This window comes from Streptomyces sp. NPDC002643 (assembly GCF_053592555.1).
The window spans coordinates 1-57671 of the sequence record NZ_JBSFVY010000005.1 but is presented as its reverse complement, the minus strand read 5'-3'; the positions used below and the strand labels follow the sequence as shown (position 1 = coordinate 57671).

Below are 57671 nucleotides of genomic sequence, written 5' to 3'. Positions count from 1 at the left end.
GGCTGGACGGACCAGTTCGGCGATCTGCTCACCACGTTCCCCGACTCGGACCAGGCCGCGAAGGTCGAGCCCGACGTCAAGGCGGCCGTCGACAGCGCGGTCAAGGCCGTGGGCGGCGACGACCCGTGCACCGCCGTGGACAAGCTGGAGACGCTCGGCACCCAGGTCAAGGGGCTGCCCGGGGACGAGGCGGGTGTGGCCGACGCCCTCGCCGCCGACGCCTCGCGTGCCGAGAAGTCCGCTTCCGAGGGCGTCTACACCTGCGGTGTGGACCAGTACAAGGACGGTGACTTCGCCGAGGCGGTGACCTCGATGAACGACTTCGTCGACGCCAACAAGAACCACAAGAACACCGCGCTGGCGAAGAAGATCGCGATCGCCGCCGAGGTCGCCCAGGAGGTGCCCGAGGCGGGCAAGAAGCTGCCCACCACCCGCTCCGGCGGCAGCATCACGGTCACCGTGAAGAACGACAGCCCGGACGACATCCAGGTCATGTACACCGGCCCCGTCACTGGCAGCTTCAGCCTCAAGGGCTGCGGCGGCTGCACCAGTTACGACTGGAGCAGCACGCTCGACCCCAACTTCAAGCCGTGCGACGGGAACAAGAACTACCCGCAGCGCACGATCAGCCTGCCCGTCGGCACCACGTACTTCCTGCACAAGCCGAAGGGCGGCAGCTCCAGCCCGGCCTCCGACACCGCCAAACTGGAGTCCGGCTACATCTACACGGAGTGCGCCTACACGACCACCGGCTTCGGACTGAACTCCTGAGGCCAGGTCTCCCGACGCCCGCGGGGACGGCGAACGGAGGGCCGGCAGGGGCGGATCAGCTTCTGCGGCCCTCCACCCAGGCGGCGACGTCGTCGAGGTCCTTGGCGACGGCCCTGCTCACCGAGCGGGCGCCGAGACCGCCGAGGACCTTGGCGAGCAGACCGGCGACGGCCCCGGTGGAGGTGGCCGAGAAGGTCATCCGGACGGTGGTCCGCGTCGGGCCGTCGGGCCGCAGATCCCACTCCGACACATAGTGACTGCCGTGCGACTCGGCCTCGACGACATAGCGTTCGGGCGGCTCGCTCTCGGTCACCCACATCTCCTCGGTGGCGTCCTTGCCGAACATCCGCCGGGTCTCCCGCCAACGGGTGCCCACCCCGAAGGTCCCCTGCGACAGGACCTCGACCCTCGTCACCCCGCCGACCATCCGCTCCATGGCGCCGAGGTCCGTCAGGGCCTCCCACACCGGCCCCTGGGCGGCGGCGATCCGCCGCTCGACGACGACACTTCTGCTGGTCATGCCTCTCATGAAACCACCGGGTACCGACATCCGCCCCACGACGGCCGACGCCCCGGCCGCCACGACGGATTGCGTAAGCGGGCTCCGTAGTTCTACGGACGTGAGTTCGAGTCGATCTCTGCGAGGGTGGGGACGACTGGTCCCGGCCGGGACCCGTGGGACCGCATGGAAGGGTTCCGGCCGAGGGTATTTCTCCTCCACGCGTTCGAATCGCCACCGTGCCGTCCTCGCCGGCGATCCCACCGCCCTCGTCGGCGACCCCGCCGGGCGCCCGCCGCACGCCCCAGTCCACGCATCACGAAAGAGGAGAAACCGATGACCGAACGCCCCGACGGCGCCCCGGGCCATGCCCAGCCACAGGACCAGCCCCCGGCGAACCCGGCCTGGCCGCCGCCCGCACAGCCCGGCCCCGAGAGCCAGACCCCGCAACAGCCCCCCGCCGCCCAGCCCGCACCGGCCCCGGTCCCCACCCCGACCCAGGCCGAACTCCCGTCACCGGCGGCCCCGCAGCCCCAACCACCCGCCCCCGCCCAGGCCCAGCCGCCGACGCAGCCCGCGCTCCCGGGGGCGGCCACACCCCAGCCGGCCTCCGCCCAGGCCCAGCCCGCCGCGCCGGCCGCCTACGCCTACCCGCAGTCACACGCGGGCTACGGGCCCCCGGCCGCGGGCGCCCCGATACCGGCGCAGCCGAACCCCTACGGCCAGCCGCCCGGCCTCTACCCCATGGCCCCGCCCCCGACCGGCGGCGGCGCCGGACGCGCCGTGCTGTGGGTCGTACTGGGCGCCGTGATCGCCTCCGCCGCGTGGGCCGGCGGAGTCTTCCTCGTGGGCAACGACGACACCGAGGCGGATCTGCGCGGCTACCAGGCCAAGAGCGAACTCTGCTCCTCGGTCGACTACTCCTCGTTCAAGGACGAGTACCCGGAGGAGGACTCGGACCCCCTCGACCACGCCCTGGAACACGAGGCCCTCGACCAGAGCTACTGCAGCATCTCGCTGAAGAAATCCTCCGCCTCCACCCTCTCCGACGCGTACTTCTCGGTCCAGGTCGACCTCCACAAGAAGACCGACCCCGGACCCGAGTTCACCGCCCTGTGGTCCGAGTACGACCAGCGGTACGAGGACTACGACGTGGAGAAGATCGACGGCTTCGGCGACGAGGCGTATGTGGTCACCGAGGACACCACCTCCGGCGACGACACCAGCGGCAGCCGCGCGGCCACCATCGCCGTGCGCGACGGCTGGATGACGTACGAGATGAGCTGGAGCGGCTATGCCTCCACCTACGACAACACGACCTTGCCGGATGTGGACGACGTCGTGGAGTGGTTGAAGAACGACACCGACTCGACGCTGGAGAACCTCCGGTCGAGCGACGGCATCTGAGCGCGCGGACACAGCGGCGGACGGACCGGCGTACCGGAGCAGCGGACAGGGGGGAGGCGGGGGCGCGTACGCACCCCCGCCTCCTCTCCCTCTCACCCTGGCTTCGGGCCTCCCTCTCACCCTGGCTCCGGGCGGTTCCGGTGCTACGCCTTGGCGTACTCCTGCGCCATGGGCCCGGCGAAGTCGAACACCACGCACTGCTCGTCGCCCAGGACCCATGCGTCGTGTCCGGGCGGACACATGAAGACGTCACCGGGGCCCACTTCACCCTCACCGCCGTCGTCCATGCGGATGTGCATACGGCCCTTGAGGACGTAACCGTTGTGGTGGACCTGGCAGCTCTCCGTGCCCGCGATGGGGGCCACGGACTCCGACCAGCGCCAGCCGGGTTCGAAGGTGGCCACGGCGAAGTCCAGCCCGCTGAGGTGGAGGGCTTCGAGGTGGCCCCGAGGGAAGTCCCGCCGCTCGTCCGGCTTCTCGACCGTCTTGATCTCCAGCATGACGGCTCCTTCCGTTCCGACCCACCCCTCCATCGTCCGCCTGTCAAGCCGGGGCCGCCAACCGGGGGACGTTCGTTGCCGGGGGTGCCGGGGTGGCGTGAGGGCCGTCTAATGGGGTGCGGAAGATCGCTCCCGAGGGAGAGCCGATGCGCGCAGGTCGTTCCGGTGGGGAAGGCGGGGGCAGGGCCGAGACGGGGCGGCTGCGACGGCTCGGCGAGTGGTGCGCACGGCACTTCGTGATCGTCATCGTCGTCTGGCTGGTGGTCCTCGCCGCAGTGCAGACCCTGAACCGCTCCTTCGGCGGCGACTACTCCGACAACTTCTCCCTCCCGGGCGTGCAGTCGGAGCAGGGCCTCGATGTCCTCAAGGAGCACGATCCGGCGGCCGGCGGCTACAGCAGCCAGATCGTCCTGCACGACCAGGCCAAACCCCTGACCCAGCTCGGCTCCCAGATGTCCACCACGGTCGACGACCTGCAGAAACTGCCGCACGTCCTGTCAGTCCAGAACCCCCTCACCCAGTCCTCCCAGTCCTCAGACCAGTCCGACCAGTCCGACCAGTCGAAGCAGCCGAACGTCGGGCCGCTCTCCTCCGACCAGAAGACGGCCTACATCACCATCCGCTTCGACGTGCAGCCCTCCAGCCTGGAGGACAGCTATCTCGACGGCGTCGACGACGCGGTGCAACCGCTGCGCTCGGCCGGTGCCGAGGTCGAGTACGGCGGCCCGCTGGGCGAGTTGGCCCGCCCCGCCCCCGACGACCGGGTGAGCGAGCTGATCGGTTTCGGCGTCGCGATCGTCGTCCTCCTCATCGGCTTCGGCAGTGTCATCGCCGCCGGACTGCCCCTGGTCACCGCACTGCTGAGCGTGATCGGCGGTCTCGCCTGTCTCGGTCTGCTGGCCAGCGCGTTCACCTTCGCGACCGTCTCCCCGACGCTGGCCACGATGATCGGACTCGGCGTCGGCATCGACTACGCCCTGTTCCTGATCACCCGTCACCGGCAGAACCTCATGGACGGCGCCGACCCGGTGCACGCGGCCGGACGCGCCGCCTCGACCAGCGGCCACGCCGTCCTTGTCTCCGGCTGCACGGTCATCGTCGCCCTCGCCGGACTGTACGCGTCCGGCGTCAGCTTCATCGGCAAACTGGGAGTCGCCGCCGCAGTCACCGTGGTCTCCGCGATCGCCGGCGCCCTCACCCTCGTACCCGCGCTGCTCGGCCTCATCGGCAGACGCGTCGACCGCTACCACGTCCGCGAGCCGATCGCCGAGACCGGCGCCGAGGCGGGCGAGGAGATCACCGGCACCTGGCACCGCTACGCCCAGCGCGTCGAACACCACCCCTGGCGGTTCCTGGCGGCCGGTGTCACCACCGTGGTGATCCTCGCGATCCCCGTCTTCTCCATCCAGCTCGGCCACATCGGCGACGGCGCCGACCCCACCTCCTTCACCGACCGACGCGCCTACGACCTGATGACCGACGCCTTCGGCCCCGGCTCCAACGGGCCCCTCACCGTCGTCATCGACCAGACCTCCGTCCCGTCCTCCGACCGCCAGTCCCTGCAGAGCACCGCGCAGAAGAACCTCAACGACGTGAGCGGCGCGTACGCGGTGACCCCGCTGACCCCCACCCAGGACGGGGACGTCCTGGTCGGCACGGTCTACTCCGCCGAGTCCCCGCAGAACGCCGACACCACCGACCTGGTCAACCGTCTCGTCGACGACACCCTGCCCGCCTCGGTCTCCGGCACGAAGGCCGAGGGCTATGTCACCGGGACCACGGCCTCCCAGGTCGACTTCCGCGACATCGTGTCGAGCCGACTGCCCATCATCATCGCGGTGGTCGTCGCCCTCGCCTTCCTGATCATCCTCGCGGTCTTCCGGGGCATCCTGGTCGCGGTGAAGGCGGCCGTCCTCAACGTGCTGTCCATCGCCGCCTCGTACGGCGTGGTCGTCGCCGTCTTCCAATGGGGCTGGGGCGGTCCCGCCCTGGGCGTCAACGGCAAGGTGCCCATCGAGAGTTACGTCCCGATGATGATGTTCGCCATCATCTTCGGCCTCAGCATGGACTACGAGATCTTCCTGCTCTCCCGGGTCCACGAGGCCTGGCTGCGCACCGGCGACGCCCGCGCCTCCGTGGCCCACGCGCTGGAGATCACCGCCCGGGTCATCACCTGCGCCGCCCTGATCATGGTGAGCGTCTTCGCCGCGTTCATCGTCAGCGACAACATCGTGGTCAAGATGCTCGGCCTGGGTCTCGCCGTCAGCGTCCTCATCGACGCCACGGTCGTACGCCTCCTCATGGTCCCCGCCGTGATGACCCTCCTCGGCCGCCACGCCTGGTGGACCCCGCACTGGCTGGACCGCGTACTGCCGCACATCGACGCCGGGGGCGACACGACCGAGCGGCCGGTCCCCCAGGGGCGGAACCGACCGCTCGGCGGCTGACTCGCTTTACTGAAAGGGCGGTTGACGCCTGTTCAGAGACTGCTCATGTTCAGAGACCGCTCAGAAGGTCAGCTTCCAGCTGTTGATGTACCCGGTGTCCAGGCTGGCCGTGTCCTGGACGCGCAGGTTCCAGGTGCCGGCGGCCGTTTCGGAGGAGGCGTCCACCGTGTAGGTCTCGATCACGTCGTCGGCCGAGTCGGACGACGACGCGTTCTTCAGCCGGTAGGCGGTGCCGTCCGGAGCGACGAGGTCGATGACCAGGTCACCGCGCCAGGTGTGGACGATGTTCACGTCCACGCTGAGCGCGCTGGAGGCGGCCCCGGCCCGGTTGACGTTGATCGGGGAGTCGACGGTGCCGTTGTCGGGGATCTGGTAGTCGGCGGTGTTCTCGAAGACCGACTGGTTGCCCTCCTCGTCCACCCGCCACGCGAAGCTCGCCGTACCCGTCTCGCCGGCGGCGTCCGTCACGGTGACCGTCGGCGTCCAGTTCCCGGCCGTGGTCGGCGTACCCGAGATCCGACCCGTCGTGGCGTCGATGGACAGCCCGTCCGGCAGACCGGTCGCCGCGTACGACAGGGCGCCGGCGTTGGTGGAGGACGCCTGGACGTCGAGGGTGACGGCCTGGCCGATCAGGGAGTACTGGGCGGCCGGGGGTATGACCGTCACACCGTCGAGGATGCGGGAGCCGACGTTGATGGCGGCCCAGGCGTTGGCGGCGTTGTTGTAGGTCACCGAGCCGAGCCCGTACAGGTCGGCGGCGGCCTGGAGGGTGGCGGTGCGGGCGCCCGCGTAGTTGGTCGTGGACGTCATGTACGTGGTGAGCGCCCGGAACCAGATCTTCTCGGCCGCCTCCCGGCCGATCGGCGTCACCGGCAGCGAGTCGTACGTCGGCGAGTCGTAGGAGACGCCGTTGACCACCTTCGCGCCGCTGCCCTCGGAGGCCAGGTAGTACCAGTGGTTGGCCGGGCCGGAGGAGTAGTGGACGTCGATGTTGCCGAGCGTGGAGGACCAGTAGTCGCGCGAGGCGCCGTCCTTGCTGGGCTTGTCCATGTAGCGCAGCGGGGTGCCGTCGCCGTTGATGTCGATCTTCTCGCCGACCAGGTAGTCCCCGACGTCGCTGGCGTTGCCGGCGGCGAACTCGACCGCGGCGGCGAAGATGTCGGAGGTCGCCTCGTTCAACCCGCCCGACTCACCGCTGTAGTTGAGGCCCGCGGTGACCGAGGTCAGACCGTGGGTCATCTCGTGCGCGGCCACGTCGATCGAGGTCAGCGGGTTGGCGTTGCCCGACCCGTCGCCGTACGTCATGCAGAAGCAGGAGTCCTGCCAGAACGCGTTGACGTAGTTGTTGCCGTAGTGCACCCGGCTGTACGGGGCGACCCCGTCGTTGCGCAGGCCGTTGCGGCCGTGCACGTTCTTGTAGTAGTCCCAGGTCAGCGCGGCACCGTAGTGCGCGTCGGCGCCGGCGGTCTCCAGGTTGGCGGCGGTCCCGTCGCCCCAGATGTCGTCGGACCCGCTGAACAGCGTGCCCGTCCCGGAGGAGCCCCGGTTCAGGTTGTACGTACGGTGGTTGCCCCGGTCGGCGTCGGTCAGCGTGTACGTCGACCCCGACTGGCTGGTGCCGAGGGTGACCGTGCCGCTGTAGAGGGTGTTGCCGGTGCCGGTGTGGACGCCCTCGTACTCGAACAGCTTCTCGCCGGTCTGCGCGTCGGTGATGACGTGCAGTTCGCTCGGGGTGTCGTCGTGCTGGAAGCCGCTGACCACGGTCTCGTAGGCGAGCGTCGGGGTGCCCTTGGCGGCCCAGACGACCTTGCGGCTGCTGTCCGCCTCGGTCTTCTCGGAGCCCTCTTCCTTCGCCGCCGCCAGCGCCTGCTTCTCGGCGGCGGCCTTGGTGACGGCGGGGCTGAGGTCCGCGACCTTCAACTGGGGCTTGTAGGACCGGGTGACGCTCTCGACCGCGCCCGACTTCGACGCGTGCACGATCAGATCGCCGCCGAGCACGGGCAGCCCGGCGAAGGTGCGTTCGTAGCGGGTGTGCACGGTGCCGTCGGCGTCCTTGACGACGTCCCGGACCCGCAACTCCTCCTGGCCACCGAGGCCGAGGCGGTCGGCGGTCCTGTCCGTGGCCTTCTCGGCGGTGCGGATCAGGGACTCGCGCTGGGCGGGGGTGAGCTTCGCGGGCAGCGACCCGCGGTCCGGCTTCGCGGCCGAGGTACGGGCGGTGCCTTCGCCGCCGTCGCCTCGGGCGCTCGCGGAACCGCCGGGCACCGCTACGGCGAGCATCGCCGCCGCGGCGACGAGCGCGGCCGTGGCTGTCGTACGTCTGTGGGGGGTGGATCTCACGCGAACTCCTTTGCTGCCGACCGACGTTGGACGAGCGGCCGTACGAAGGACCCGGTGCCCCGGTTGTCGGCACCGGGTGGTGCAGGGAGAACTGCGAATGCGGGTGCGCGTGCACCGCCGTGCGGCGGAATGCGCACAGAGTGACAGACGTGGGCTGCTCGTGTCAGGGGCATATCAATTCTTTGGCTGGAAAGTGTTCGATTACTGAACCGCGGTCACCGGAATGAGGGGGCGCCCACCGGGCGTCGCTGTTGTGGCAGGAGCCGGACGGCCGGGTCACGTTCCACCGAGAGGCGCGTGTGCAACGGCGTACCCGCAACGAGGCCCTTCACGAGGCGCCGGTCAGCCGCTCCGCGGCGGCGGCCCGCACCTCGGCCTCCTCCATCGGGTCGTCCCGCAGCTGTACGAGGCGGTCGCGGACGTACGGCAGATCGGGCGCGGAGGCGATGCCCAGCAGCCGGGCGTTCGATTCGCAGTCCCACAGGGACTCGGCGTAAGCACGGTCGAGCCCGTCCGGTGCGATGGCGGCGAGCGCGTTCAGATAGGCGGGCCGTTCGTAGGAGTGCGGGGTGCGCAGCCAGAGCCGGCGCAGCACGGGCGCCGCCTCCGAGGCCGCCGCCCCGAACCGGGCGAGCCCGTCGGCCAGGAACGAGGGGCCGCACCACTGATGTGCGCTTTCCAGGGCCGAGAGTTCCCGGATCAGCACGGGCAGGTCCTGGACGTCACCGTGCTCCGCGAGGATCATCACACCGTTCCACGACAGCCAGGGCCGCTCGTCCGCCGCCCACTCCCGGGCGGCGGGCACGGCACCAGCCCCGAGCCGTTCGACCGCGCGTGTCAGCCCGGGCAGCGGCAGTTCACCGTTCACCTCCGCAAGGCCGGGCACCAACGGGATCAGCCCCGGCTCCGGCGGCCGTCCGGCGAGGACACGCAGGGCCTCGACCTTCTCGCCGCGGCTCGTCCCGGCATCGGCGAGGACGGAAAGCAGCCGTCGACCACCGGGCCCCGTATCGCAGTCGAGACGTTCGCGCGGTGCGGGGCCGGGGTCGGCGGTCCGCCCGCCCAACCCCCAGCGCACCCAGGGGTCCGACCGCCACAGCAGCGGCTCCTGTCCGGTCAGCCGCCCCCGTGCGACATCGGCCAGATCGTCCCACCACTCCACCGGCCAGATTCCGGCCACCGACTCGATCACATCGACCCAGTGCTCGCCCTCGCGCACATGCTCGCGCAGGGCCTCCCGGGCCTCACCGGACCCCGACAGGGCAAGTAGCTCCAGAATCAGGGTGCCGCGCTCGCAGTCGTCCGCGTCCCCGGCCAGCAGTTCGCGCACCGGCCCCAGACCGAGTCGCAGCTCGCGGATCAGCCGGGCCAGATACAGATGCCGGTCGTCCACCGAGTCCCAACGCCAGTCATGCCGCACGACGCCGTACACCAGCTCGGCGGAAGCCTCCGCGCCCATGGCGCCCTCGCACAGCCGGACCGCCCCCAGCCCGCGCCCCCGCTGCAACAGCCCCTCGACCGAACGCGCCGAGGCGTAGACCGGCTCGTCACCGGATTCCTCATTCATCGCAGCGCAGCTTGCCCCGACGCACCTCTCGGCCACCACACAATTACGTGGGCGCTCGTGCGGCCGCGTCGCCGGCCGTGCGCACTTTCCACCGCATCCCGAACCTTGACCCCCGCCCGGTGCTCCACGATGCTGTGTTGCGGCACATGAGATGCGTGCCGTAATGAGCAACATCCGGCATTCGGCCCGGGGCCTTGTACCAGGAGAACCCCGGGTCTCGTAACGGTCGAGGAGTGGCCATGGCTCAGCAGGTCCGTGCTGTCGTCGCGCGCGCGAAGGGCGCCCCCGTCGGTCTGGAGACGATCGTCGTGCCCGACCCGGGTCCGGGAGAGGCGCTGGTGAAGATCGAGGCCTGCGGGGTCTGCCACACCGATCTGCACTATCGCGAGGGCGGCATCAGCGAGGACTACCCCTTCCTCCTCGGCCACGAGGCGGCCGGTGTGGTCGAGTCGGTGGGGGAGGGTGTCACCGATGTCGCCCCCGGCGACTTCGTGATCCTCAACTGGCGTGCGGTGTGCGGCCAGTGCCGCGCCTGTCTGCGCGGGCGCTCCCAATACTGCTTCAACACCCACAACGCCAAGCAGAAGATGACCTTGCTGGACGGCACCGAGCTGTCGCCGGCGCTGGGTATCGGCGCCTTCGCCGAGAAGACCCTCGTGGCGGCGGGCCAGTGCACCAAGGTCGACCGGGCCGCCTCCCCGGCCGCCGCCGGACTGCTCGGCTGCGGTGTGATGGCCGGTATCGGCGCGGCGATCAACACCGGCGGTGTCGGCCGCGGTGACACCGTCGCCGTCATCGGCTGCGGCGGTGTCGGTGCCGCGGCGGTCGTCGGCTCGCACCTCGCGGGCGCGGCGAAGGTCATCGCCGTGGACATCGACGACCGGAAGCTTCAGACCGCCGCGAAGCTGGGCGCGACCCACACCGTCAACTCCAAGAACGCCGACGCCGTCGACGCGATCCGCGAGCTGACCGGCGGTTTCGGCGCCGATGTCGTCATCGAGGCGGTGGGCCGCCCGGAGACCTACCGTCAGGCCTTCTACGCCCGCGATCTGGCGGGGACGGTCGTCCTGGTCGGCGTACCCACCCCCGAGATGAAGCTGGAGCTGCCGCTCCTCGACGTCTTCGGACGCGGCGGCTCGCTCAAGTCCAGCTGGTACGGCGACTGCCTGCCCTCCCGTGACTTCCCGATGCTCATCGGCCTCTATCTCCAGGGCCGGCTGGACCTCGACGCCTTCGTCACCGAGACCATCGCCCTCGACGAGGTCGAGAAGGCCTTCGAGCGGATGCACGGCGGCGACGTCCTGCGCTCGGTGGTGGTTCTGTGACGACCGGCGCCCGCATCGAACGTCTCATCACCTCCGGCACCTTCAGCCTGGACGGCGGCACCTGGGACGTCGACAACAACGTGTGGATCGTCGGCGACGACAGCGAGGTGGTCGTCATCGACGTCGCGCACGACGCCGACGCGATCGCCGCGGCCGTCGGCAGCCGGCGCGTGGTGGCCATCGTGTCCACCCACGCCCACAACGACCACATCGACGCCGCCCCCGCCCTCGCCGAGCGCACCGGAGCGCCGATCCTGCTCCATCCCGACGATCTGCCGCTGTGGAAGCAGACCCACCCCGACCGCGCACCCGACGCCGAGCTGACCGACGGCCAACTCCTCACGGTGGCCGGGATCGAGCTGACCGTGCTGCACACCCCCGGCCATGCCCCGGGCGCCGTCTGCCTCCACGCGCCCGCCCTCACCGCCCTCTTCAGCGGTGACACCCTCTTCCAGGGCGGCCCGGGCGCCACCGGCCGCTCCTACTCCCACTTCCCGACCATCATCGACTCCATCCGCGACCGGCTGCTCACCCTGCCCGGCGACACCGTCGTGCACACCGGCCACGGGGAGACGACCACCATCGGGGCGGAGGCCCCGCACCTTCAGGAGTGGATCGACCGGGGCCACTGACCGCCCCGCCGACCGCCGTCGCCCGCCTCCCACCCGGCATCCGCCCGCCTCCCGCCCGGCGCCCGTACCGCCTGTTTCCGCAGGTGGTCCGGGCGCTTCGAGCTGCCTGGAGAGCGGGGCGCAGGCCTGTCCGAACCGGCCCTTTTGATGCCTTGACAACCGTTCGGAGCGGCCCTCAGACTAACGTTGCGCTTACCGCAATCCGTTTCGCTATACGCACCCGAGGTGTCATGAAGATTCCCGCGTGCCGTCTCGCCGATCTCCCGCGAGGCGAGGCCCTCAGGCTCGACCTCGACCCACCGGTCTCGGTGTTCCACACCGACGACGGCGAGGTCTTCGCCATTGACGACACCTGCACCCACCAGGACGCCTCGCTCGCCGACGGCTGGCTGGAGGGCTGTGAGGTGGAATGCCCGCTGCACGCCTCGAAGTTCGACCTGAGGACCGGCGCCGTCGACGCCCCGCCGGCCAAGCTCCCGGTCCGTACGCACGAGGTCACCGTCGAGGACGGCATGGTCTACGTCGAGTTGTCGACGGACGCCCCGAACCTCCCGCCCTGTATCTCGGCCCGCCTCGCCGGAGGTGCCGCGTGAGGACGGTGGCCGTGGTGGGCGCCTCGCTCGCCGGACTGTCGGCGGCGCGCTCACTGCGCAAGCAGGGCTACGACGGACGGCTCGTCGTCATCGGCGATGAGCTCCATCGCCCGTACGACCGGCCCCCGCTGTCCAAGGAATTCCTCGCGGGCACCCTCGGCGAAGCCGATCTCGCGCTGGAGACGGAGGGCGAGGACCTGGCGGCCGAGTGGCTGCTCGGCGTCCGCGCCACCGGACTCGACCGCGTGGACCGTGCCGTTCGGCTCTCCGACGGCCGGGACCTGCGCGCCGACGGCATCGTCATCGCGACCGGCGCCGCCGCCCGCACCCTGCCCGGCTCCGAAGGGCTCGCCGGGGTGCACACCCTGCGCACCCTGGACGACGCCCGCGCCCTGCGGGACGAACTGGCCCAGGGCGGACGCCTGGTGGTGATCGGCGGCGGCTTCATCGGCGCCGAGGTCGCCTCCACCGCCTACGCCCTCGGTGTCGACGTCACCGTGATCGAGGTCGCCCCGACCCCGCTCGCCGGACCGCTCGGCGCGGAGATGGGCGCGATCGTCTCCGCCCTCCATGACGACCACGGCGTACGGCTGTTGTGCGGTGTGGGCGTCAAGGGGCTCAGCGGTGAGCGGCGCGTAGACGCCGTGCTGATGGAGGACGGGCGCAGCATCCCCGCCGACATCGTCGTGGTCGGCGTCGGCGCCCGGCCCTGTGTCGAGTGGCTGGAGGGCTCCGGTGTGACGCTCGACAACGGCGTCAAGTGCGGCGCCGACGGCCGCACCAGCCTCGCCGGTGTGGTCGCGGTCGGCGACTGCGCCAACTGGTACGACCCCCGAACCGGCGGGCATCGCCGGGTCGAGCACTGGACCGGAGCACTGGAGCGCCCCGCCGCCGCCATCGCCACCCTGCTGGCGGGCGGTGCCGTGGAGCCCGGAGTGCCCCGGCCGCCGTACTTCTGGTCCGACCAGTACGGAGTGAAGATCCAGTTCGCCGGGCACGCGGCAGGCGCCGACAGCGTCACCGTGGAGGAAGGCACCCCGGACGACCGCAACGTCCTGGCGGTCTACCGCCGCGAGGGCCGGCCCGTCGCCGTGCTGGGCATGAACCAGCCCCGCCTCTTCACCCGCCGGCGCAAGGACCTGGCCAGCCCGGCGTCCTGACACCACCCCAGCGGCACTTCATCTCCCGTACCACCCCACCCCCCCCGCACCATCCACCAACGCCGTCCGGAGCCGCTCTTCCCGGCGCGTGAATGACCGATCCACGACGTTTCCCGAGGAGTGCACTGTGACCTCGACCAGCCTGCCGGACAGCCTGATCGCCACCCTCCCCGGCTCCTCGTACACCGATCCCGGGATCTTCGCCCAGGAGCAGGAGCGCATCTTCGAGGCCATGTGGTTCTGTGTCGCCCGCTCGTCGGAGCTGGCGAAGCCCGGCGCCTTCCGCACCGTCGACGTGGGCCGTGAGAGCGTCCTCGTCACCCGCGCCCGCGACAACTCGATCCGCGCCTACTTCAATGTCTGCCGGCACCGTGGCGCCAAGCTGTGCGCGGAGGAGTCCGGCGAGGTCAAGCGCGCCTTCCAGTGCCCGTACCACGCCTGGACATACGACCTGACGGGCAAGCTCGTCGCGGCCCCCAACCTCACCAAGATGCCCGACGTCGGCCGTACCGAGTACGGTCTCGCGCCCATCGCCACCCGCGAATGGCTCGGCTATGTGTGGGTGTGCCTCGCCGAGAACCCGCCCTCCTTCGAGGACGACGTGATGGGCGCGGTCGTGGAACGCCTCGGCGACGTCGAGTCGATCGAGCGCTACGACATCGACAACCTCTCCGTCGGCAAGCGGATCACCTATGACGTGAAGGCCAACTGGAAGCTCATCATCGAGAACTTCATGGAGTGCTACCACTGCGCCACGATCCACCCCGAACTGACGGAGGTCCTGCCGGAGTTCGCGGACGGCTATGCCGCCCAGTACTACGTGGGCCATGGCGCGGAGTTCGGCGAGGACGTCCAGGGCTTCACCGTCGACGGCTCCGAGGGCCTGGACCGGATACCGGGAGTCGCCGACGACCAGGACCGCCGCTACTACGCGATCACCGTCAAGCCGCAGGTGTTCATCAACCTCGTGCCCGACCACGTCATCTTCCACCGCATGTACCCGATGGCCGTCGACCGCACGGTCGTCGAGTGCGACTGGCTGTATCTGCCGCACGTCGTGGAGACCGGCAAGGACGTCAGCCGCTCCGTCGAACTCTTCCACCGCGTCAACCAGCAGGACTTCGACGCCTGCGAGCGCACACAGCCGGGGATGAGTTCACGTATGTACGCAAAAGGGGGCGTACTGGTGCCGAGCGAGCACCACATCGGTGCCTTCCACGACTGGGTCAACGACCGCCTGGGCGCCGGTCAGCCGTAAGGCTCGCCCAGGGGGAGGTCGGTTCAGCCCAGGTACCCCAGACGGTGGCTGATCTCCTCCGCGCCCTTCAACAGCACCGGGGCCAGCTCGTGCAGCCGCTCCTCGGTGAACCGGTACGCGGGCCCGGACGCGCTCAGCGCTGCGACGACCTCCCCGTCCCGATTGCGAATCGGCGCGGCCATGGCGTGCAGCCCGATCTCCAACTCCTCCAAGGTGTAGGCGTAGCCGCGCTCCAGCACCGCCCCGAGATGCTTCTCCAGCTTCGTCCTGGCGGTGATGGTGTGCGGCGTGACCTTCTTCAGGCCGGACTCGGCGAACAGCGCCGCCCGTTCCCCGGACGGCAGATGGGCCAGCAGTACCTTGCCGCTCGACGTGGCGTGCAACGGGGTCAGTTGGCCCACCCAGTTGTGCGCCGTGACGGCTCCGGGGCCGCGCACCTGGTACAGGTTGATCGCGTAGTGCTCCTGCATCACCGCGATGTTGACGGTCTCGCCGATCTCCTCGGCCAGCCGCTCGCACACCGGGCGGCTCTGCTGGGTGATGTCGATACGGCCGGTGACCGCTCCGGCGAGACGGACGATGCCGAAGCCCAGCCGGTACTTGCCGCGCTCCCCGGCCTGCTCCACCAGACCGCGCGCCTCCAGGGCGCCCAGCAGCCGGAACGCGGTGGACTTGTGAACGTCGATCTCGCCGGCCACCTCGCTGACGCCCGCCTCGCCGCGCTGAGCGAGGATCTCCAGGACGCTGATGGCTCGGTCGACCGACTGCACGCCGCCGGACTGTGAATTGGACGTTTCGGTATCACCACTGTAGTTGCTCACAATGAAACTATACGCGCAGTAAACAACACCGCCGTGGTTACATCCGCGAAACCAAGACCTCGGAAGTTGCGTTGTTCGCAACCTGGTGCGTATGGCGAGGCGGTACTAGCATGCGTCGCGTATCTATGGCGCGAGCGAGACGAGGCACCATGGCTGAAGTGCAGTACGACTTCGTCATCGTCGGCGGCGGTTCGGCCGGCAGCGCACTGGCGAACAGACTCTCCGCGGACCCCGCGAACCGTGTTCTGGTCCTGGAGGCCGGCCGGTCCGACTACCCGTGGGACGTCTTCATCCACATGCCCGCGGCGCTGACCTATCCGATCGGCAGCCGCTTCTACGACTGGAAGTACGAGTCCGAGCCCGAACCCCATATGGGCGGCCGACGCGTCTATCACGCCCGGGGCAAGGTCCTCGGCGGCTCCAGCAGCATCAACGGCATGATCTTCCAGCGGGGCAACCCCATGGACTACGAGCGCTGGGCCGCCGACCCGGGCATGGAGAGCTGGGACTACGCGCACTGTCTGCCGTACTTCAAGCGTATGGAGAACTGTCTCGCCGCCGACCCGGACGACGAGTTCCGCGGCCACGACGGCCCCCTCGTCCTCGAACGCGGCCCGGCGACCAACCCCCTCTTCACCGCCTTCCAGAAGGCCACCGAGGAAGCCGGTTACGCCCCCACCGACGACGTCAACGGCTACCGGCAGGAAGGTTTCGCCAAGTTCGACCGCAATGTCCACCGCGGACGCCGGCTGTCGGCCTCGAAGGCATACCTCAAGCCCGCGAGGAAGCGGCCCAACCTCACCGTCACCACCCGGGCCCTGGTCACCCGTGTCCTCTTCGAGGGCAAGAAGGCCGTCGGCGTCGAGTACCGGCGCGGCCGGGGCGCCCTCCAGCGGGTGCGTGCGCGCGAGGTCATCCTGTGCGGCGGCGCCATCAACTCCCCCCAGCTGCTCCAGCTCTCCGGTGTCGGCAACGCCGAGGAACTGCGCGCCCTCGGCATCGACGTCGTCCACGATCTGCCCGGCGTCGGCGAGAACCTCCAGGACCATCTGGAGGTCTACGTCCAGTACGCCTGCAAGCAGCCCGTCTCCATGCAGCCGTACATGGCCAAGTGGCGTGCCCCGTTCATCGGGTTGCAGTGGCTCTTCCGCAAGGGCCCGGCGGCCACCAACCACTTCGAGGCCGGCGGCTTCGCCCGCAGCAACGAGGACGTGGACTACCCCAACCTGATGTTCCACTTCCTGCCCGTCGCGGTCCGCTACGACGGCTCCTCGCCCTCCGGCGGCCACGGCTACCAGGTCCATGTGGGCCCGATGTACTCCGACGCCATCGGCTCGGTGAAGATCAGGAGCAGGGACCCGCGCGAACACCCGGCGCTCCGCTTCAACTACCTCTCCACCGAGCAGGACCGCCGCGAATGGGTCGAGGCGATCCGCGTCGCCCGCGAACTCCTGGGCCAGCCCGCGCTCGCCCCCTACAACGGCGGCGAGTTGTCGCCCGGGCCGAAGGTGGAGTCGGACGAGGAGATCCTCGCCTGGGTCGCCAAGGAGGGCGAGACCGCCCTGCACCCGTCCTGCACCTGCAAGATGGGCACTGACGAGATGGCCGTCGTCGACCCCACCAGCATGCGCGTCCACGGCGTCGAGGGCCTGCGCGTCGTCGACGCGTCCGTGATGCCGTACGTCACCAATGGCAACATCTACGCGCCGGTGATGATGATCGCCGAGAAGGCCGCCGATCTGATCCTCGGCAAGCAGCCGCTCCCGGCGTCGAAGGCCGTGTACTACCGCCACCGCGACGCCCAGAAGCAGGCGGGCTGACGTTGGCCGCCGCAGGACTCCGGACGCTGCTCGACAGCGTCCGCTACGAGGTGCTGCCCGCGAAGGCGACCGAGGAGAAGGTCCTCGCCCATGTCCCGCGCGATGTCGTCGTCACTGTGACGGCGTCGCCGGTCAAGGGCCTGGAGCCGACGCTCGACCTCGCCGGCCGGCTGGCCGCGCACGGCTTCCGCGTCGTCCCGCATGTGCCCGCGCGGCTGCTGCGGGACGACGTCCACCTCAAGGACGTCGTCGACCGGCTCCGTGAGACGGGCGTCGACGATGTCTTCGTACCGGCGGGCGACGCCGACCCACCGGCCGGGCCCTACGAGGGCGCCCTGCCCGTACTGCGCCGGCTGACCGAGCTGGGCGGTCCCTTCGCCCGGGTCGGCGTCACCGGCTACCCCGAGAGCCATCCGCTCATCCACGACGACATCACCGTCCAGTCGATGTGGGACAAGCGCGAGCATGCCACCTACATCGTGAGCAACCTCTGCTTCGATCCACGGGTGCTCGGGGAGTGGCTCGCCCGTATACGACGCCGGAACATCGCCCTGCCCGTCCATGTGGGCGTCGCGGGGCCCGTGCAGCGGGCGAAGCTGCTGGCCATGGCGACGAAGATCGGGGTGGGGGAGTCGACGCGCTTCCTGACCAAGCACGCGTCCTGGTTCCTGCGGTTCGCCGCGCCCGGTGGGTACTCGCCGGAGAAGCTGCTCACGCGGACGGAGGGCGCGCTCACCGCCCCCTCGTCCGGGGTGGCGGGCCTGCACCTGTTCACGTTCAATCAGATCGCCGAGACGGAGAGGTGGCGGCGGAGGGTGTTGGAGCGGCTGGAGGGGTGAGCGCACCCCCCGAACGCCGAACGTCGAACGCCGGACGGGCTTTGAGCCCGTCCGGCGTTCGTATACGGAGATCTACCGTCAGCGGAAGACGACCGTGCGGTTGCCGTCGACCATCACCCGGCTCTCGCTGTGCCACTTCACGGCGTGGGCGAGGACCTGGGCCTCCACGTCTCGGCCGACCGTGACCAGTTCGCCGGGGTCGAGGGAGTGGTCCACGCGGACCACGTCCTGCTCGATGATCTGGCCCTCGTCCAGGTCCGACGTCACATAGTGCGCCGTCGCCCCGACCAGCTTCACACCCCGGTCGTAGGCCTGGTCGTAGGGCCGGGCGCCCTTGAAGCTGGGCAGGAAGGAGTGGTGGATGTTGATCGCGCGGCCCTCCAGCTCCTTGCAGAGGTCGTCGGAGAGGATCTGCATATAGCGGGCCAGGACGACCAGGTCGATGTCCAGTTCACGCACCAGGTCGAGGAGGCGGGCCTCGGCCTCGGGCTTGGTGTCCCTGGTGACCGGGACGTGGTGGAAGGGCACGCCGTACGTCTCCGCCAGGCCTTCGAATTCCCGGTGGTTGGAGACGATCGCCGGGATCTCGATGTTCAGGGCGCCGGTGCTCTTGCGGAACAGCAGGTCGTTCAGACAGTGGCCGAACTTGGACACCATGATCAGTGTGCGGGTCGGCGTCGAGGCGTCGCGCAGGCTCCAGGAGATCCCGTACGCCTGGGCGACGGGACCGAACCTGTAACGCAGATTTTCCAGATCGGCCGTGGGGTCCGACACGTCGAAGTGGACCCTCATGAAGAAGCGGCCCTGGAGACGGTCGTCGAACTGCTGGCTCTCCAGGATGTTGCCCGAGTTCCTGACGAGAAAGCCGCTCACGGCGTGGACCAGTCCGGCGCTGTCGGGACAGGACAGGGTGAGGACGAACTCACGGCCCGGCTGCGGTCGAGGGGACATATCAAGGCCTCCGATGGTGCGTAATGCACAACAGGGTGAGCGATACGCAACATGGTGGGTGGGGTGTCGCTCGCGGTCAAGGGAGGGTGGCCAACTGCCCGCATGGGGAAATCGTCATCGACCAACCTCTTGACGTTCGACCATGCGTTCGCCAGGGTGTTCCACCACAAGCAATCTGATGCACAATGCGCAACTCGTAATTCGGTCGAAGGGCACGGCGCGTGGCAGATCTGTATGTCGAGGGTGAGTGGCGCGAACCGGTGGCCGGGGGCCGCCGGGAAATCCGATGTCCCGCCGACGGCACCCTGGCCGCGACCGTCGCGGAGGGGACCCGGCCCGACGCCGAGGCGGCGATCGCCGCCGCCCGCCGCGCCTTCGACCAGGGCCCCTGGCCGCACACGTCCGAGCGCGAGCGCGGCGCCCTGCTGCTGCGCACCGCCGACATCATCGAGCGCGACGCCGAGGACTTCGCCCGCGCCGAATCCCTCGACACCGGAAAACGGCTGGTCGAGAGCGCGTACGACATCGCCGACGTGGTCTCCTGCTTCCGCTACTACGGCGGACTCGGCGGCACCGACGCCGGCCGGGTCATCGACACCGGCCGGGACGACGCCGTCAGCCGCGTGGTGTACGAGCCGATCGGCGTCTGCGGGCTGATCACCCCCTGGAACTACCCGCTGCTGCAAGCCAGTTGGAAGGTCGCCCCGGCGCTCCTCGCGGGCAACACGATCATCCTCAAGCCCAGTGAGCTGACCCCCTCCACCTCCGTTCTGCTGATGAAGGCCCTGGCCGAGGCCGGACTGCCCGCCGGAGTCGCCAACCTCGTCCTGGGCACCGGACCCGAGGTCGGCGCACCCCTCTCCGAGCACCCCGACGTCGACATGGTCTCCTTCACCGGCGGCCTGGAGACCGGCAAGCGGATCATGGCCACCGCCGCGGCCACCGTGAAGAAGGTGGCCCTGGAACTCGGTGGCAAGAACCCCAACGTGGTCTTCGCCGACGCCGACTTCGAGACCGCCGTCGACTTCGCCCTGACCGCCGTCTTCCTGCACTCCGGCCAGGTCTGCTCCGCCGGCGCCCGCCTCATCGTCGAGGACTCCCTCCACGACCGCTTCGTCGACGAGGTCGTCCGCCGGGCCGAGCTGATCCGCCTCGGTGGGCCCTTCGACGCGGACGCCGAGACCGGCGCGCTGATCTCCGCCCAGCATCTGGCCAAGGTCGAGGCGTATGTCGCCGCCGGCCTCGCCGAGGGCGCCGTCCTGCGCTGCGGCGGCGCCCGCCCCACCGACCCGGCCCTCGCCGGCGGCCACTACTACCCGCCGACCGTCCTCGACGAGTGCCGGCAGGACATGCGGGTGGTGCGTGAGGAGTCCTTCGGACCCGTCCTCACCGTCGAGCGCTTCACCGACGAGGACGACGCCGTACGCATCGCCAACGACACCGAGTACGGGCTCGCCGGGGCCGTCTGGACCCAGGACGCCGGAAAGGCCCAGCGGGTCGCCCGACGGCTGCGCCACGGCACGGTGTGGATCAACGACTACCACCCCTATGTGCCGCAAGCGGAATGGGGTGGTTTCGGGCACTCGGGAGTGGGCCGGGAACTGGGACCGACCGGCCTGAACGAATACCGGGAGCCCAAGCACATCTGGCAGAACATCCAACCCCGGCCGCAGCGCTGGTTCCGCGGCTGAACGCCGAAAAGAGGTCGATCGTGACCCCAACGCAGACCGTGGCGCCCCAGCGGCGCGGCACACCCCGGGAATCGGACGGTACGCCGGTCATATCCGTGCGCAATCTGTGGAAGGTGTTCGGGCCGAAGGCCGAGCGGGTGCCCCAGTCCGAGGAGTTGTGCGGCCTCACCCGCCGTGAACTCATGGACCGCACCGGCTGCACCGCCGCCGTGCGCGACATCGACTTCGAGGTGGCGCCCGGCGAGGTCTTCGTCGTCATGGGTCTGTCCGGCTCGGGCAAGTCCACCCTCGTGCGCTGTCTCACCCGGCTGATCGAACCCACCGCCGGGGAGATCGTCTTCGAGGGCGAGAACATCCGCGACGCCGACGCCGCCCGGCTGCGCGAACTGCGCCGTAACAAGTTCTCCATGGTCTTCCAGCACTTCGGGCTGCTGCCGCACCGCAGGGTCGTCGACAACGTGGCCTTCGGCCTGGAGATCCGCGGCATGGGCAAGGCCGAACGCGTCAGACGGGCCTTGGAGGTCGTGGAACTGGTCGGCCTCGCCGGCTACGAGAACTCCTACCCCGACCAGCTCTCCGGCGGAATGCAGCAACGCGTCGGTCTGGCAAGGGCGTTGGCGGGCGACCCCGACGTCCTCTTCTTCGACGAACCGTTCTCCGCACTCGACCCGCTGATCCGCCGGGACATGCAGAACGAGGTCATCCGCCTCCACCACGAGGTCGGCAAGACCATGGTGTTCATCACCCACGACCTCTCCGAGGCCCTCAAACTCGGCGACCGCATCCTCATCATGCGCGACGGCAGAATGGTCCAGTGCGGCACAGGCGACGAACTGGTCGGTGCCCCGGCCGACGACTACGTCCGCGAGTTCGTCAAGGACGTTCCGCGCGGCGATGTCCTCACCCTGCGCTGGATCATGCGCCCCCTGGAGGACGGCGACGAGCTCGACGGCCCCGAGATGGGCCCCGACGTCGTCGTACGCGAGGCCACCCGCGCGGTTCTCGCGGCCGAGAAACCGGTCAAGGTCGTCGAGAACGGTGAACTGCTCGGCATCGTCGGCGACGAGGAGATCCTCGCGGTGGTCGCCGGGCAGGAAGGCGACGCGCGATGACCGTCGCCATCGAGAAACCCGAGAAGACGGAACTCCCGGAGCCTCTCGCTCCGGCCAGGGCCGTACGCAGGATCACCCGGCCCATGGTGGTCGCCGCGATCCTCGTCGCCTGGCTGGCGCTCTTCTGGGTCTTCCGGGGCAAGCAGACCCTCACCCTCGCGGCGGCGGATCTCACCGATCTGCACCACTGGTTCAACGACGTCAACGACTCGATCGGCGCCAACCGCAACTCCAACCCGCTCTTCCTCTACTTCTTCAATGAGATCCGCCTGGTCATCGACACCCTGGTGACCTTCGTCCAGGAGCTGATCTCGCAGGCCCCCGAGGGCCGCCCGGTCCCGTGGATCGGCTGGCTCGGCGTCGTCGGGCTCGTCGGCTACGTCTCCTGGGCCGTCGGCAACTGGCGGGTCGCGCTGCTGGCCGTGGCCGGCTTCACCTTCCTCGGGCTGCAGGGCCTGTGGCAGGAGAGCATGGACACCCTGGCGCTGACCGTCTCGGCCGTCGCCGTGGCGTTGCTGTTCGCGATTCCGCTGGGCGTGTGGGCGGGGCTGTCCGACCGGTTCAACCGGGTCATCACGCCCTTCCTGGACTTCATGCAGACGATGCCGACCTTCGTCTATCTGGCCCCGCTGACCCTCTTCTTCCAGATCGGCCCGGCCTCCGCCACCATCGCCACCCTCATCTACGCCGCCCCGCCCTCCATCCGCATCACCGCGCACGCCATCCGCTCGGTGCCGCACACCACGGTCGAGGCCGCCGAGTCACTGGGCTCGACCAGAGGGCAGTCGCTGCTGAAGGTGCTGCTGCCGATGTCGAAGCGGACCGTGGTGATGGGCGTCAACCAGACGATCATGGCCGCCCTGGCCATGGTCACCATCGCGGCCCTCATCGACGCGCCCGGCCTCGGCAAGACCGTCGTCTCGGCCCTGCAGTCCCTCGACGTGGGGACGGCCTTCAACGCGGGCCTCGCGATCGTCGTGATGGCGATCGTCCTCGACCGGGTCACCACCGCCGCCAGCGCCCGCGAGGAGAACGCCCGCGGCTCCGACGGCCGTTTCCTCACCTGGCGGAAGCCCCTGCTCGGCGCGGGCGCGGCGGTCACGGCCGTCCTGATCTACCTCTCCAACACCTATGTCTGGGCGGCGGAGTTCCCCGGCGAGGGCGGCATCGGCACCTCCATCGCGAGCGCCGCCGACACCGCCACCACCTGGGCCCAGGACAGTCTGTCCGGCCTCACCAACGGCTTCCGCGACGCCCTCACCAACGGTCTGCTCAACCCGTTCCAGACCCTGCTCACCGACTCGCCGTGGTGGCTCGTCGGCGCGGTCCTGATCGGCCTCGGCGTGGTCCTCGGCGGCTGGCGCGCGGGCGTGACCGCCGCGATCTGCGTCGGACTGCTCGTCGCCACCGGCGTGTGGTCGGACAGCATGACCACACTGGCGTCGACCCTGGTCGCCACCGTGCTCGTCATGCTGCTCGGCATCGGCTTCGGCGTCTGGATGGGCCGCAGCAGGCTCGCCGACCGGGTCATGCGGCCCACCCTCGACGCGGCGCAGGTCATGCCGCCGTTCGTCTATCTGGTGCCGTTCCTCGCGCTGTTCGGCGCCACCCGCTTCACCGCGATCGTCGCCGCCGTCGTCTACGCGGCACCCGTCGCCATCAAGATCATCGCGGATGGGGTGCGCAATGTGCCCCAGGCGACGGTGGAGGCGGCCACCTCCGCCGGGTGCGACACCCGGCAGATCATCACCAAGGTCCAGCTGCCGATGGCACGCAGCGCTCTGACCCTCGCCACCAACCAGGGTCTGATCTATGTGCTGTCGATGGTTGTGGTGGGCGGCCTGGTAGGCGCGGGCGCCCTCGGCTACGACGTCGTGGCCGGCTTCTCGCAGGGACAGCTGTACGGGAAGGGGCTCGCCGCGGGGCTGGCCATCGTCCTTCTCGGAGTCATGTTCGACCGGATCACTCAGGCAGCGGCGCGACGTGCCGGCGCGTAAGGAGTCACTGACCATGGCAAGGCAAGCAAGAACATGGAGAGTCGGCGCGGCCGGCCTGGCCGTTCTCGGCCTCACCCTCACGGCCTGCGGCGGCGCGAAGGTCGGTGAGGACTCCGCGGACTCCGGCTCGGACGGCTCCGGCAAGTGCGGCACCTTCAACATCGCCGTCAACCCCTGGGTGGGCTACGAGGCCAACGCGGCCGTCCTCGCCTACGTCGCCGAGCAGGACCTCGGCTGCAAGGTCGTCCAGAAGGACCTCAAGGAGGAGATCGCCTGGCAGGGCTTCGGCACCGGTGAGGTCGACGCCGTCGTGGAGAACTGGGGCCACGACGATCTGAAGAAGAAGTACATCACCGACCAGAAGACCGCTGTCGAGGCCGGCGCCACCGGCAACGAAGGTCTCATCGGCTGGTATGTGCCGCCGTGGCTCGCCAAGGAGCACCCGGACATCCTCGACTGGAAGAACCTCAACAAGTACGCGGCCGAGTTCAAGACCTCCGAGTCCGGCGGCAAGGGCCAACTCCTCGACGGCGACCCCTCGTTCGTCACCAACGACGAGGCCCTCGTCAAGAACCTGAAGCTGGACTTCAAGGTGGTGTACGCGGGCAGCGAGACCGCGCTCATCCAGGCCTTCCGCAAGGCGGAGAAGGACAAGGAATGGGTGATCGGCTACTTCTACGAGCCCCAGTGGTTCATCTCGGAGGTGCCGCTCGTCAAGGTCGAGCTGCCCGAGTACACGGCGGGCTGTGACGCCGACGCGGCCAAGGTCGCCTGCGACTACCCGGTCTACAAACTGGACAAGATCGTCAGCACGAAGTTCGCCGAGTCCGGCAGCCCCGCCTACGACCTCGTCAAGAACTTCAGCTGGACCAACGACGACCAGAACACCGTCGCCAAGTACATCGCGGTCGACAAGATGACCCCGGAGGCGGCGGCGAAGAAGTGGGTCGAGGCCAACAGGTCCAAGGTGGAGGCCTGGATCAAGTAGCCCCGGAGGATCAGCGGGCCCGGAGGCCGCAGGCCGGACCGAGCTGTCCGTACGGTCGAATGTGCCCGGTGGGCGGTGCGCGCGCAGGCGTACCGCCCACCGGGCATCGCCATGTTCCGGCCACCTCTTCTCCCCGCTCACCTGCGCGTTCGCGCTCCGTGCGGTGTCCCGGCCCGAGCGCCGTTCTCCGACCTTCCGGACCTCTTGACACCCACCTGGACGGCAGGCACATTGAGTTGCGCAACCTGAATCGCGTTGCGCAGACAGCAACTAGAGCGGTAGCTAGAACAGCAACTGAACCGGCTGGACAGGTTTTCAAACCGGAGGTGCGGCGATGGCGGGACCCCGAGTGGTCATCATCGGAGCGGGCGTCGTTGGCGCGGCTCTCGCGGACGAGATCTCGGCACGAGGCTGGACCGAGGTGACGGTGGTCGACCAGGGCCCGCTGCCGGCCACCGGCGGCTCCACCTCCCACGCTCCCGGTCTGGTCTTCCAGACCAACTCGTCGAAGACGATGACCGAGATGGCCCGCTACACGGTCGAGAAGTTCTGCTCCCTGGACGTCGACGGCAAGCCCTGTTTCCTCCAGGTCGGCGGCCTCGAAGTGGCCACCACCCCCGAGCGCCTCGCGGAACTGCACCGCAGGCACGGCTGGATCACCGCCTGGGGCATCGAGGCCCGACTGCTCACCGCCGACGAGTGCGTGGAGCAGCACCCGCTGGTCAACCGGGACAAGGTCCTCGGCGGCCTCCTCGTCCCGACCGACGGTCTCGCCAAGGCGGTCCTCGCCGTGGAGGCCCAGATCCGCCGGGCCACCGAGCGCGGTGTGACCTTCCTGGCCCGCCACGAGGTCCTGGACATCCGGCAGAGCGACGGCCGGGTCACCGGCGTCGTCACCGACCAGGGCGAGCTGGACGCCGACATCGTGGTGTGCTGCGCCGGCATCTGGGGCCCGAGGATCGCCCGTATGGCCGGCATGAACCTCCCGCTGACCCCGCTGGCCCACCAACTCGCCTGGACCGGCCCGATCCCGGCGCTCGCCGGCCAGACGCAGGAGGCGATCCGCCCGATCCTGCGCCACCAGGACGCCGACCTCTACTACCGCGACCGCTTCGACGGCATCGGCATCGGCTACTACGGCCACCGCCCGATGCCCATCACGGCCGACGAGATCCTCTCCGTGGACGAGGCCGACGAGATGCCGTCGATCCTGAAGTTCACCGAGGACGACTTCGCGGACGCCTGGACCGAGACCCAGTCCCTGCTCCCCTCGACCCGCGAAGCCAAGGTCGAGGAGGGCATCAACGGCCTGTTCTCCTTCACCACCGACAACTTCCCCCTGCTCGGCGAATCGAGGGACGTCAAGGGCTTCTGGGTCGCCGAGGCCGTCTGGGTCACCCACTCCGCCGGTGTGGGCCGGGCCATGGCCGAATGGCTGGTCGACGGCCACTGCTCCTCGTTCGACCTCCACGAGTGCGACGTCAACCGCTTCGAGCCGCACCAGCTCTCCCCGGAGTACGTCCTCGCCCGCGACTGCCAGAACTTCGTCGAGGTCTACGACATCCTGCACCCGCTGCAACCGTCCGGAGACCCGCGCCCGATCCGCACCAGCCCCTTCCACGCCCGCCAGCAGGAGCACGGCGCCTTCTTCCTGGAGGCGAACGGCTGGGAGCGCCCGCAGTGGTACGAGGCCAACGCCTCCCTGGTGGAAGGCCGTACGATCCCCACCCCCAACGACTGGGCCGCGCGGTTCTGGTCGCCCATCGTCGGCGCCGAGGCGCAGGCCACCCGTGAGACGGTCGCGATGTACGACATGACCGCCCTCAAGCGCCTGGAGGTCACCGGCCCGGGTGCCGCCGACTTCCTGGAGGGCCTGACCACCAGCAAGGTCGCCAAGTCGGTCGGCTCGGTGACGTACACCCTGCTGCTGAACGACGACGGCGGCATCCGCAGCGATGTCACGGTCGCCCGCCTCGGCCGCGACCTCTTCCAGGTCGGCGCCAACGGCAACCTCGACCTCGACTGGTTCACCCGCCACCTCCCCGCCGACGGCACCGTCCAGGTCCGTGACATCACCCCCGGCACCTGCTGCATCGGCCTGTGGGGCCCACTCGCCCGCAAGGTACTCCAGCCGCTCACCGACGAGGACTTCTCCAACGACGGCCTGAAGTACTTCCGCGCCAAGCGCGCCTACATCGGCAGCGTCCCGGTGACCGCGATGCGCCTGTCGTACGTCGGCGAACTCGGCTGGGAGCTGTACACCACCGCCGACCAGGGCCAGAAGCTCTGGGACATCCTGTGGGAGGCGGCCCAGCCTCTCGGCGGCATCATCGCCGGACGCGGCGCCTTCAACAGCCTCCGCCTGGAGAAGGGCTACCGCTCCTTCGGCACCGACATGACGTACGAGCACGACCCCTACGAGGCCGGGGTCGGCTTCGCCGTCAAGCTCGACAAGGGGGACTTCGTCGGGAAGGCGGCGTTGGAGCGGCGCAAGGGTGATGTCCGGCGCAAGTTGACCTGCCTCACCATCGATGACCCTTGGTCGGTCGTCATGGGCAAGGAACCGGTGTACGACGGGGAGCGGGCGGTGGGGTACGTCACCAGTGCCGCGTACGGGTACACGATCGGCAAGGGGGTTGCCTATGCGTGGCTTCCTGCGGAGCTTGCCGTTCCGGGGACGGCCGTGCAGATCGGTTACTTCGATCAGCGGGTGGAGGCGGTTGTGGCGGAGGAGCCGTTGTTCGACTCGACTATGTCTCGTCTCCGTGGGTGAGGTGTTCGTAGGGGGTGCCGTGGATGGTTGTCGAGCGGCTGCGGGTGGTTTGTGGTTGGTCGCGCAGTTCCCCGCGCCCCTATGGGGGCGCTGCAGCCCAGCCTCCTGGAAGGAGTGCCGCCGGTGAATGCACAGTTGCTTGACGGCATGGCGACCGCGGCGGACATCCGTCGCGAACTCACCGAACGCGTGGCCAAGTTGATCGTCACCGGCGGACGCCCGCCGGGGCTCGGCACCGTCCTCGTCGGTGACGACCCGGGCAGTCGTGCCTACGTCGCCGGAAAGCACCGCGACTGCGCCCAGGTCGGGATCGCCTCCATCCGGCGGGATCTGCCCGCCGACGCCTCGCAGCGGCAGGTCGAAGAGGTGATCGACGAGTTGAACGCGGACCCTGACTGCACCGGGTACATCGTCCAACTCCCGCTCCCCGCACACCTGGACGCCAAAGCCCTGCTGGAGCGGATGGACCCGGCCAAGGACGCCGACGGGCTGCACCCCGTCAACCTCGGTCGGCTGACCCTGGGCGTCGAGGCGCCGCTGCCGTGCACCCCGCGTGGCATCGTGGAACTCCTCCGCCGCCACGACGTACCGCTCGCGGGAGCGCGCGTCTGCGTGATCGGCCGGGGCATCACGGTCGGGCGGCCGATCGGCCTCCTCCTCACCCGCCGCTCCGAGAACTCCACCGTGACCCTGTGCCACACCGGCACCAAGGGTCTGGCCTGGCATGTACGCGAGGCCGACATCGTCGTGGCGGCCGCCGGCTCGCCCGGGCTGATCACCAAGGACATGCTGCGCCCCGGCGCGGCCGTCCTGGACGTCGGCATCACCCGCACCGACGAGGGTCTGGTCGGCGATGTGCACCCGGAGGCCGCGACGGTCGCCGGATGGCTCGTGCCCATGCCCGGCGGTGTGGGCCCCATGACCCGGGCGATGTTGCTGGCCAACGTCGTCGAGGCCGCCGAGAGGAACGCGAACGCCGTATGAACCTGTCCCTGCCCCACGACGGAGACGACGGAGACGTCCGATGAGCCCCCGCACCCCCGGCGCCGAACTCCCCGAACACCCCGACTGGCTGTGGCGCACCCCCGAGCCGAAGCGCTCGTACGACGTCGTCATCGTCGGCGGCGGCGGTCACGGCCTGGCCACCGCCCACTACCTCGCCAAGAACCACGGCATCACCAAGGTGGCCGTCCTGGAGAAGGGCTGGCTGGCGGGCGGCAACATGGCCCGCAACACCACGATCATCCGCTCCAACTACCTCTGGGACGAGAGCGCCGGCATCTACGAGCACGCGCTGAAGCTCTGGGAGAGGCTGGCGGAGGAGCTGGACTACCCGATCCTGTTCTCCCAGCGGGGTGTGCTGAACCTGGCCCACAGCCTCCAGGACGTCCGTGACAGCGTCCGCCGCGTCGAGGCGAACCGCCTCAACGGCGTGGACGCGGAGTGGCTGGACGCCGAGCAGGTCAAGGAAGTCTGCCCGATCGTCAACACCTCGCCGGACGTGCGCTACCCGGTCCTCGGCGGCACCTACCAGCCGCGCGGCGGAATCGCCAAGCACGACCACGTGGCCTGGGGCCTGGCCCGCTCGGCGGACGCCGCCGGCGTGGACATCATCCAGAACTGCGAGGTCACAGGTCTGGACGTGGTCGGCGGGCGAGTGGTCGGCGTCCGGACGACCCTGGGCCCGATCGCGGCGGGCAAGGTGGCCCTCTGCTCGGCGGGCCACACCTCGGTCCTCGCCGCCATGGCCGGAATCGACCTCCCCGTCCAGAGCCACCCCCTCCAGGCCCTGGTGTCCGAACTCCTGGAGCCTGTCCACCCCACGGTCGTCATGTCCAACGCGGTCCATGTGTACGTCAGCCAGGCGCACAAGGGCGAGCTGGTGATGGGCGCGGGCATCGACGCGTACAACTCGTACACCCAGCGCGGCGCCTTCCACATCATCGAGCATCAGATGTCGGCGGCCCTGGAACTGTTCCCGATCTTCGCCCGCGCGCATGTCCTGCGCACCTGGGGCGGCATCGTGGACGTCAGCCCCGACGCGTCACCGATCGTCGGCCTGAGCCCGGTCGACAACCTCTACCTCAACTGCGGCTGGGGAACCGGCGGTTTCAAGGCCACGCCCGGCGTCGGCTGGGTCTACGCCCACACCATCGCGAACGACGAGCCCCACCCCCTCAACGCCCCCTTCTCGCTCGACCGTTTCACCACCGGCGCGCTCGTCGACGAGCACGGCGCGGCCGCGGTGGCCCACTAGGACCACTAGGAGCCGACCCCATGCTGCTGATCCCCTGCCCCTGGTGCGGACCCCGCGACGAAGTCGAGTTCCACTACGGGGGCGAGGCCCACATCCCGTACCCCGAGACCCCCGGGGACCTCACCGACGAGGAATGGGCCCGCTACCTCTTCTTCCGCGCCAACCCCAAGGGCCCCTTCGCGGAACGCTGGAGCCACGCGGCCGGCTGCCGCCGCTGGTTCAACGCGGTACGCGACACGGCGACGAACGAGATCCTGGCGGTATACCGCTCGGGCGAGGCCCGCCCGGAAACGGTGGAACGCCTTACGGCCACTGTTCGGCCGACGGCGATCCCTTCAGCCGGTCCGGTCACTTTGTCTCAGGGCTCAACATCTCCAGCCCGTCCGGCGTTTGAGGACGAGGCCGTTCAGGCCGAAAGCGGGGGCCCGGGGGCGGTAGCCCCCGACGGGGTCGAAGGGGCGGAGCCCCTTCAGGACGGGAAGGGCAGGGGCGGCGGGGGCGCTGAATCCCTCACCGACACCCCCACCACCCAACCCTTCCGCCACCCCACCCGAGGCCGAATCTCCCGAGACACCCCCCTCACCTTCACCTTCGACGGCACCGAGTACCAGGGCCACCACGGCGACACCCTCGCCTCCGCCCTTCTCGCCAACGGCGTCATCCAGACCGGCACCAGCATCAAGCTCGGCCGCCCAAGAGGCATCTTCTCGGCCGGCGTCGAGGAACCCAACGCGGTCATCCAGATCGAGGCCCCGTTCCCCGAGCCGATGCTCCCCGCCACCACGGTCGAGCTGTACGACGGCCTGGTGGCGACCGGCCTCCCCGGTCAGGGCCGCCTCGCCACGGCCCCGGACCCGGCCCGCTACGACGCCGTACACGCCCACTGCGACCTGCTGATCGTCGGCGCGGGCCCGGCGGGCCTCGCCGCGGCGTCGGCAGCGGCGGCGACCGGCGCCCGGGTCATCCTCGCCGACGACCAACCGGAGCCGGGCGGCAGTCTCCTGGGCACGGCCGACCACCTCGACTGGGTCGCGGAGACGGCAGCCCGTCTGGCCGAGGCCCCCGAGGTCCGCGTCCTGCCCCGTACGACGGTCTTCGGCTACTACGACGACAACCACCTCCTCGCCGTGGAGCGCCGCACCAACCACCTGGGCGCCGCCGCCCCCGAGCACGTCTCCCGGGAACGCGTCTGGCGCATCCGGGCCCGCCGCGTGGTCCTGGCCACCGGCGCCCACGAGCGCTCCCTCGCCTTCGCGGACAACGACCGCCCCGGCGTCATGCTGGCCGCCTCGGCCCGTACGTACGTCAACCGCCACGGCGTCCTCCCCGGCCGCCGCGCGGTGGTCTTCACGACCAACGACAGCGCCTACGAGGCCGCCCTCGACCTCGCCACGGCGGGCGTGACCGTCGCGGCGATCGTCGACACCCGCCCCGAGCCGGGGGAGTGGGCCGACCGCGCCCGCGAGGCCGGCATCGAGGTGCTCCCCGGCCACGCGGTCACCGCCACCGGGGGCGACCCGCGGCTGACCACGGTGACCGTTGCCCCGTACGGGGAGTCGGCGGGGCAACGGGAGTTCGCCGCCGACCTGCTGCTGGTCTCCGGCGGCTGGAACCCGGTGGCCCATCTGTTCAGCCAGGCCGGCGGCAGGCTCCGCCACGACGAGGCGCTGGGCTCGTTCGTGCCCGACACCTGCCGCCAGGCGGTCGAGGTGGCCGGCAGCGCGAACGGCACCCTGGACCCGGCCGAGGTCCTGGCCCAGGGCGCGGCGGCCGGAGCCCGGGCCATCGAGGCCGAGGGCTACACCCCGGACACTTCCCGCCTCCCGGCGGTCGCACCCCGGCCGCACCCGACCGCCCCCATGCACCTCTACGTCGTCCCCGGCGCCCCGGACGCCCCCCGTTTCGTGGACCTCCAGCGGGACGTCACGGTCGCCGATCTGACCCGTGCCACCGCCGCCGGTATGCGCTCGGTCGAACACACCAAGCGGTACACGACGGCAGGAACGGCCAACGACCAGGGCAAGACCTCCGGCGTCCTGGCCAGCGGCGTCGTCGCCGAACTGCTGGGCGTGGACATCTCGGCCCTCGGTACGACGACGTTCCGTCCGCCGTACACGCCGGTGTCCTTCGCCGCGCTCGCTGGCCGAGACCGGGGCGTACTGAGCGACCCGGTCCGTACGACGGCGCTGCACGACTGGCATGTGGCGCACGGCGCCCTGTTCGAGAACGTCGGACAGTGGAAGCGCCCCTGGTACTACCCGCGGGACGGCGAGGACATGGAGACCGCCGTACTGCGCGAGTGCCGGGCGGCCCGCGAGGGCGTGGCGTTCATGGACGCCTCCACCCTCGGCAAGATCGACGTCCAGGGACCGGACGCCGCCGTCTTCCTGGACCGGCTCTACACCAACATGATGAGCACCCTGAAGGTCGGCATGATCCGCTACGGCGTGATGTGCAAGCCGGACGGCATGGTCTTCGACGACGGCACGGTCATCCGCGTCGCCCCCGACCGCTTCCTGGTCACCACCACGACAGGCAACGCGGCCACCGTCCTGGACTGGATGGAGGAGTGGGCGCAGACGGAGTGGCCGGACCTGCGCGTCCACTGCACCTCGGTCACCGAACAGTGGGCCACGGTCGCCCTGGTCGGCCCCCGCTCACGCGCCGTCCTCGGCTCCCTCGCACCCCAACTGGCCGTCGAGAACGACGACTTCCCCTTCATGGCGTGGCGCGAGACGCAGGTGGCGGGCATCGACGCCCGCGTCTGCCGGATCAGCTTCTCCGGCGAACTGGCCTTCGAGATCAATGTGTCCCCGTGGCAGGCCGTCGCCCTGTGGGAGGCAGTGTACGAGGCGGGCGCCCCCTACGGCATCACCCCGTACGGCACGGAGACCATGCACGTCCTGCGCGCCGAGAAGGGCTACCCGATCATCGGCCAGGACACGGACGGCACCGTCACGCCCCAGGATCTGGGCATGAGCTGGGTGGTGTCGAAGAAGAAGCCCGACTTCATCGGCAAGCGCTCGTACGCCCGCGCCGACACCTCCCGCCCCGACCGCAAGCATCTGGTCGGTCTGCTCCCCGAGGACCCCGGCGCCTTCCTTCCCGAGGGCACCCACCTGGTCGCCGACAGCGAGCTGCCGGCCCCGCCGGTGCCGATGCTGGGCCATGTCACCTCCAGCTACCGCAGCGCCGCCCTCGGCCGCACCTTCGCCCTGGCCCTGGTCAAGGGCGGGCGCGACCGGATCGGCGAACGCCTCTACGCCCCCGTGGGTGACCGACTGGTCCCGGTGACGGTCGCCAGCCCCGTCCTCTTCGACCCCGAGGGAGCCCGCCGCGATGGCTGACACCACCCCGACCGTCCCCCTCCGCAGCCCGCTCGCCACCGCGACGGACCGGCTGGCCACGGCGACCCGCACCTCGCGGGGCGCCGTCCGGCTGGCCGAGCTGCCCTTCCTCACCCAGCTCGACATCCGTCTCGACCCCAAGGGCCCGGCGGCCGACGCCGTGTCCCTGGCCCTGGGGTTCGCCCTGCCCCTGGAGCCCGACACCGTCGTACGGTCGGGGGAGCTGACGGCACTGTGGCTGGGGCCGGACGAATGGCTGCTGGTGGCTCCGCCCGATGGGGCGCGGGAGCTGGAGTGGCGTGTCCGTGAAGCCGCCGGGGACGAACCGGTGTCGGTCACCGACGTCTCCGCCCAGCGGACCACGCTCCTGGTCGCGGGCCCGCGCGCCCGAGACGTCCTCGCCCACGGCTGCTCGCTGGATCTGCACCCACGGGCCTTCGGGCCGGGCCGCTGCGCCCAGACGACCCTGGGCCGTACCCAGGTCGTCCTCGTCGCCCGGGACGAGCTCGAACCCCGTTCCGGCTTCTGGGTGCTGGTCCGCTCGTCCTTCGCGGGCTATCTGACCGACTGGCTCCTGGACGCGGCGACGGAGTACATCTGACCGCCCCCACCCGCCCGCGCCGCACCGCGGGTGAGGTGTCCCTCCGGGAGACGGCGACCGTGCGTCGATCTCCCGGAGGGGCCCCTCGGCATGGTCGAGGCGGCAGCGGCCGATGGATCGGTCGGCGGATCAGTCCACGATCGTCCCGCTGCCGACCGTGGCCGGGGCCCGCAGGTCGAGCGCGGTGAAGTTGCCCTCGACCTCGGCCTTCTCGGCGGCGTCCGGGTACGGGTTCACGCAGGCGACACCGGCGCTGGAGCCCGACATCAGACTGGTGCACGGGCCGGGCTTGCGGTCGGGCAGGCCGAGGATGTGCCCGAGTTCGTGCGCCGAGATCCGGACGGTGTTGTAGCCCTGGTCGACGGCCTGTCGTCCCATCCAGACCGTGCCGTTGCCGAGCGATGCCGTCTGTGCCCGGGGCCAGCCGTTGTCGGCGACGATCCGGATGTTGGCGCGCTGCCCGGCCGCGACGGGGCGCAGCTCGACCGAGTCCACGCTCTCGTTCCAGATCTCCGCGCCACGGTCGACGGCGGCCTTGAACTCCGCCGATGAACTCGCGTCGTAGGTGAGGACACGGGCCGCCGCGAGCGACTGACCGCCGGAGTCCGGTGCGGCCGCGTAGACCTGGCCGCCCAGGGTGAGCGCCGCCGTGAGGGCGACGGTGAAACCGTGGACCAACGTACGCGCGTACATGGTCGACCTCCTGTGGGGGGTGAAGGTGAGAGTGAGGTGTGCATGTTCATGTCACACCCTGCCACTCACCCTGCCCCTGCCGGACGACCTCAATCCGCCAATCGGCCCCGCGTCTCGGTCGGGTAAATGCGCGACCGAACTCTTGACAGCCCCCCTGAGGGGTCAGATTGTTGTTGCTCATAGCGAGTGACGATGCGTTATTCGCAACGCTGGAGCGGTGATTGCCGCTCTGCCTCCCCTTCCCCTTCCTGCCAGGGCGCGCTGCCGCCGGGCCGGGTGAGGCGATCGGCGAGACCGTCACCGATCGCCGTGGCGGTGAGGTCGTCGTCAGCGACAGAGAGTCCACCGCCGTCTGTGGAAAGGACGAGTTGATGAACAAAACCCGTGAGAGGGACGGCAGCCGCAGCCATCCCGCCGGGGTGGATCTGCCGGGTGGTTCGGCGGCATCCGCAGGTCCGAGAACCGACCTCGTCGTCTTCGGTGTCGCCGCGGTCCTCACCCTCGCCTTCGTCGTGTGGGGTGCCACGGCGACGGACACGCTGGAAAGCGTATCGGGGAAGCTGCTGGACGGGACGATCCGCAACGGAGGCTGGGCCTTCGTCCTGGCCGCCTCCGGCTTCGTCGTCTTCGCCCTCTGGCTGGCGATGAGCCTCCCCCAGCTCTCAACTGCGTTCGAGCCGGGGGGACCCCCATCGGCCGCATCACCCTGGGCAAGGAGGGCGAGCAGCCCGAGTTCCGGACGATCTCCTGGATCGCCATGATGTTCAGCGCCGGCATGGGCATCGGCCTGATGTTCTACGGCGTCAGCGAACCGCTGTCGCACTTCATCACGCCACCGCCCGGCACCGACCCGGCGGACGCCAACGAGGCCATGGAGACCGCCATGGCCACCACCCTCTTCCACTGGACGCTGCACCCCTGGGCGATGTACGCGGTCGTGGGCCTGGCCATCGCCTACAGCACCTTCCGACGCGGACGCCGCCAGCTGATCAGCGCCGTGTTCACCCCGCTGCTCGGTGAGAAGCGGGTGAACGGCTGGGCCGGCCGGGCCATCGACATCCTCGCCATCTTCGCCACCCTCTTCGGCTCGGCGGCCTCCCTGGGCCTCGGCGCCCTGCAGATCGGCAGCGGTTTCACCGGGCTGGGCTGGCTGGGCTCGGTCGGCACCGGACTGCTGGTCGTCGTGATCGCGGTGCTGACCGTGGCGTTCGTCGCCTCGGCGGTGTCCGGGATCGAGAAGGGCATCCAGTGGCTGTCCAACACCAACATGGTGCTGGCGGTGACCCTCGCGGTCTTCGTCTTCCTCGTCGGCCCGACCATCTTCATCCTCGATCTGCTGCCCACCTCCATCGGCGCCTTCCTCGGCGATCTGGCCCAGATGGCGGGGCGTACCGAGGCGTCGAGCGGTGAGGGAGTCGCCGACTGGCTGGCCGGCTGGACGGTCTTCTACTGGGCCTGGTGGATCTCCTGGACGCCCTTCGTCGGGATGTTCATCGCCCGCATCAGCCGCGGTCGCACCATCCGGCAGTTCGTGGGCGGCGTCATCCTCGTCCCCAGCACGGTCAGCCTGCTCTGGTTCGCGGTCTTCGGCGGCTCGGCGATGCACCTGCAGGACGAGGGCCGCCTCAACGACGCCGCGACGGCACAGGGCCAGCTCTTCGATGTGCTCCAGCAGTACCCGATCGCCACGGTGACGAGCGTCGTCGTGATGATCCTCGTCGGGATCTTCTTCGTCTCCGGCGCCGACGCCGCCTCCATCGTGATGGGGACGCTCTCGCAGCGCGGCTCCCTGGAACCGTCCAAGGGCGTCGTGGTGTTCTGGGGCGTGCTGACCGGGGCCGTCGCCGCGATCATGCTGCTCATCGGCGGCGGCAAGGGCGACGCGCTCACCGGCCTGCAGAACCTCACCATCCTCGCGGCAGCCCCCTTCACCCTGGTGATGGTCGGACTCTGTGTCGCGCTCACCCGCGATCTGCGCCACGACCCGCTCATCATCCGCAGAAGCAAGGGCAAGGAGGCCATAGAGAAGGCCGTCATCGCCGGCCACGAGAAGTACGACGGCGACTTCGAGCTGCGGATCGATCCGGCCACGAACGGGGAGGTGCCGACTTCCACCGAGTCGGCTCCCACGTCCGCCGTCTGAGGCCTGTCCAAGGGGCCACCCGGCAGCGGATGGGCAAGCGCCCGGCGGCGTCGTGAAACCGTCCAGTGCGGTCACGATCCCGCCGGGCGCCCGTGGCGTTTCCTTCGGGGCCGGGGCCGGGGCCGGGATCGGGGCTCAGCCCAGATGGCCCATCCGGCGGCTGATCTCCTCCGCGCCCTCGATCAACGCGGGGGCGAGCGCGTGGATGCGCTCCTCGGTGAAGCGGTACGCCGGCCCCGAGGCGCTGAGCGCGGCGATGACCTCGCCCTCCCGCGAGCGGATCGGGGCCGCCACGGCGTGCAGCCCGAGCTCCAGCTCCTCCAACGTCACCGCGTAGCCGCGCTCCCGTACCTCGGCAAGGGCGTCGTCCAGTTCCGTCCCGGCCGTCAGGGTGTGCGGCGTCCACCGCTCCAGCCCGGACGCGGCGAGCACATCGGCGCGCTCCCGCTCCGGGAGGTGGGCCAGCAGGATCTTGCCGCTCGATGTGGCGTGGAGCGGGGTGAGCTGGCCGACCCAGTTGTGCGTACCGACCGCGCCGGGGCCGCGTACCTGGTGGAGGTTGACCGCGTAGTGCTCCTGGAGGACGGCGATGTTGACGGTCTCGCCGATCTTCTCGCTGAGCCGCTCGCAGACCTGTCGGCCCTGCTGGGTGATGTCGAGGCGTCCCGTGACCGCTCCGGCCAGCCGTACGAGCCCGAAGCCGAGCCGGTACTTGCCGCGCTCGGCCGTCTGCTCGACCAGCCCCCGTGCCTCCAGCGCCCCGAGCAGCCGGAACGCGGTGGACTTGTGCACGTCGATCTCGGCGGCGACCTCGCTGACGCCGGCCTCGCCGCGCCGGGCGAGGATCTCCAGGACGCTGACGGCGCGGTCGACGGACTGCACCCCGTTCACAGCGGGAGTCGCTGTTGCGTCTTCTGCCGTGTAGTTGCTCATGGCGCAACTATACGCAGCCGGGTCCCTGAATTCCGTGGGGTGGCGGAAGGCGGTCGGCATGGCCGGATTCGGCCTCCCGCATGGTCGCACGACCTCTCTCACGGACGGAAGGCCGTGGCGGCGGGTGCTGCCCGACAGTGACTTCGCGCTTCCGGCCGAGGGCGTTCCGCGCCCCAGCGGCAAGGAAGCGCCGACTTCGCTCGACCGACCTCTTGACAGTGCGTGTCCTCGGGGAGACAGTTTGGACGGTCGTTGCCTATGGCGAACGAGGTTGCGTTATTCGCAACGCATACAACATCTTCCGAAGGTGACTCGATGACCATCACGAATCTGCCGCCCAGCCTGATCCCCACCCTGACCGGCGAGTACTACACCGACCCGGAGGTCTTCGCGCAGGAGCAGGAGCGGGTCTTCGAGGCCATGTGGTTCTGTGTGGCCCGTGCCGCCGAACTGGACAAGCCCGGCGCCTTCCGCACGTACCAGGTCGGACGCGAGAGCGTGCTCGTCTCCCGCGCGCGGGACAACTCGATCAAGGCCTTCCTCAATGTCTGCCGGCACCGTGGCGCCAAGCTGTGCACGGAGGAGTCCGGCGAGGTCAAGCGCGCCTTCCAGTGCCCGTACCACGCCTGGACCTACGGCCTCGACGGCAAACTGGTCGCCGCCCCCAACCTGACCTCGATGCCGGACATCGACCGGACCGAGTACGGCCTGATCAACGTCCATGTCCGTGAGTGGCTCGGCTATGTGTGGGTCTGCCTCGCCGACGAGCCGCCCTCCTTCGAGGCGGATGCGCAGGGCGCGGTCGTCGAGCGCCTCGGTGACCTGGAGTCCATCGAGCGCTACGGCATCGACAACCTCCAGCTGGGCCGCCGGATCACCTATGACGTGAAGGCCAACTGGAAGCTCATCATCGAGAACTTCATGGAGTGCTACCACTGCGCCACGATCCACCCCGAACTGACGGAGGTGCTGCCGGAGTTCGCGGACGGCTATGCCGCCCAGTACTACGTGGGCCATGGCGCGGAGTTCGGCGAGGACGTCCAGGGCTTCACCGTCGACGGCTCCGAGGGCCTGGACCGGATACCGGGAGTCGCCGACGACCAGGACCGCCGCTACTATGCGATCACCGTCAAGCCGCAGGTGTTCATCAACCTCGTGCCCGACCACGTCATCTTCCACCGCATGTACCCGATGGCCCACGACCGCACGGTCGTCGAGTGCGACTGGCTGTATCTGCCGCACGTCGTGGAGACCGGCAAGGACGTCAGCCGCTCCGTCGAACTCTTCCACCGGGTCAACCAGCAGGACTTCGACGCCTGCGAGCGCACACAGCCCGGCATGAGTTCACGGGCCTACTCCAAGGGCGGCGTCCTGGTGCCTAGCGAGCACCACATCGGCGAGTTCCACACCTGGCTGCAGAACAAGCTCGACGTACGCCCCACGGGCTGACCGCTCTCCCGCCCTCTTGACACCCCTCTGTTCCGCCGAAAGCATGTTGCGTATGGCGGTTGTCGTTGTGCGATGTGAGACATCCCTCTCTCTGGAGTCCGTATGAGGAGCATCACCGTCGTCGGAGCGTCGCTGGCCGGTCTGAGCACGGTCCGCGCGCTGCGTGCGGAGGGGTACGCTGCGCAGCGGCTGCTCGGCGTCCGCACCCTGCGCACCCTGGACGACGCCCTCGCCCTGCGCGCCGAACTGCTGGACGGGCTGCCCCGGGTCGTCGTCATCGGGGCCGGGTTCATCGGTGCCGAAGTGGCCTCCACCGCCCATCGCCTCGGGCTCCATGTGACCGTCGTCGAGGCGCTGGAGGTTCCGCTGGAACGCCAACCGGGCCGCGAGATGGGCCTGGTGTGTGCCTCGCTCCATCACGACCACGGTGTCCGTCTGCTGTGCGGAACCGGCGTGGCGGGACTCATCGGCGAGGGCCGGGTCACGGGCGCACGACTGGCGGACGGGCGGGTGCTGCCCGCCGGCATCGTCGTGGTCGGCGTGGGCGTCCGGCCCGCCCACCGACTGGCTGGCCGGTTCCGGTGTCCGGGTGGACGACGGGGTGGTCTGCGACGCCGGCTGCGCGACCGGCGTCCCCGGGGTCGTCGCCGTCGGCGATGTCGCCCGCTGCCCCCACCCGTTCACCGGACGGCACGCCCGCATCGAGCACTGGAGCAACGCCACCGAGCAGGCGCGTACGGCCGCCCGCACCTGCTGACCGGTGTGCCGGCCCCGGCTCCGCTCACCGCGCCGTACTTCTGGTCCGACCAGTACCAGGTGCGCGTCCAGCTCGCCGGACAGGTCGTCCCCGGCGCCGAGCCCGAGATCGTCGAGGGGGACGTCGACAGCCGTACGTTCACGGCCGTCTACCGCAGCGAGGGCGCCCCCGTCGCCGTGCTCTCCCTCAACCAGCCCAAGTTCTTCAACCGACTCCGCCGCACCCTTGTCCCCGCCACCGCGGCCACCGTCGTATGAGCTGCCCGTACGCACCCGGCGTCGTCCACGCCGCCCCCTCCCAAGGAGACCGTCGATGACCCTGTTCCACCAGTCCCTGCATGAACTCGACCCCGAGGTGGCCGCCGCCGTCGACGCGGAGCTGAACCGCCAGCAGTCGACCCTGGAGATGATCGCCTCGGAGAACTTCGCGCCCGTCGCGGTGCTGGAGGCGCAGGGTTCGGTGCTGACCAACAAGTACGCCGAGGGCTATCCGGGCCGTCGTTACTACGGTGGCTGCGAGCACGTCGACGTCACCGAGCAGATCGCCATCGACCGCCTCAAGGAGCTGTTCGGCGCCGAGTACGCCAACGTCCAGCCGCACTCGGGAGCTTCGGCGAACCAGGCCGCGCTGTTCGCGCTGGCCCAGCCCGGCGACACCGTCCTGGGGCTGGACCTCGCGCACGGCGGCCATCTCACCCACGGGATGAGGATCAACTTCTCGGGCAAGCAGTTCAACGTGGTCCCGTACCACGTGGACGACTTCGGTCTCGTCGACATGGACGAGGTCGAGCGGCTGGCCAAGGAGCACCGGCCGAAGGTGATCATCGCGGGCTGGTCGGCGTATCCGCGGCAGCTGGACTTCGCCGGGTTCCGGCGGATCGCGGACGAGGCCGGCGCCCATCTGTGGGTCGACATGGCGCACTTCGCGGGCCTGGTCGCGGCCGGGCTCCACCCGAACCCCGTGCCGTACGCGGACGTGGTCACCTCCACCACGCACAAGACCCTCGGCGGCCCGCGCGGCGGCATCATCCTGGCCCGCAACAAGGACTTCGCGAAGAGGCTCAACTCCTCGGTGTTCCCCGGCTTCCAGGGCGGTCCGCTGGAGCATGTCATCGCGGCCAAGGCGGTGTCGTTCAAGGTCGCCGCGAGCGAGGAGTTCAAGGAGCGGCAGCGGCGTACGGTCGAGGGCGCGGCCATCCTCGCCGCCCGGCTGACCTCCCCGGACGCCCGCGAGGCCGGGGTGAACGTCCTGTCCGGCGGCACCGACGTCCACCTCATCCTCGTCGACCTCCGGGACTCGGAGCTGGACGGACAGCAGGCCGAGGACCGCCTCCACGAGGTCGGCATCACCGTCAACCGCAACGCCGTGCCCAACGACCCCCGGCCGCCGATGGTCACCTCGGGCCTGCGCATCGGCACCCCCGCCCTCGCCACCCGGGGCTTCACCGCCGAGGACTTCGCGGAGGTCGCGGACGTCATCGCCGAGACGCTCAAGGCGCCCTCTCCCTTCGGTGCGGCCGACGCCGAGGCGCTGAAGGCCCGAGTCAAGGCGCTCGCCGACAAGCACCCGCTCTACCCCGGCCTGTAACCGACGGACAACTCCCGCAGGGGCGCGCCGACGACCGACGTTCGGCACGCCCCTTTGACTCCACGGAGCGTGGCGTGGCAATCAGCGTCTTCGACCTGTTCTCCATAGGCATCGGCCCTTCCAGCTCACACACCGTCGGCCCGATGCGGGCCGCCGTGATGTTCGTGACCCGGCTGAAGCAGGAGGGCCTGCTCGCCCAGACCAGCGCGGTACGGGCGGAGTTGTTCGGCTCCCTCGGCGCCACCGGCCACGGCCACGGCACCCCCAAGGCCGTACTGCTCGGCCTGGAGGGCAACGAGCCGCACACGGTCGACGTCAACCAGGCCGATCTGGATGTCGAACGCGTTCACGCCACCGGCCGCCTCCGCCTCCTCGGCGCCGAGATCGGCCCGGCCCACGAGATCGACTTCGACGCCTCCACCCACCTGGTGCTGCACCGCCGGCGCTCACTGCCGTACCACGCCAACGGAATGACCCTCTTCGCCCACGACGCGGACGGCGTACCGCTGTCGGAGCGGACGTACTACTCGGTGGGCGGTGGCTTCGTCGTCGACGAGGACGCGATCGGCGCGGACCGCATCAAACTCGACGACACCGTGCTGCCCCACCCGTTCAGCACGGGCGACGAGTTGCTGCGGCTGACGAAGGAGACCGGGCTGTCGATCTCCTCGCTGATGCTGGAGAACGAGAAGGCCTGGCGCACGGAGGAGGAGATCCGCGCGGGCCTGCTGGACATCTGGCGGGTCATGGAGGCCTGTGTCGCACGGGGGCTGGGCCGTGAGGGCATCCTCCCCGGCGGTCTGAAGGTCCGTCGCCGGGCCGCCGCGGCGGCACGTGCCCTGCGTGGTGAAGGGGACCCGGGGCTGCGCGCGATGGAGTGGGTGACGCTCTACGCGATGGCCGTGAACGAGGAGAACGCGGCCGGCGGGCGCGTGGTGACCGCCCCGACCAATGGCGCGGCGGGCATCATCCCCGCCGTACTGCGCTACTTCCTCGACTTCGCGGCGGGCGCGGCCACCGAGGCGGAGAAGGAGGACGGGGTGGTCCGCTTTCTGCTGGCCGCCGGGGCGATCGGGCTGCTCTTCAAGGAGAACGCGTCCATCTCCGGCGCCGAGGTCGGCTGCCAGGGCGAGGTCGGCTCGGCCTGCTCCATGGCCGCCGGAGGTCTCGCCGAGGTACTCGGCGGCAGCCCCGAACAGGTCGAGAACGCCGCCGAGATCGGCATGGAACACAATCTGGGCCTGACCTGCGACCCCGTCGGCGGCCTCGTCCAGATCCCCTGCATCGAACGCAACGGCATGGCCGCCGTCAAGGCCGTCACCGCCGCCCGCATGGCCCTGCGCGGCGACGGCCGTCACCATGTCTCCCTCGACAAGGTCATCAAGACCATGAAGGAGACCGGCGCCGATATGAAGATCAAGTACAAGGAGACCGCGCGCGGCGGCCTCGCCGTGAACGTCATCGAATGCTGAGGTGGCAGGGCCGGGCGTGATCCCCACGACAGGCCCTAGGTACTCGGGGTCTCGTCCGGGTGGAGGGCGTCGAGGATGAGGGTGAGGCCGAAGGTGAACTCGTCGGCGTAGTCGTAGCCGGGCTTGAGGACGTGTTCGGTGGCCAGCTCGGTGAGATGGGGATGGGCGTCGGCGGGCATCTCGCGCAGGATGGCGCCCGTGACCTCCTCCAGTTCGGTCGTTTCCTTGAACGGCAGGCTCAGTTCCTGGAGCACGAAGCCGTACAGATAGCTGTCGATCAGGGAGACGGCGTGCGCGGCCATCGGCACGGAGAAGCCCCCGGAACGCAACGCCCCGAGGACGGCGTCGTGGTGACGCAGTGTCGCCGGGCCGGGCCGGGAGCGGGAGTCCATCAGGCCGATGGCCCACGGATGGCGCCGGAGGGCGGCTCGGGCGGAGACCGCGCGCCGACGCATGGCGTCCTTCCAGTCGGCCTTCCGGCCGGCCTTCCGGTCGGTGCCGCGCGCCGGCAGTTCGATCTCGCCGAAGACGGCGTCCACCATGCCGTCGAGGATGTCCTCCTTGCCCGCCACATGGTGGTACAGCGACATCGCCTCGACGCCCAGCGGTTCGGCGATGGCCCGCATGGTGAGCGCGGCCGACCCCTTCTCGTCCGCCACCGCCACCGCCGTACGGATCACCCGCTCACGGCTCAGCGGGGTGCGCCCCGAGGTCCCTCGCCGCTGGTGATGGCCGGCCTCGCTCATCCATCGCTCCTCTACGCCGTTGACTGCCTTACGGTATAAGGCTACCGTTTCCTTACAATGTAAGGGCGAGAGATCGGCGAGGGGGCCGCGCCATGAACACGGATCGCTCGACAGGCATGAACCCGACAGACATGAACTCGACGAGGAGGAAGAAGATCTGCGTCGTCGGGGCCTCGGGGAAGCTCGGGCAGTACATGGTCGGGCACGCGCTGGAGCGCGGCTACGAGGTGGTCGGGGTCTGCCGCGAGCGCAGCGTGCCGAAACTCGCCGCGTTCGAGGGCCGGATGACCGTCGTGCCCGGACCCACCGACGACCCCGAGGTGATCCGGCGGGCCGTCGACGGATGCGACGGGGTCCTGACGGTGCTGGTGCCCTGGGGGGTGCGGCAGTACTCGTCGGGGACGGCTCAGGCGGTGCTCGACCATGCCCGGCCGGGCGCCCGCCTGGTCTTCTCCTGCGGCTGGCACATCACCCGCGACGGCAAGGACACGTACTCGCGGATGTTCACCCTCGGCGTCCGCACCGCCGCCGTGCTGGGCAAGCTCGTGCGCGCCGTCGAGATCGACGACCAGGTGGAGGCGTGCCGACGGGTGTTCGCCAGCGACACCCGGTGGACGGTGGTGCGCGGCAGCAGCCTGGAGGAGGGGGAGAGCCAGGGCCTGCCCGTGTGGAGCCGGCATGTGGGCGACCCGGTCCTGGCGAGCAATCTGACGCGCCGGGTGGACTTCGCCCTGTTCATGGTCGAAGCGCTCACCGACGACACCCTCGTCCAGGAGGCCCCGGCGATCGTCGGCCGCCGCACCCCCAGCGCCCTCGCCCACACCGGGGGCTCCGCCTAGGACGTGCAGAACTCGGCCGAGACCACGTTCTTGCCGCCGCCGACCCAGTCGCCGTTGAAGTTGAGGGTGATCATGTGGCGGCCGTCCCGGGTGCCGAAGGACTGGGTCGAGGAACCGTGGATACCACCGGAGTGGCCCCAGACCTTGACCCCGCAGGTGGTCTCGTACTCGATGAGGCCGAGGCCGTGGCGCTGGCTCGGCAGATTGCCCTCCGTCGAGACCGTGGTCGTCATCTGCCTCAGCTGGGCGGGAGGCAGCAGCCGGCCACCGAAGAGGGCACTGAAGAAGCGGTTGAGATCGGAGGAGTTGGTGATCATCTCGCCCGCCGCCCAGGCCCAGGACGGGTTGAGTTCGGTGACGTCGTACGTCCGGCCGGGGTCCTCGGTGAACGTCGAGTAGTGCCGGGTGGGCGCGGGGACACGCGGGTCGCGGCCGGGGAAGTAGGTGGCGCGCATCCCGAGCGGGCCCGTGATCCGCCGCTCGATCTCCTCGGCGTACGGTCTGCCGGTCAGCTTCTCCAGGATCAGCCCGAGGACGAGGTAGTTGGTGTTGGAGTACCGCCAGGAGGTGCCGGGCTCGAACTGGGGCGGGTTCTCCAGGGCCAGGGCGATGACCTGCTGAGGGGTCCAGTCGTCGTAGCGGGTCTGAAGGAACTCGATGCCCATCACCTTCCTCACGAAGGTGGCGTCCTCGGTGAAGTTGAAGATGCCGCTGGTGTGGTTCATCAGCTGACGCACCGTGATCTTCCCGCCGTCGTGGCCGTTGCCCCGGACCAGCCCGGGCAGATAGTGGTCGACCGTCGCGTCGAGGTCGACCCTTCCCTCCGCCTGGAGTTGGAGCATCACGGTCGCCACCAGCGTCTTGGTGACACTTCCGGTGCGGAACCGGTCGTCGGCGCCGCGCGGCTGCCCGGTGGTGAGGTTCGCGACACCCGAGGTCCCCTTCCACACCCCCTGGCCGTCGCGGACCTCCGCCACCACTCCCGGTACGCCCGCGGCGACGGCCGCGTCCATGGCGCCCTGCGTGGCGGTGTGCTCGGATGTCCGTGTCCCGGCGGCGTTCACCGCGGCTCCGGCCGCGACGGCGGGCGTGGCCAGCAGGGCCGTACCCGCCGCCGCGATCGCCGTCACACCCACCAGCGCCGTCCGGATCAGACGTGTCGACATGTGCACCAACCTCTCTCGGCCTCATGGGCCCGAAGCTCGGCTTTTGTGGTGCCCGCATCGTGCCGACGCCCCTTAACAGCCCTCCAACGCGCCACCAACACGTTGATCACCGCGCCGTGGTGACCGAGGATGGTGCCCTTCGATCGCACGGGGGGTGCCGATGGAGTTCGCAGTGCTGGGAGCGCTGACAGCGGCCGACGACGACGGTGTGACCGTCCTCGTCCGAGGAGCCAAGCCGCGCGCCCTGCTCGCCACGCTGCTGCTGGAGCCCAACCGCACCGTGCCGCTGGACTCGGTGACGGCGGCGCTGTGGGGCGAGCGGCCACCGCCGACCGCCACCGCCTCGCTCCACAACCATGTCGCCCGACTGCGGCGCGACCTCGGCGACACCGACGGCACCCGGCTGCGCACCACGACGTACGGGCTCGAACTCAGGGTCGCCGACGGCGAGTTGGACCGAGAGGTGTTCGAGGAGCTGGTGCGTCGGGCGCAGGAGGCCCGCGACCTGCAGGAGTGGGAGACGGCCGAGCGCGACGCCGGGGCCGCGCTGACGCTGTGGCGCGGTGTGCCCTTCGCCGATGTGCCCTCTCTCGCCGGTCACCCCGTCGTGGTGTATCTCCAGGAACGGCGGCTGCAGGCGCTCGAATGCCGCTTCGACGCCCTCCTCCATCTCGACCGCCTCGACGGGCTCGCCGCCGAACTGGGCCTCCTGGTCGAGGAACACCCCTTCCGGGAGACCCTGCACCGCCAACTGATGCTCGTCCTCGGCCGCACCGGCCGCCAGGCCGAAGCGCTGACCCTCTTCCGCACCCTCAGCCGGACCCTGGCCGACGAACTCGGCGTCGAGCCCGGCCCCGCCCTCCAGGAAGCCCACCGCGAAGTGCTCCACAGCACGGCCGTACACCATCGCCAACAGCCCGTTCCCGGGACGCGGTTCGCCGTTCCGGAGGCCGACCCCCGGGCTCGCTCGGGGGCAGGACTCCCACAGCCGCAGCAGCTTCCCGCACCCCCCGACGGCTTCGTCGGCCGCGCCGAATACAGCGCCGAGATCCGTGCCGCCCTGGAGGCCGAGCGGGACCGTACCGCGCTCGTCGTGATCAGCGGAATGCCGGGCGTGGGCAAGACGGCCCTCGCCCTGCACATCGCCGAGCGGCTGAAGGACGAGTTCCCGGACGGCCGCCTCCACCTCAATCTCCACGGGGCCACACCCGGTATCGCCCCCCTCGCACCCGCCGACGCCCTGGCCGCCCTCCTCCACGGCCTGGGCGTGGACGCCCGCCGGATACCCGGCGACACGGCCGCCGCCTCGGCCCTCCTGCGCTCCGCGCTCGCCCCCACCCGTACGCTGCTCGTCCTCGACGACGCGGCCTCGGCGACCCAGATACGCCCCCTGCTGCCGGCCGGCGCCGGCTGCGCCGTACTGCTGACCAGCAGAAAGCCGCTGGCCACCCTGGACGCCTCCACCCACGTCCGGCTCGACCCCCTCCCACTCCAGGACAGTGCCCTGCTGCTGGAGCGGGCCTCGGGCCGCACCTGGGACACGGCCGACACCGAACCGGTCGCCCGGCTGGCGGCCCTGTGCGGCCATCTGCCCCTGGCGCTACGGGTCTGCGCCGCCCGTCTGAGGAGCCGCAGAGCCCTCCCTCTGGAGCAGCTGGTGGAACGCCTCGCCCGTCACGAGGACCGCCTCGACCACCTCGAACTGGAGGACCTCAGCGTCCGCCGCTCCCTGACGGCCGCCCACGAGGCCCTCCTCGGCTCCGGCGACCGGCCCGACGGCGCCGCCGCCACGGCCCTCGTCCTCATCGGCACACTGGACCTGCCCGAGTACACGGCACCGCTGATGGCCGCCGCCATGGACACCACCGAGCGGGGCGCCGAACAGGCCCTGGACCGCCTGGCGGACGTCGCCCTGCTGGAGGAGAAGGGCTTCGGCCGCTACGTCCCGCACGACCTGGTCCGCGACTACGCCCGGGAACTCGCCGACCGGCCGGACGCCCGGTCCGCGAACGCCGCCGGCGTCGAACGCGCCCTGCGCTGGTACCAGCGGCACCTCGCCCTGTGCGCCGCGACCCTACGACCGGGCCCGGCGCGAGCACCCGAACACCCCGGCGACGGCACGCCCTTCGCCACCCCGGCGGCGGCACTCGCCTGGGGCGACACCGAAGCGGCCAACCTGCTCGCCCTGATCGGCTCCGGCGCCCACGGGCATCTGACACCGACCCGCACCCTGGACCTGATCACCGGCCTCTTCCCCTATCTGCACGACCGAGGCCGGGTACCCGACCTCGAACGTCTGACGCGGCACGCCGTCACCCTCGCCAGGACGGGCGGCGACACAGCGGCCGAAGAGCGGGCCCTGGGCCAGCTCGCCGCCGCCCACTACTCGGTCGGACGCGTACGACGGGCGCTGCGCCTCCTGGACGAAGCCGTGCGGCTCAGCGAACACCTGTCCGACGACACGACCCGGATGCGTCACCTGGGCAACCGGGCCGCGCTGCTGCGGGAGTTGGGCCGGGACGCGGACGCACGGGCGACACTGGCCCGCTGTCTCGCCCTGCGCCCCGACACCCTCAGCCCCGGTGAGGAGGCGACCCTCACGGGACACCAGGGGTACGTCGCCGAACTCACCGACCCACGCTTGGCGCTCTCGTTCCACACCCGCAGCAGGGGACTCGCGCGGCAGGCGGGCAGCGCGGTGACCGAGCAGGTCGCCCTGTGCAACGCCGGCCGTACGCATCTGGCGCTCGGCGAGCCCGCCCAGGCCCTGCGGAGCTTCGACGAGGCGCTGCGCGTCATGGCGGCCGGCGCGGCCCACTGGAACGCGGAACGGGAGACCCGCCTCGGCCGCGCCCAGGCGCTGCGGGCGTTGGGCCGCCTCGGTCTGGCCGGGGCGACCTGCCGGGCGCTGATCGAGGAGACCACCACACGCGGCGACTCCTACGGCCGGGGCCTCGCGGAGTACGAGTTCGGCCATGTCATGAGGGCACTCGGCGACGAACACACGGCCCACACCCACTGGCGCAACGCGCTGACCGCCCTGGAGACCACGGACGCGTCCGTACTCGCCGACCTGCGCACCCTGACGGCGACGGGGACGGGCAAGGTCACAAGGATGGAGACAGTGACGGGGACGGTGGCGGGGACGGGGACGGCGGAAAAGGGGCTGCGGGCGGCGGGCGGGTCCCGGTAGCGTGCCGGTCGTGCGCTGATCTTCAGGGCGACGGTACGGCCGTCGCAGACGGAACGACCGCTCTCCCGTCATCCCGACGGCGAGGGCTCATCGACATGCGCGATCCGTCCGAACCCTCGGAGACAACGCCAATGGCTCCCGAACTCACCTATGCGTCACTGCTCGCCCGCGTCGCGGACGACCCGACGGTCGTCGGACTCCTGCTCAAGGGCTCCCACGCCCACGACGGCATGGCCACCGAGCATTCCGACCGCGACGTGTACATCGTCCTCGCGGACGAGACGGAGACCGGCCCAGGCAAACCCGGCTCCCGGAATCCCGGCGCCCCGAAGCCCGGCCCCCGCAACCCCGGTCTCCGGGAACTCGACGGTCATCGCTCGGCCGACCTGGACGTCGTCGTCATCACCCTCGACGCCTTCCGCCGGCTCGGCGGCTACGAACGGTACGCCCTCGCCCGTGCCCGGATCGTGATCGACCGTCTGGACGGCGGGATCGCCGAGATCGTCGCGGCCAAGGGGCGACTCGACGACGAGGAGGCGTTTCGCGCCGCGGCCGGTTGGCTGGACGCCTACGCCAACTCCCTGTACCGGTCCGTCAAGAACGCCCGGGACGGCCACCCGCTCGCCGCTCACCTCGACGCGGCCGACAGCGTGGGATTCCTCCTGGAACTGTTGTTCGCGCTGGACGGTCGTCCGCGTCCCTACAACAAGTACCTGGAGTGGGAGCTGACGCGCGTTCCCCTGCCCGGATGGGAGACGGAGCAACTCCTGGAAACGATCGGACAGATCGTGGGGACGGGCGACACGGCTTTCCAACGGCGCCTTTTCACTCGCGTCGAAACCGTGGCCCGACAAGCAGGCCACGGGCCCACACTGGACGCCTGGGGCGAAGATCTTCATCTGATGCGTATTCCTCCACGTGTTCATACGGAGGCTCACTGAAAAGGGCCGGTACCGTCGCGTGAGAGGGGGATCACGACGGCGTGTGACGAAGGATGGATCGATTCGATGAGCCCGGACCGAGCGGTGTATGTGCGCCGCAATTCCTGGACGCTTCCGGAGGACGACGAGACGCTGCGGTTCTATGCCGCGGCCGTCAGCGAGATGAAAGGCCGGGAGCCGGGCGACCCCACGAGTTGGTCCTATCAGGCGGCCGTGCACGGCACCGCCAAGGTGCCGCCGAAGCCCCTGTGGAACGGCTGTCAGCACGGCTCCTGGTACTTCCTGGCCTGGCATCGCATGTACCTCTACTACTTCGAGCGCGTCGTCCGGGCGACTGTGGTGGAGCTGGGCGGCCCGGACGACTGGGCACTGCCGTACTGGGACTACGGCGCCGGAGGAGAACAAGCGCAACTTCCGCACCCCTTCCGTGATTCCCGGGGCGGCGCCAATTCCCTGTTCTCCCCACGGGCCCACGGAATGAAACAGGGAAATCCCATGCCCTTCCAAATCGCTTCCCCCACCCAGGCGTTGGCTCGCCCCCAGTTCATCGGCGCCGCCGAATTCGGCGGGGGAATCACAGCGGCCGGCGGATTCTGGAGCAGTGCCGGAGTCGTCGAGATCACCCCGCACAACGCGGTGCACAACTACGTCGGCGGCTTGATGAACAACCCCCGCACCGCCGCACAGGACCCCATTTTCTGGCTGCACCACGCCAACATCGACCGCCTCTGGTTCGAATGGTCGAAGCAGCCCGGGCGCAAGAACCCGACCGACCCCGGATGGACCACGCAGTCCTTCTCCTTCTTCGACGCCGACGGCACACAGGTCAGCCTGAAGGGGGCCGACATCGACGACATCGTCGGTCAACTCGGCTACACCTACGAGACCCACGTACCGGCCGCCGTCCCCTCCGCCGCAGAGCCCCCGCGGCCTCCCCTGGCCGAGGTGCGGATGAGCGACGCGAACGGCTTCGAGCGAGCGGACATGGCCGGTGCCTCGGAGCGGCCCGTGCGGCTCGTCGGCCGGGCCGAGAGCGTCGCCGTGCACCTCGACGACGCGACGGTCCGGTCACTCGGCCGAGGCCTCGGCACCGTCGGCCCCGAGCCCGAACGGCGCGTCTACCTCAACGTGGAGGACATCGAGGGCGAGACGAGCCCCGAGACCGTCTACGGCATCTACGTCAACCTTCCCGAAGACGCCTCCGAGGAGGTGGCCGAGAGCCGACGCGTCGGCAACCTGCCGTTCTTCGGCATCGAGCGGGCGCGCGATCCACGCGGCGACGAGCATCCGCACGGTCTGCGCGTGACCGTCGAGATCACCCCACTGGTGCGGGCACTGGAGGCGGAGGGCGACTGGGACGAGCGTGAGCTGCGGGTGTCGTTCCTTCCCCTGGGCATGGTCGATCCGGAGGTCGAAGATCCGCCGGTCCGTGTCGGACGTGTCAGCCTCAGCTACACCTGATGGCACCACAGAGCGTCGTACGGGCATGGCCCCGGTGGCCGTTGGCCGGGGTGCGGGCGTTTTGGAGGCGGCCGCTGCGGACGCGTGTTTCCCTGGGCTTCGCCCTGATGGCCGTCGCCGCCTGGGGCGTCCTGATCGCACTGACCGCGGTCGGCGGGCCGCACGACGACTCCCACGCCCATGCCGCCTCCCATACCACGGCCCACCTCGCCTCCCCGGTGCCGGCCTCCCCGGAGTTGGCGATGTGGACGCTGATGAGCGTCGCGATGATGCTCCCGGCGGCGCTGCCGGCGATCGAACACGTGGGTGTGAATAGTCTGCGCCGACGGCGGCGGCACGCGATGGCGACGTTCACCGCCGCCTATCTGGCCGTGTGGATCGCCTACGGCCTGCTGGTCCGGGCGCTGGCACCGCTGTGGGCGCCGCTGCCCGGCCACACCGTACTCGTCGCCGCGCTGACGCTCGGCGCGGCGTGGCAGCTGACCGGACACAAGCGGCGCGCGCTCGGCGACTGCCACCGGTCATGGCCCCTGCCCCTGACCGGTCGGCGCGCGACGGCGGCGACGGTCCGCTTCGGACTGCGCCACGGCACCGCCTGTCTTCGTTCCTGCTGGGCCCTGATGCTCGTCATGGCCGTGGCGCCCGGAGGGTCGCTCCTGTGGATGGCGGCCCTGACGGGGATCGTCACGGTGGAGCGACTGGCCCGACGGCCACGGCATATGACGCACCTGACCGCCGCTCTCCTCGCCGCGACGGCGACAGGCGTCACCCTCGCGACCGGGGCCGCCGCCTGACCGGTGAGCGCGGCGAGCGGTGAGCTGGGACCGGGTGCCGGGGTGGGGAAGCACCAGCAGCACGGCCTGGGCCATCGGTGCCGTCTTCCGGTGGCGTCGCCCGGCCACCGGAGGTGCCTGGTACGGGATGTGGCGGACAGTCAGATCTCTCCTTGCGTCAACTCCGGGGGCCTCTCCGGGACTTCTCCGGGACTCTCAGCTCAAGAGTGGCCCTGGCCGCCTCCGCGCCGTCATTCGTCGTGCCGTTCTGCGGCACGACGGGGTGACGCGTATGTGTTCCAGGCCATCTCCTGGTGCGGCCCGGTAGCAAGTTCTCCGTCCAGGGACGGTAGGAGATCTGATGCGGTATGAGCTGTTCGGCTCCCTTCGGGTGCCGGACGAGAAGGGCAGCCGGTCAGTGATGGCTCCCCCCACGGCCCGACGTCTTCGCCGACCCCTATCCCTGTTCGACTTCCCCATCGATCTGCCGTCGAGCGACTGAGCGGCAGGGACACCGAGGAAGCCGTCCGCGATCGGCGCGAGCGGTGGCGGGGCGATCCGCTGCCGGCCGACCTGGTCATGGCTTTCCGGTGTCCGGAAGGACGACGCATCCAACCCGATCGACACCAGCTGGGCCCCCTCGGGCAGCAGGAACCGAAGGAGCATTAGACATGAGCATGATAAACGCCGAACAGCAGTCTGATGTGTACGACGTGGTGATCATGGGCGGCGGCAAGGCCGGCCTGACGCTGGCGCTTCAGCTGAAGCAGGCCCGCCCGGACACCAGCATCCTGGTGGTCGAGCGGGAGAAGCATCCCGTGCCCGAGGCGGCGCACAAGGTGGGCGAATCGACGGTCGAGATCGGCGGACGCTACCTGCGCAACGTGCTGGGGTTCGAGGATCACATGGAGCACCACCAGCTCAAGAAATTCGGCATCCGCATGTTCTTCAGCGACGACACCAACGAAGACATCGCGAATCGGCCGGAGATCGGGCACTCCGCCTTCCCGCCCCACAAGGTCATCAGCTACCAGATCGACCGGGGACGGCTGGAGAACGCGCTGGGGGAGGCGGTGCAGGCGCTCGGCGTAACGTTTCTTTCCGGCTGGAAGACGGAGAAGCTGGAGCTTCGGCCGGACCAGGACCACCATCGGCTGAGCCTGGTCGGTGACGACGGTGTCGAACGTCAGGTCGAGGCCCGCTGGGTGGCGGACGCCACGGGCCGGTCGGGGGTGATCAAGCGTCAGCTCGGGCTGGCCAGGACGGTGGGACATCGCGCCAACGCGGCCTGGTTCCGGATCGGGCACCCCATCGACATCGACAAGTGGTCGGACAGCCCCGCCTGGCACGGCCGGATCGAGAAAGACGTCCCGTACAGCGACCGTGAGTTGTCCACCAACCACCTGATGGGGCCCGGCTACTGGGTCTGGCTGATCCGGCTGGCCTCGGACGCGATCAGCATCGGCATCGTCACCGATGCGGACATGCACCCGTTCAACACCCTCAACCGTTTCGAAAAGGCCATGGACTGGCTGCGCGAGAACGAGCCGGAATGCGCCCGCGTGGTCGAGGAGCATCGCGACAAGCTCCAGGACTTCCGGGTGATGAAGAACTACTCCTACGGCTGTGAGCAGGTCATGTCCGGCGGCGGCCGGTGGGCCATGACCGGTGAGGCTGGGGTCTTCCTCGACCCGTTGTACTCACCGGGCCTGGACATGATCGCCATCAGCAATGGCCTGATCACCGATGTCGTCACCCGTTTCCTGGACGGGGAGGATGTCGAGGAACGGGCCGCGAACCACAACCGGACGCTTCTCACCGTGTTCAAGGACTGGCTGAACATCTTCGAGAAGCAGTACCCGCTGATGGGCAATACCAGGGTCATGATGACGAAGATCATCTGGGACACGACCCGCTACTGGGCCGGCCCCGGCTGGCTGTACTTCCACGACGTGTTCCGCCGCCTGGCCGAATTCCCGCGGCTGGCGGCCGACCTGGCCCGCTTCCACGAGACCACCAAGCTGGCGCAGGACTTCCTCCGGGACTGGCACGGCGTCGACCAGTCGAGCGAGACGGACGCGTTCGTCCGCTACTACGACCTCAACTTCATGCGGAAACTGCACATCGGCATGTGCGAGAGCCTGTCGGACGAGGAACTGGAGACCCGGTTCGCCGGCAATGTGCGCTACATGGAGCAGTTGACGGGCCAACTGGCCGCCACGGTCATCGAGGAGTGCAAGGCCCAGCCGGAGAACGAGGCCATGCAGCAGCAGGTGAAGCTGTGGGAGAGCGACGCCGCGCTGATGAGGCTGGTCGACGTCTACCACGAGGACTCCCCGGACAACCCGGTCATCGATCTCTGGATCACCTGCAAGAAGCGTCCTGAACTGGTCCAGCAGACGGCCGGCTGAGAACTTCCACGCAGAGCCCGGCCGCAGCCGCACCCGGCCGGGCCGACCGCGGAGGAGAAGCGCGCGACCCCCGCGGGGCCGGCCACCCGGATCGTCTCGGACCGTCTCCGCGAGGGACGTCACGGTGCGGCCGGGCGCTCGCGCCTCCTCGACGTCGCCGACGGCATCCGCTGGGCCTGACGCGACCGCCGACGCCCCTTCTGCATGGGGAGAACTGATCACCTTGGACCACTCTTTGATCGCCGCCGGCTCCGGTGATGCCTCGACCGGGGACATGCTCGCGGGACTCGCCGTGATCCTCGCCGTGGCATTCCTCTTCGCCCGGCTGGCCAAGCGCATTCGGCAGCCCACGGTGATGGGGGAGATCGTCGCCGGTCTCGCCCTCGGGCCGAGCCTGCTGGGCCTCTTGCCGGGAGACCCCGTCGAAGCGCTGTTCCCGGCGGACACACGGCCGATTCTTCAGGCGCTCTCGCAACTCGGACTGGTCCTGTTCATGTTCGGCATCGGCTACGAACTGGACTTCGCCCGTCTCCGGGGGACCGGCCGCCGGGTCACCCTGGTCTCGCTCAGCTCCGTGGCGCTGCCGTTCGCACTGGGGGCCGGGCTCGCCGTTCTGCTGTTCCCCTGGTACGACAAGTCGCAGCTCACCACCGATGGTGTGCTCGCCCCGGCGCTCTTCCTCGGGGCGGCGATGTCGATCACCGCGTTCCCGGTGCTGGCCCGGATCATCACCGAAGGCGGCATGCAACGCAGCCGCATCGGCGCCATGGCACTCGCATGCGCCGCCATCCAGGACTTCCTCGCCTGGTGCGTGCTGGCCGTGATCGTGGTCATCGCCACCGCGAGTGGACTGTGGCCGCTGGCCCGGATGGTGCTGGAGTCAGGTCTGTTCCTCGTCGTCCTGCTGTACGTCGTGCGCCCGGGGCTGCGTTGGCTGTTGGCTCCGGAGCGGCCGTGGGCGGCCGGCAGCGCCCTCATCCACACCGTCCTCGTCACCGGACTGCTGGTGTCCTCCTGGGCCACCAACGAGATCGGACTGCACGCGGTCTTCGGTGCCTTCGCCTTCGGTGCCGCCGTGCCCCGCGGCCACATCGAGGCGCAGGCCCCCCAGGTCGCCGAGCGCATCGAGCAGACCAGCCTCTTCCTCCTGCCGGTCTTCTTCACCGTGACCGGGCTGTCGGTCGACCTCGGCGGGCTCGGCGGGCACGGTGTGATCATGACCGTCTCCGTCGTCGTGGTGGCGTGCGTGGGGAAGTTCGTCGGAGCCGCCGGTTCCGCACGCCTCACCGGCGCCTCGGGGGGCGAGTCGATGGTGCTCGGCGTGCTGCTCAACGCCCGAGGGCTCACCGAACTGGTCATCCTGAACGTGGGGTTGACGCTCGGGGTGCTGGACAGCCGACTGTTCACCGCCATGGTCGTCATGGCGCTGGTCACCACGTTCATGACGGGACCGCTGCTGCAACGCCTCGGGTTCCACGAGGAACTCAGGCCCCTGCCGGTTCCCAGGAAGAGCACGAAGAAAGGCGTCTGAACCACCTGGAGAAGGAGTTCACCGAGAAGGAGTTCACCGAGATGGAGTTCACTTCCCCGCCCGCCCTGCCCGGGGCCGACGCATGAGCGCGACCGAACGCGGGCAACGAGGCTCCCGGCTCTCGGTCGACCACGACCTGTGCAGTGGCTCCGGCTACTGCCAGGAGATCGCACCCGAAGCCTTCCGGCTCCAGGACCGGCAGGCGTGGCCCGCCGACGACCTGGACCTGTCCGCCGCGGACCACGACCGGCTGCGTCAGGCCGAGGCCGCCTGCCCCTGGTACGCGATCACCTTCACACCGAACGAAGACGACTGAGAGGAACAGGGACATGACCAGTCGGCCCACGGACGCGCCGGTCGAGGACGTCCAGCCGCTGTACCGGCCGTACACGGCCAAAGCCGCCGAACCCTGGGAGGAGTTCGCACACGACCGGGCCCGCTGCCCCGTCGCCCGCAACGCCGAACTGAACGCGGTACAGGTCACCACCCACGAGGGCGTCAGGGAGGTGTTCACCGGACACCAGTCGTTCTCCAACGCGTACGGCAACATCTGGCCGTTGGAGGAGCCGCTGCCGCCCGAGCAGCAGGTGCTCGGCTGGTCCGACCCGCCGCGCCACACCCGCCAGCGGAAACTGCTGGTCAAGGCGATGTCGGCGTCCGGCGTCAAAAAGATGCGCCCGTTCACCGAGCGCCTTGCGGACGACATCATCGACAGGTTCGCCGAGCAGGGGTCCTTCGAGATGTACAGCGACTTCGCGGCTCCGATGGCCTCGGGTCACCTCTGCGAGCTGTTGGGCATACCGGATGAGGAACGCGACGAGTACGCGCGTTCGGCGATGAAGATGGAAGAGCTGTTCACGGCCACCATCTCCGGCGATCTGGAACCCGGGTACAACACCGAGGTCACCAAGTGGCTGGACTACCTCATCGAGATGGTCCGAACCAAGCGGGCGGCCGGACCGGGCAGCGACGACCTGATCACCCAGCTGGTTTTCGCCCGGGTGGACGACGACTACTTCGAGGGTGACGAGATCGCGGCATGCATCCAGCTGCTGAACTCGGCCGGGATCGGTACGACGATCGCGGCGATCGGCAACATGGCCTACCTGCTGGACCGTTACCCCGAGCAGAAGGCCCGGTTCCTGTCCGACATCAAGGGGCTGTCGGACTCCCTGGCAGCGGAGTCCCTGCGATTCGAGCCGCCCGTCTCCGGTCTGTGGCGCACCTGTGTCAAGCCGACCAGACTCGGGGAACTCGATATCGAGCCGGGTGAGAAGGTCTTCCCTCTGATCAGCGCCGGCACCCATGACCCGCTGGTCTACGACCGGCCGGACGAGTTCATCGTCGACCGTGAAGGGCCGAACGTGCCGTCGGATCTGCCGTTCGGCGGGGGAATCCATTTCTGCCCCGGCATGAACCTCGCTCGGCTCGAACTGCGGGTCGCCGCCGCGAAGCTGTACGAGCGGCTGCCCAACCTCCGGGTCAGGCCCGGCTTCAAGGCCGAACTCCAGGCAGGGGCGGTGATGCGTCGCTTCACGAAACTGGAGATGGTCTTCGATGCCCCGGCCCTGCCGAGGACGACCTGACATCGAGGCTGCTCGTGACACGCACCCGCGACCCGCGTCCGTGCCCGCCTCTGCCATGCGCCCCAGACGAGTGTCCCCGTCTCCGACGCGCACCCGAGACGCGTATCCGCGTCCCTGGTGCGCGTCCGTGCGTGCGTCCCCGGCGCATCCAGCGCGGCGCACCTGCGGAAACAGAGCCGCGCGCACAGGCGCGCACCCGCGGACACGGAGCCTGGCGCATCCTGGGCGCGCCCCCGCCGGCATGGAGCCGGGGGGGGGGGCGGGGGGGGGCGCGGCCCGGGGGGCGGGGGCCCC

General features: G+C 69.9%; 42 protein-coding genes and 1 pseudogene (1 of these 43 running past the window's edge). 33 read left to right on the top strand and 10 right to left on the bottom strand.

What is annotated here, in order from left to right; translation table 11 throughout:
• Positions 1–771, top strand: partial view of a hypothetical protein gene (locus tag ACWD4G_RS09235; protein ID WP_451292284.1) — the 3' portion only. Its footprint begins 741 nt before the window's first position; 771 of the gene's 1512 nt are visible here — the last part of the coding sequence; its start codon lies off the left edge, out of view; it ends in the stop codon at positions 769–771.
• A gap of 55 nt (positions 772–826) precedes the next feature.
• On the opposite strand, the gene ACWD4G_RS09230 is transcribed toward ACWD4G_RS09235, so the two are convergent.
• Entirely contained in the window at positions 827–1291 is a 465-nt protein-coding gene (locus ACWD4G_RS09230; RefSeq protein WP_451291801.1) for an SRPBCC family protein, read from the bottom strand.
• 315 nt (positions 1292–1606) lie between these two features.
• Here ACWD4G_RS09230 and ACWD4G_RS09225 point away from each other — a divergent pair, with 315 nt between their 5' ends.
• Positions 1607–2677 carry a hypothetical protein gene (locus ACWD4G_RS09225; RefSeq protein ID WP_451291799.1) on the top strand — a complete coding sequence of 357 codons (1071 nt, stop codon included), beginning with the start codon at positions 1607–1609 and terminating at the stop codon, positions 2675–2677.
• A 143-nt stretch (positions 2678–2820) separates the two neighbouring features.
• Here ACWD4G_RS09225 and ACWD4G_RS09220 read toward each other — a convergent pair whose 3' ends face one another.
• A complete protein-coding gene (locus ACWD4G_RS09220) occupies positions 2821–3177 on the bottom strand; it encodes a cupin domain-containing protein (RefSeq protein WP_451291797.1) in 357 nt (118 codons plus the stop codon).
• A 146-nt stretch (positions 3178–3323) separates the two neighbouring features.
• Here ACWD4G_RS09220 and ACWD4G_RS09215 point away from each other — a divergent pair, with 146 nt between their 5' ends.
• Positions 3324–5624 carry an MMPL family transporter gene (locus ACWD4G_RS09215; RefSeq protein WP_451291795.1) on the top strand — a complete coding sequence of 767 codons (2301 nt, stop codon included), beginning with the start codon at positions 3324–3326 and terminating at the stop codon, positions 5622–5624.
• A gap of 60 nt (positions 5625–5684) precedes the next feature.
• Here the strand turns inward: ACWD4G_RS09215 and ACWD4G_RS09210 are convergent, their stop codons facing one another.
• Positions 5685–7964, bottom strand: a complete 2280-nt coding sequence (locus tag ACWD4G_RS09210) for a M4 family metallopeptidase (RefSeq protein ID WP_451291793.1) — start codon at positions 7962–7964, stop codon at positions 5685–5687.
• 328 nt (positions 7965–8292) lie between these two features.
• On the bottom strand, positions 8293–9531 hold the full coding sequence (locus tag ACWD4G_RS09205; protein ID WP_451291791.1) for a hypothetical protein: 1239 nt from the start codon (positions 9529–9531) through the stop codon (positions 8293–8295).
• Between the two features lie 239 nt (positions 9532–9770).
• On the opposite strand from ACWD4G_RS09205, the gene ACWD4G_RS09200 reads away from it, so the two are divergent.
• The 5 genes from ACWD4G_RS09200 to ACWD4G_RS09180 all read left to right on the top strand — a co-directional run bounded on the left by ACWD4G_RS09200 (position 9771) and on the right by ACWD4G_RS09180 (position 14499).
• A complete protein-coding gene (locus ACWD4G_RS09200; protein ID WP_451291789.1) occupies positions 9771–10856 on the top strand; it encodes an S-(hydroxymethyl)mycothiol dehydrogenase in 1086 nt (361 codons plus the stop codon).
• Positions 10853–11488, top strand: coding sequence for an MBL fold metallo-hydrolase (locus ACWD4G_RS09195; RefSeq protein ID WP_451291787.1), 636 nt, complete (start codon positions 10853–10855; stop codon positions 11486–11488). The genes ACWD4G_RS09200 and ACWD4G_RS09195 overlap by 4 nt, the downstream gene beginning before the upstream one ends.
• Positions 11489–11718: 230 nt before the next feature.
• The gene (locus tag ACWD4G_RS09190) at positions 11719–12081 is read left to right on the top strand and encodes a bifunctional 3-phenylpropionate/cinnamic acid dioxygenase ferredoxin subunit (RefSeq protein ID WP_451291785.1); all 363 of its coding nucleotides are present in this window, start codon (positions 11719–11721) and stop codon (positions 12079–12081) included.
• Complete coding sequence (locus ACWD4G_RS09185; protein ID WP_451291783.1) at positions 12078–13241, top strand: NAD(P)/FAD-dependent oxidoreductase; 1164 nt, start codon at positions 12078–12080, stop codon at positions 13239–13241. The genes ACWD4G_RS09190 and ACWD4G_RS09185 overlap by 4 nt, the downstream gene beginning before the upstream one ends.
• 127 nt (positions 13242–13368) lie before the next feature.
• On the top strand, positions 13369–14499 hold the full coding sequence (locus ACWD4G_RS09180) for an aromatic ring-hydroxylating oxygenase subunit alpha (RefSeq protein ID WP_451291781.1): 1131 nt from the start codon (positions 13369–13371) through the stop codon (positions 14497–14499).
• 23 nt (positions 14500–14522) lie between these two features.
• On the opposite strand, the gene ACWD4G_RS09175 is transcribed toward ACWD4G_RS09180, so the two are convergent.
• Positions 14523–15269, bottom strand: coding sequence for an IclR family transcriptional regulator (locus ACWD4G_RS09175; RefSeq protein WP_451291779.1), 747 nt, complete (start codon positions 15267–15269; stop codon positions 14523–14525).
• Positions 15270–15469: 200 nt separating this feature from the next.
• On the opposite strand from ACWD4G_RS09175, the gene betA reads away from it, so the two are divergent.
• Positions 15470–17140, top strand: a complete 1671-nt coding sequence (gene betA / locus ACWD4G_RS09170; RefSeq protein ID WP_451291778.1) for a choline dehydrogenase — start codon at positions 15470–15472, stop codon at positions 17138–17140.
• A 2-nt stretch (positions 17141–17142) separates the two neighbouring features.
• Positions 17143–17979, top strand: coding sequence for a 5,10-methylenetetrahydrofolate reductase (locus tag ACWD4G_RS09165; protein WP_451291776.1), 837 nt, complete (start codon positions 17143–17145; stop codon positions 17977–17979).
• A 78-nt stretch (positions 17980–18057) separates the two neighbouring features.
• Here ACWD4G_RS09165 and purU read toward each other — a convergent pair whose 3' ends face one another.
• Positions 18058–18930, bottom strand: a complete 873-nt coding sequence (gene purU / locus ACWD4G_RS09160) for a formyltetrahydrofolate deformylase (RefSeq protein WP_451291774.1) — start codon at positions 18928–18930, stop codon at positions 18058–18060.
• 221 nt (positions 18931–19151) lie between these two features.
• On the opposite strand from purU, the gene ACWD4G_RS09155 reads away from it, so the two are divergent.
• The 9 genes from ACWD4G_RS09155 to ACWD4G_RS09115 all read left to right on the top strand — a co-directional run bounded on the left by ACWD4G_RS09155 (position 19152) and on the right by ACWD4G_RS09115 (position 33696).
• Entirely contained in the window at positions 19152–20621 is a 1470-nt protein-coding gene (locus ACWD4G_RS09155; protein ID WP_451291772.1) for an aldehyde dehydrogenase family protein, read from the top strand.
• Between the two features lie 20 nt (positions 20622–20641).
• The gene (locus ACWD4G_RS09150; RefSeq protein ID WP_451291770.1) at positions 20642–21733 is read left to right on the top strand and encodes a quaternary amine ABC transporter ATP-binding protein; all 1092 of its coding nucleotides are present in this window, start codon (positions 20642–20644) and stop codon (positions 21731–21733) included.
• Positions 21730–23730, top strand: a complete 2001-nt coding sequence (locus ACWD4G_RS09145) for an ABC transporter permease (RefSeq protein ID WP_451291768.1) — start codon at positions 21730–21732, stop codon at positions 23728–23730. Before ACWD4G_RS09150 ends, ACWD4G_RS09145 begins: the two co-directional genes overlap by 4 nt.
• A 13-nt stretch (positions 23731–23743) precedes the next feature.
• Positions 23744–24718 carry an ABC transporter substrate-binding protein gene (locus ACWD4G_RS09140; protein WP_451291766.1) on the top strand — a complete coding sequence of 325 codons (975 nt, stop codon included), beginning with the start codon at positions 23744–23746 and terminating at the stop codon, positions 24716–24718.
• Between the two features lie 334 nt (positions 24719–25052).
• Entirely contained in the window at positions 25053–27491 is a 2439-nt protein-coding gene (locus ACWD4G_RS09135) for a GcvT family protein (RefSeq protein WP_451291764.1), read from the top strand.
• A 123-nt stretch (positions 27492–27614) separates the two neighbouring features.
• Entirely contained in the window at positions 27615–28475 is an 861-nt protein-coding gene (locus ACWD4G_RS09130) for a bifunctional methylenetetrahydrofolate dehydrogenase/methenyltetrahydrofolate cyclohydrolase (RefSeq protein ID WP_451291762.1), read from the top strand.
• A 40-nt stretch (positions 28476–28515) separates the two neighbouring features.
• A complete protein-coding gene (locus ACWD4G_RS09125) occupies positions 28516–29748 on the top strand; it encodes a sarcosine oxidase subunit beta family protein (protein ID WP_451291760.1) in 1233 nt (410 codons plus the stop codon).
• A gap of 20 nt (positions 29749–29768) precedes the next feature.
• Complete coding sequence (locus tag ACWD4G_RS09120; protein WP_451291758.1) at positions 29769–33095, top strand: sarcosine oxidase subunit alpha family protein; 3327 nt, start codon at positions 29769–29771, stop codon at positions 33093–33095.
• Positions 33088–33696, top strand: a complete 609-nt coding sequence (locus ACWD4G_RS09115) for a sarcosine oxidase subunit gamma (RefSeq protein ID WP_451291756.1) — start codon at positions 33088–33090, stop codon at positions 33694–33696. Before ACWD4G_RS09120 ends, ACWD4G_RS09115 begins: the two co-directional genes overlap by 8 nt.
• Positions 33697–33825: 129 nt before the next feature.
• On the opposite strand, the gene ACWD4G_RS09110 is transcribed toward ACWD4G_RS09115, so the two are convergent.
• Complete coding sequence (locus ACWD4G_RS09110; RefSeq protein ID WP_451291754.1) at positions 33826–34389, bottom strand: snapalysin family zinc-dependent metalloprotease; 564 nt, start codon at positions 34387–34389, stop codon at positions 33826–33828.
• A gap of 371 nt (positions 34390–34760) precedes the next feature.
• Between ACWD4G_RS09110 and ACWD4G_RS09105 the strand changes: the two are divergent.
• Positions 34761–36532: pseudogene (locus ACWD4G_RS09105) on the top strand (BCCT family transporter).
• Between the two features lie 135 nt (positions 36533–36667).
• Here ACWD4G_RS09105 and ACWD4G_RS09100 read toward each other — a convergent pair.
• Positions 36668–37465 carry an IclR family transcriptional regulator gene (locus tag ACWD4G_RS09100; RefSeq protein ID WP_451291752.1) on the bottom strand — a complete coding sequence of 266 codons (798 nt, stop codon included), beginning with the start codon at positions 37463–37465 and terminating at the stop codon, positions 36668–36670.
• A gap of 315 nt (positions 37466–37780) precedes the next feature.
• Here ACWD4G_RS09100 and ACWD4G_RS09095 point away from each other — a divergent pair, with 315 nt between their 5' ends.
• The 4 genes from ACWD4G_RS09095 (at position 37781) to ACWD4G_RS09080 (ending at position 42730) form a co-directional block, all read left to right on the top strand.
• A complete protein-coding gene (locus tag ACWD4G_RS09095; protein WP_451291750.1) occupies positions 37781–38914 on the top strand; it encodes an aromatic ring-hydroxylating oxygenase subunit alpha in 1134 nt (377 codons plus the stop codon).
• A 102-nt stretch (positions 38915–39016) separates the two neighbouring features.
• Positions 39017–39928: an FAD-dependent oxidoreductase gene (locus ACWD4G_RS09090; protein WP_451291748.1), complete on the top strand. Its 912-nt coding sequence runs from the start codon at positions 39017–39019 to the stop codon at positions 39926–39928.
• 55 nt (positions 39929–39983) lie between these two features.
• Positions 39984–41258, top strand: coding sequence for a serine hydroxymethyltransferase (gene glyA, locus ACWD4G_RS09085; RefSeq protein ID WP_451291746.1), 1275 nt, complete (start codon positions 39984–39986; stop codon positions 41256–41258).
• A gap of 74 nt (positions 41259–41332) precedes the next feature.
• A complete protein-coding gene (locus ACWD4G_RS09080) occupies positions 41333–42730 on the top strand; it encodes an L-serine ammonia-lyase (protein WP_451291745.1) in 1398 nt (465 codons plus the stop codon).
• Positions 42731–42765: 35 nt separating this feature from the next.
• On the opposite strand, the gene ACWD4G_RS09075 is transcribed toward ACWD4G_RS09080, so the two are convergent.
• Positions 42766–43476, bottom strand: coding sequence for a TetR/AcrR family transcriptional regulator (locus ACWD4G_RS09075; protein WP_451291743.1), 711 nt, complete (start codon positions 43474–43476; stop codon positions 42766–42768).
• A gap of 116 nt (positions 43477–43592) precedes the next feature.
• Here ACWD4G_RS09075 and ACWD4G_RS09070 point away from each other — a divergent pair, with 116 nt between their 5' ends.
• Positions 43593–44315 carry an NAD(P)-dependent oxidoreductase gene (locus ACWD4G_RS09070; protein WP_451291741.1) on the top strand — a complete coding sequence of 241 codons (723 nt, stop codon included), beginning with the start codon at positions 43593–43595 and terminating at the stop codon, positions 44313–44315.
• Here ACWD4G_RS09070 and ACWD4G_RS09065 read toward each other — a convergent pair.
• Entirely contained in the window at positions 44312–45481 is a 1170-nt protein-coding gene (locus ACWD4G_RS09065; RefSeq protein WP_451291739.1) for a serine hydrolase domain-containing protein, read from the bottom strand. The genes ACWD4G_RS09070 and ACWD4G_RS09065 overlap by 4 nt on opposite strands.
• A gap of 160 nt (positions 45482–45641) precedes the next feature.
• Here ACWD4G_RS09065 and ACWD4G_RS09060 point away from each other — a divergent pair, with 160 nt between their 5' ends.
• From ACWD4G_RS09060 to ACWD4G_RS09025, 8 genes are all read left to right on the top strand, one after another.
• Positions 45642–48674 (top strand): BTAD domain-containing putative transcriptional regulator, encoded by a 3033-nt coding sequence (locus tag ACWD4G_RS09060; protein WP_451291737.1) that lies wholly within the window; start codon positions 45642–45644, stop codon positions 48672–48674.
• A gap of 131 nt (positions 48675–48805) precedes the next feature.
• A complete protein-coding gene (locus ACWD4G_RS09055; RefSeq protein ID WP_451291735.1) occupies positions 48806–49615 on the top strand; it encodes a hypothetical protein in 810 nt (269 codons plus the stop codon).
• Positions 49616–49681: 66 nt separating this feature from the next.
• A complete protein-coding gene (locus ACWD4G_RS09050) occupies positions 49682–51076 on the top strand; it encodes a tyrosinase family protein (RefSeq protein WP_451291733.1) in 1395 nt (464 codons plus the stop codon).
• On the top strand, positions 51076–51870 hold the full coding sequence (locus ACWD4G_RS09045) for a DUF2182 domain-containing protein (protein WP_451291731.1): 795 nt from the start codon (positions 51076–51078) through the stop codon (positions 51868–51870). The genes ACWD4G_RS09050 and ACWD4G_RS09045 overlap by 1 nt, the downstream gene beginning before the upstream one ends.
• A gap of 650 nt (positions 51871–52520) precedes the next feature.
• Complete coding sequence (locus ACWD4G_RS09040; protein WP_451291729.1) at positions 52521–54260, top strand: NAD(P)/FAD-dependent oxidoreductase; 1740 nt, start codon at positions 52521–52523, stop codon at positions 54258–54260.
• 223 nt (positions 54261–54483) lie between these two features.
• Positions 54484–55791, top strand: a complete 1308-nt coding sequence (locus ACWD4G_RS09035) for a cation:proton antiporter (RefSeq protein WP_451291727.1) — start codon at positions 54484–54486, stop codon at positions 55789–55791.
• Positions 55792–55873: 82 nt separating this feature from the next.
• A complete protein-coding gene (locus tag ACWD4G_RS09030; protein ID WP_451291725.1) occupies positions 55874–56107 on the top strand; it encodes a ferredoxin in 234 nt (77 codons plus the stop codon).
• A gap of 13 nt (positions 56108–56120) precedes the next feature.
• Complete coding sequence (locus tag ACWD4G_RS09025; RefSeq protein ID WP_451291723.1) at positions 56121–57377, top strand: cytochrome P450; 1257 nt, start codon at positions 56121–56123, stop codon at positions 57375–57377.
• Positions 57378–57671: the final 294 nt, after the last annotated feature.

What these genes read in the sequence shown, in the direction of transcription:
- ACWD4G_RS09230 (WP_451291801.1), bottom strand. Translation starts at nt 1,291, where the DNA reads ATGACCAGCAGAAGTGTCGTCGTCGAGCGGCGGATCGCCGCCGCCCAG.
- ACWD4G_RS09225 (WP_451291799.1), top strand. Translation starts at nt 1,607, where the DNA reads ATGACCGAACGCCCCGACGGCGCCCCGGGCCATGCCCAGCCACAGGAC.
- ACWD4G_RS09220 (WP_451291797.1), bottom strand. Translation starts at nt 3,177, where the DNA reads ATGCTGGAGATCAAGACGGTCGAGAAGCCGGACGAGCGGCGGGACTTC.
- ACWD4G_RS09215 (WP_451291795.1), top strand. Translation starts at nt 3,324, where the DNA reads ATGCGCGCAGGTCGTTCCGGTGGGGAAGGCGGGGGCAGGGCCGAGACG.
- ACWD4G_RS09205 (WP_451291791.1), bottom strand. Translation starts at nt 9,531, where the DNA reads ATGAATGAGGAATCCGGTGACGAGCCGGTCTACGCCTCGGCGCGTTCG.
- ACWD4G_RS09200 (WP_451291789.1), top strand. Translation starts at nt 9,771, where the DNA reads ATGGCTCAGCAGGTCCGTGCTGTCGTCGCGCGCGCGAAGGGCGCCCCC.
- ACWD4G_RS09190 (WP_451291785.1), top strand. Translation starts at nt 11,719, where the DNA reads ATGAAGATTCCCGCGTGCCGTCTCGCCGATCTCCCGCGAGGCGAGGCC.
- betA (WP_451291778.1), top strand. Translation starts at nt 15,470, where the DNA reads ATGGCTGAAGTGCAGTACGACTTCGTCATCGTCGGCGGCGGTTCGGCC.
- purU (WP_451291774.1), bottom strand. Translation starts at nt 18,930, where the DNA reads ATGTCCCCTCGACCGCAGCCGGGCCGTGAGTTCGTCCTCACCCTGTCC.
- ACWD4G_RS09145 (WP_451291768.1), top strand. Translation starts at nt 21,730, where the DNA reads ATGACCGTCGCCATCGAGAAACCCGAGAAGACGGAACTCCCGGAGCCT.
- ACWD4G_RS09140 (WP_451291766.1), top strand. Translation starts at nt 23,744, where the DNA reads ATGGCAAGGCAAGCAAGAACATGGAGAGTCGGCGCGGCCGGCCTGGCC.
- ACWD4G_RS09135 (WP_451291764.1), top strand. Translation starts at nt 25,053, where the DNA reads ATGGCGGGACCCCGAGTGGTCATCATCGGAGCGGGCGTCGTTGGCGCG.
- ACWD4G_RS09125 (WP_451291760.1), top strand. Translation starts at nt 28,516, where the DNA reads ATGAGCCCCCGCACCCCCGGCGCCGAACTCCCCGAACACCCCGACTGG.
- ACWD4G_RS09120 (WP_451291758.1), top strand. Translation starts at nt 29,769, where the DNA reads ATGCTGCTGATCCCCTGCCCCTGGTGCGGACCCCGCGACGAAGTCGAG.
- ACWD4G_RS09115 (WP_451291756.1), top strand. Translation starts at nt 33,088, where the DNA reads ATGGCTGACACCACCCCGACCGTCCCCCTCCGCAGCCCGCTCGCCACC.
- ACWD4G_RS09110 (WP_451291754.1), bottom strand. Translation starts at nt 34,389, where the DNA reads ATGTACGCGCGTACGTTGGTCCACGGTTTCACCGTCGCCCTCACGGCG.
- ACWD4G_RS09100 (WP_451291752.1), bottom strand. Translation starts at nt 37,465, where the DNA reads ATGAGCAACTACACGGCAGAAGACGCAACAGCGACTCCCGCTGTGAAC.
- ACWD4G_RS09095 (WP_451291750.1), top strand. Translation starts at nt 37,781, where the DNA reads ATGACCATCACGAATCTGCCGCCCAGCCTGATCCCCACCCTGACCGGC.
- ACWD4G_RS09090 (WP_451291748.1), top strand. Translation starts at nt 39,017, where the DNA reads ATGAGGAGCATCACCGTCGTCGGAGCGTCGCTGGCCGGTCTGAGCACG.
- glyA (WP_451291746.1), top strand. Translation starts at nt 39,984, where the DNA reads ATGACCCTGTTCCACCAGTCCCTGCATGAACTCGACCCCGAGGTGGCC.
- ACWD4G_RS09075 (WP_451291743.1), bottom strand. Translation starts at nt 43,476, where the DNA reads ATGAGCGAGGCCGGCCATCACCAGCGGCGAGGGACCTCGGGGCGCACC.
- ACWD4G_RS09070 (WP_451291741.1), top strand. Translation starts at nt 43,593, where the DNA reads ATGAACCCGACAGACATGAACTCGACGAGGAGGAAGAAGATCTGCGTC.
- ACWD4G_RS09065 (WP_451291739.1), bottom strand. Translation starts at nt 45,481, where the DNA reads ATGTCGACACGTCTGATCCGGACGGCGCTGGTGGGTGTGACGGCGATC.
- ACWD4G_RS09060 (WP_451291737.1), top strand. Translation starts at nt 45,642, where the DNA reads ATGGAGTTCGCAGTGCTGGGAGCGCTGACAGCGGCCGACGACGACGGT.
- ACWD4G_RS09055 (WP_451291735.1), top strand. Translation starts at nt 48,806, where the DNA reads ATGGCTCCCGAACTCACCTATGCGTCACTGCTCGCCCGCGTCGCGGAC.
- ACWD4G_RS09050 (WP_451291733.1), top strand. Translation starts at nt 49,682, where the DNA reads ATGAGCCCGGACCGAGCGGTGTATGTGCGCCGCAATTCCTGGACGCTT.
- ACWD4G_RS09045 (WP_451291731.1), top strand. Translation starts at nt 51,076, where the DNA reads ATGGCACCACAGAGCGTCGTACGGGCATGGCCCCGGTGGCCGTTGGCC.
- ACWD4G_RS09040 (WP_451291729.1), top strand. Translation starts at nt 52,521, where the DNA reads ATGAGCATGATAAACGCCGAACAGCAGTCTGATGTGTACGACGTGGTG.
- ACWD4G_RS09030 (WP_451291725.1), top strand. Translation starts at nt 55,874, where the DNA reads ATGAGCGCGACCGAACGCGGGCAACGAGGCTCCCGGCTCTCGGTCGAC.
- ACWD4G_RS09025 (WP_451291723.1), top strand. Translation starts at nt 56,121, where the DNA reads ATGACCAGTCGGCCCACGGACGCGCCGGTCGAGGACGTCCAGCCGCTG.